The organism is Streptomyces sp. NPDC002851 (genome assembly GCF_053591935.1).
Genome location: NZ_JBSFUT010000021.1, coordinates 1 through 57,186, shown reverse-complemented (window position 1 = coordinate 57,186; position 57,186 = coordinate 1). Strand labels below are relative to the sequence as shown.

Below are 57,186 nucleotides of genomic sequence, written 5' to 3'. Positions count from 1 at the left end.
TTGTAACGGCCCAGGCGGCACTCGGCGCAGGTGCCGCATGGCGTGCCGGGCTCCACGGAGACCCGTTGCCCGATCCGGTGCCGCTCGGCGTCCGGGCCGCACGCCACCACGGTCCCGGACGGCTCATGCCCCAGGACCATCGGCTCGGTCACGACGAAGTCGCCGATCCGGCCGTGCTGGTAGTAGTGCACATCGGAGCCGCAGGTGCCCACCGCGTCGATCCGGACGAGGACTTGACGCGGCCCGGGGGAGGGCACGGGACGTTCCTCCAGAACGAGTCGCCCGGGGCCGTGCAGCACGGCGGCGCGCATGGTGTCGGGGGTACGGGGCATGAGGGGGGGGTTGCCTTTCGGGGGTACGAGGGCGGGGGTACGGAGCGCCGGGTCAGGCCGGGGCGTCCACGGCGGCCGGAGTGGCGGGAGCCGCGGTACTGGAGGGCTGCTCGGCAGAGACGTCGGAGTCGGACTCGTCCGCCATCCCGTCTCCCGGCGACGTAACCCGCAGACAGAGCACCGCATTGAGCAGCAGCAGCGACGCGTAGATCCACATCAGTCCCTGGAAGCCGAACGAGCTGTAGGACACCGTCCCGATCAGCGGGCCGACCGCGACGCTCAGGCCCGCGCCGAGCGTGTAGACGCCCATCACCTGGCCGCGCCGCTCCGGCGCCTGGGCCACCATCATGGCGGGCAGCGGCACATATCCGGCAAGGCCCGCGCCGTACACCGCCACCGCCACCGCCGCGACGAGGAAGTTGTAGCCCGCGGCCGCGGGCAGGTAGTAGCAGAGCAGACAGCCCACCGCGCCGAGCACGCCACCGAACAGGGCGCAGGTCTTGCGGCCGCTCCAGTTGTCGCCGAGGACGCCGAAGACGAGCAGGGCGCCGAGGTTGGTGACCATCATGATGACGAGCAGGGTGTTCCACTCGCCGTCGCTGAAGCCGAGGTCGCGGACGAAGAAGGGCATGAACACCCACATGCCGAACGACGGCGTCGTGTTGATCAGCCGGATGATGAGGCTGACGCCGATCTTGGGCTGCTCGAAGAGGATCTTGAAGGTGCCCACCAGCTCCTGACGGGAGTCGCGGCCGGGGGCCAGACCCGTGAATCCGGTGCGCTCGCGCAGCAGCAGAAGAACGATGAGGGAGCCCACCGCGATCAGGCCGAGCGACAGCCACAGCGTGTGGTAAAAGCCGAACACCGGCATGGCCGCGGCGAACAGGAACGAGCCGATGATGGGGTAACCGGCGCTGTAGCAGAACCAGAACCAGCCGACGGCCTTGCTCTGATGGTCCTTCGGCGCGACCGCCATGATCCAGGACAGAAAGCCGTACGCGAACATCGGATAACCGAAGCCACGGATCCCGTACGTCAGCATCACCAGGGCGTAATTGCCGCTGGGTATCGCGACGCTGAGCATCAGGACGTGGAAGACCACCCAGATCCCGGCGCCCACCGCCATCACCCGGCGCGGCCCCCACCGGTCGGAGAGCAGGCCCGCGCCGAAGAACGAGCCGATGGCCGCGGTCACGCCGTACACGGTGATGATGGCGCCCGCGCCGGTCTCCGAGAAACCGAGGTCGGAGCCGAAGTACTTGGACAGATAGCTGGTTTCGACGCCGTCGCCGACCATGAAGAAGAGCAGGCCCGCATAACCCCAGAACAGTGGCTTGGGAATGCCGATACGGTCGAGCGGATGGCGGCGCGGTGCCCCCGTGCCCGGGGTGGCGGTGGCTGCTGGCAGGCTCATACGCGGGCCTCCCCGCCGGACGTGATGTCGGGCGTGATGCCGGGCGCGATATGGATCTTGCGGCCGGTACCGGCCCGGAAGGTGGCCACGGCCTCGTCGAAACCGTCGATCCCGAAGACATCGCTGACCAGCGGGTCGAGCTCGAGCCCGGAGGCGAGCAGATCGATGGCCGGTTGGAAGGAGTGGTGCACGGCCATCGAGCCGATGATGTCGATCTCCTGGTTGTAGACCGCGAACGGCGAGAAGCGGGCCGAGCGCGCCGGGTCGCTCACGCCGAACTGAAGGAACGTGCCGCCCTTGCGGACCCGGCCGAGACCGTCCTCGATCGCGGCGATCACGCCGGTCGCGTCGATGACCACCTCGAAGCCCTGCGGCCGGTCGAAGGCGTCGGCGTGCGTGGCGGTCGCGTCCACGAAGCCGCCCGAACGGCCGTCCGTGCCGAAGGACTTGGCGAACGGGAGCCGGTCCTCGTTCAGGTCGACGACCGAGACCGACGCGGCCCCGGCGTTCCGTACCACCGCGGCCATCATCAGGCCCATAGTGCCCGCGCCGTAGATCAGATAGTGCTCGCCGGGGCGGCGCGGCAGCCGGTTCAGGCCGTGCACCGCGCACGACAGCGGCTCCACCAGACCCGCGGCCGCGGCGGACAGGGACTCGGGCAGGACGTACGCGCAGCGCGCCGGCACCGCCACGTACTCGGCGAAGCCGCCGTCCTGCGTGACGCCGACCGCGCGGTAGTCCTCGCAGAGGTTGCCGCGGCCGATACGGCAGTAATGACAGGCGCCGCACGGCATGTTGGGGTCGACGGCGACCCGGGTGCCGACCGCGAGGCCGCGCACCCCCGCGCCGAGCGCGACGACCGTGCCCGTCAACTCGTGCCCCGGCACGAGCGGGTAGCTCGCGGACGGCAACTCGCCGCCGAGAATGTGCATATCGGTGCCGCAGAGGCCGCACGACGCGACCTCGACGAGCACTTCGCCCGGACCCGGAGCGGGGTCGGGCACCTCTGTCACCGCCGTCTCGCCGGGGGCGGTGACCACTACTGCGCGCATCGTTCGCTCCTCACTTCCACCACGTCCTCGTGCGGCTGCGCTGGACAGTAGCCACGGCGTAAACGTTTACGCAAGCGTTTGCTTCGTGTAAACAATGGGGTAGGTTCGTCAGCCGGAACGCGCGACGCACTACGCAATTGACTAGGCAACGCAGTACGAAACGCAGTACGAAACGCACACGTGACGGACGCGCGGAGCAGCGCGGAAAGGTCGGGGGCGGCGATGGCGACGATGGTCGATGTGGCCCGGCGGGCCGGGGTCTCCGTGGCCACGGTCTCGCATGTGCTCAACGAGACCCGGCCGGTACGCCCCACCACTCGGGACGCGGTCCGCGCCGCCATCGACGAGCTCGGTTACACGCACAACACCCTGGCCCGCTCTCTGGTGACCTCCCGCACCCAGTCGATAGGGCTCGCGGTCTCCGCGATCAGCAACCCGTACTTCACGGAGATCCTCCAGGGCGTCGAGTCCACCGCCCTGGAACTCGGCTACAGCCTCCTGATCGCCGACCCGCACGACGACCCCGAGCAGGAACTCAAGGCGGTCCGACTGCTGCACGAGCGCCGCGTGGACGGCGTCATCGTCGCCCCGTCCGGCCGCCCCGACGCCCTGCTCGACCACCTCAAGCGGACCGAGCTCCCCACCGTCTTCCTCGACCGCTTGGTGGGCGAGGAGTACGACCAGGTGTGTGCCGAGAACACCGGCCCCGTCGCCCGGCTCGTCACCCACCTCGCCGAGGCCGGGCACACCCGGATCGGCCTGGTCGCGGGCATGCCAGGGCTCTCCACCACCACGGAGCGGATCGCCGGGTACCGCCAGGGCCTCACCGAGGCGGGACTGCCGTACGCCGGAGAACTCGTCGTCGGCGGCGACTCCCGGTCCGAAGGCGCCGAGCACGCCACCCGCGATCTGCTCGCCCTGCCCGACCGACCCACCGCCCTGGTCACCGCGAACAACGCCATGACCATCGGCGCCCTGACCGCACTGCGCGCCGCCGGACTCACCGTGCCCGGCGACGTCGCGCTCGCCTGCTTCGACGACTTCGCCTGGGCCGACCTCTTCGAGCCCCGACTCACTGCGATCTCCCAGCCGAGCCGGGACATCGGCGCGGCCGCGCTGCGGCTGCTCGTCGACCGGCTCGCCGAACCGGACCGCGCTCCTCGCACCCTGCGGCTGCCTTGCGCGTTTGTGCATCGGGGATCTTGTGGGTGTGGGGGTGAGGGGTGAGGTCCTTGTTCTCTCGCCCCTTCGGGGGTCTGCTGTTCTTGTGGCCTGGTCCCCTCGTTCCCTGGTCCCCTCGTTCCCTCGTTCCCTCGACCTCTGACCCTCTCAGGCCCTCACCCTCGCGTTCCCTCGACCTCTGACCCTCTCAGGCCCTCACCCTCGCGTTCCCTCGTTCCGAGAAAGGCACCCCAATGATCGTCGTCGCCGGCGAAGCCCTCATCGACCTCGTCCCCGCGGGGCCTGCCGCCGAGGACGAGCTGCCCGCGCTGCTGCCCAAGCGCGGCGGGGGGCCGTACAACACCGCTGTGGCCCTGGCCCGGCTCGGCTCACCGGCCGCGTTCTGCTCCCGCCTGTCCACCGATCACTTCGGCGCCGCGCTTCTGAGCGGTCTGGCCGCGGATGGCGTGGACACCGCCCTGGTGCAGCGCGGCCCCGAGCCGACCACGCTCGCCGTCGCCCATCTGGGCACCGACGGCTCGGCGTCCTACAGCTTCCATGTCGAGGGCGCGGCCGACCGGCTCTTCGAGCTGCCCGCCGCGCTGCCCGGGTCGACCCGTGCGGTGTCGTTCGGTACCTGCTCGCTCGTCCTGGAGCCCGGTGCGTCGGCGTACGAGAAACTGCTGCACCGCGAGGCCGCGCGCGGCACCTTCACCGCCGTTGACCCGAACATCAGGTCCGGCCTGATCGCGGACCCCGTCGCGTACCGCGCCCGCTTCCGCTCCTGGCTGCCGTCCGTGTCGCTCCTGAAGCTCTCCGAGGAGGACGCGGAGTGGCTCGCCGGGACCGGTGACCTGCTCGCCACCGCCCGGGAGTGGCTGGCCCTCGGCCCGGCCGCCGTGGTGCTCACGCGCGGCTCGGACGGCCTGACCGTAGTGACCCGCGAGGGCATCGAACTCACCGTCCCCGGCGAGCGCGTGACCGTCGTCGACACGATCGGCGCGGGCGACACCGTCAACGCGGCGCTCCTGCACCGCCTCGACGCCCACGGCGCCCTGACCGGCCCGTCCCGCACCCTCGCCGCCGACCAGTGGCGCGACGTCCTCAGCTTCGCGGCCCGCGCCGCCGCGGTCACCTGCTCGCGCGCGGGCGCGCAGCCGCCGTACGCCGCGGAACTCGCCGAGCGGGCGGACCGGGCGTCCGTCTGACGGCGGCTGTCTCATTCCGGGCGCCCCGCACCGTCACTCGGCCCGTGACCCCGCAAGCACCTCCGGCCGCAGCAGCTCGGTCAGCCGGTCGCTCGGCAACAGGCCCTGCTCCAGGACGAGTTCGGCTACGCCGCGACCCGTGGCCAGTGCCTCCTTGGCGATGGAGGTGGCGGCCTCGTAGCCGATGTGCGGGTTGAGCGCGGTCACCAGGCCGATGGAGTTCTCGACCGTCGTGCGCAGCGCCTCCGTGTTGGCCGTGATCCCGGCGACGCAGCGCTCGGCGAGCGTCAGGCACGCGGCGCGCAGATGCGTGATGCTCTCGGAGAGGGAGTGCAGGATGATCGGCTCGAAGGCGTTGAGCTGGAGCTGGCCCGCCTCCGCGGCCATGGTGATGGTGACGTCGTTGCCGATCACCTCGAAGGCGACCTGGTTGACGACCTCCGGGATCACCGGGTTCACCTTGCCGGGCATGATGCTCGAACCGGCCTGTACCGGCGGCAGGTTGATCTCGTTCAGGCCCGCGCGCGGCCCGGACGAGAGCAGCCGCAGGTCGTTGCAGCTCTTCGAGAGCTTCACCGCGATCCGCTTGAGGACCCCCGACATCTGCACGAAGGCACCGCAGTCCTGTGTGGCCTCGACCAGGTTGGCCGCCGTGACCAAGGGAAGCCCGGTGGTCTCTGCCAGGTGCCGCCGGGCCGACTCGGCGTATCCGGCGGGCGCGTTGAGCCCGGTGCCGATCGCCGTCGCGCCGAGGTTGATCTCGTGGATCAGCTCGACGGCCTCCGCGAGCCGGCTGCGGTCCTCGTCCAGCATCACCGCGTACGCCGAGAACTCCTGCCCGAGCGTCATCGGCACGGCGTCCTGCAGCTGCGTACGGCCCATCTTCAGGACGTCGCGGAACTCGAGCGCCTTCGCCGCGAAGGCGTCCTGCAGCACGGCCATGGCCTGGAGGAGACCGCGCACCGCGAAGACCGTGCCGATCTTGACGGCGGTCGGGTAGATGTCGTTGGTGGACTGGCCGAGGTTGACGTCCTCGTTGGGGTGCAGGAACGCGTACTCGCCCTTGGCGTGGCCGAGCAGCTCCAAGGCCCGGTTGGCGACGACCTCGTTGGCGTTCATGTTGGTCGAGGTCCCGGCCCCGCCCTGGATGACGTCCACCACGAACTGGTCGTGCAGTTTGCCTTCCCGGATTTCCCGGCAGGCCTCGACGATGGCGGCCGCCTTGCGCGGCTCGAGCAGGCCGAGCTCCTCGTTGGCGAGGGCGGCGGCCTCCTTGACGGCGGCGAGCGCGTCGATCAGGTGCGGGTACGCGGAGATCGGGGTGCCCGTGATGGGGAAGTTCTCCTTGGCGCGCAGGGAGTGGACACCCCAGTACGCGTCGGCGGGGACGTCACGGTTGCCGAGCAGGTCGTGCTCGCTGCGGACGGTCATGGTGGTGTGCGTCTTCCTTTTGGCAGGGGGGAGTTGGGAGTACGTGGGTGGGGTGCGGGTCAGGTGTACGCCGGGGCCGCCGGGGCCGCCGGGGTCGCCGCGTGCGGTTCGAGCGCCCGCGCCGGCCGGATGGAGCCGACGACCGCCCCGCCCCCGAGCAGCGGCGCCTCGGCGAACTCGGCAAGCGCCGCCGGATCGACGCCGCAGCGTGCGAGCGCCGCCGCGGCCACCGGTACGCGCGCCCGGTCCGCCCCGTCCGCGATCTTCACGGCGACGGCCCGGCCGTCCGGGAGCGCCGCGACCTGCACCCCTTCGAAGCCGTCCTTGGCCAGGAGGCCCGGCACGGCCCGCATCAGCGCGGCGACATCACGGCCGGATCCGGACGCCGATTCGGGGTGCTCGCGCATCGCGTCGGCCACCCGCGCCTCGGCGGTGCCGGGCGGGGCCGTGGTGATCCGGGCGGCGGCGCGGGCGAGACCGTGCAGCGAGATGGAGAACAAGGGTGCGCCACAGCCGTCGACCGTCACCTGCGCGACGGCCTGCCCGGTGAGGTCCTCGACCGTCTCCGCGATCGCCTGCTGCAGCGGATGCGCCGGGTCGAGGTAGTCGTCGAGCGACCAGCCGTTCAGGCGCGCCGTGTAGAGCATCGCCGCGTGCTTGCCCGAGCAGTTCTGCGCGAGCCTCGACGGGAGCGCTCCGGCGCGGATCCACACATCCCGGACGACCGGGTCGAAGGGAAGGTCCCTGACGTTACGCAGCGCGTCCTCGGCGAGACCGGCGAGCTCCAGGATCCGCCGGGTTCCGGCCAAATGACGCTCCTCGCCGGAGTGGCTGGCCGCGGTCAGCGCGAGCAGCTCGCCGTCGAGCGGGAGACCGGCCCGCAGCATCGCCACGGCCTGCACCGGCTTCAGGGCCGAGCGCGGGTAGAAGGCCGCCTCGATGTCACCGAGCTGTAGCTCCACGCCGCCGTCCGCGCCGAGCACGACCACCGAGCCGTAGTGGATGCCTTCGATGACTTCGCCGCGTACGAGGTGGGCGACGGGTGTGTGCAGCGGTTCCCGGACGGCGGGCGCTTCGGTCACGGCTGCGGAACCGCCGTACGGGGACGGCGTGTTGAGGCAGCTCATGCGCCCGCCTCGGACTTCCGCACCGCCGCCACCCGGCCCCGTACGCCGTACCACCCCGCCACGAGGGCCGCCCCGATGAGCGGCAGACACAGCTATCTGCCCTTCCATCTGCCCTGGCGGGCGGCCTGCCTGGTCTTCGAGGGACTGCTCGGTCACGCGGTGGTTCCGCCTTCGGTCGGGGCGTCCGTGCGGTCCGTCTCGTCGGGGCGCACGATCGCGGTGAGGGTGGTCTCGACGCGGTCGAGGTGGTGGGCCATGGCGTCCGTGGCGTCGTGCTCGCTGCCGTTGACGAGGGCCTCGACGATCGCCCGGTGCTCCCGGTTGGACTGCTCACGGCGGCCACCGAGCTCGGTGAGGAACGCGGACTGGCGCGCCAGCGCGTCCCGGATCTCCTCGATCACGCGCCGGAACACCGGATTCTGGGCGGCCTGGGCGACGGCCAGGTGGAAGAGCGTGTCCATGGCCACCCAGGCGGTGGTGTCGGTCTCCCGCTCCATCCGCTCGAGGAGGTGAGCGAGATGGTCGAGGTCCTCGGGTGTACGGCGCGCGGCGGCGTAGCCCGCGACGGGGATCTCGACATGGCGCCGGACCTCAAGGAGGTCGCTGGCCGCGTAGTCACCGAACGTGGGGTCCTCGACCGCCCCGTTGGACACGACGAACGTGCCCTTGCCCGTACGGGAAACGGTCAGGCCCATCGTCTGCAGCGCCCGCAAGGCCTCCCGCAGGACGGGCCTGCTGACCTCCAGGCGACGGCAGAGCTCGGCCTCCGAGGGGAGCTTGTCCCCGACGGCGTACTCGCCGCGCTCAATGGCATTCCGCAGATGACCGAGAACCGCTTCCATCGCGCTGACGCGCCGCGGCATCGAGCCACCTGTCTGGCTGTCTGACAGGTTCACGGGGGTGATCCTGCGGGAGATCGCGAGGGGCTGTCAAGGGCCGTCGGATGGGGGATGTATGTGGGATGTGACCTGCGCATGACCAAAGAGCTCGGTGGAACGAACTCAGTAGAACGAACTCGGTAGAACTTCGTGCGGCCCGACTCGGGACGCCGTTCTCATCCGCGGAGGTCAGGCGAGCAGCTCGCCCGCGTACAAGGCATAGACGGCAGCGGCACGCCGCATCGCCGCCTCCTCGACGTACTCCTCCGGGCCGTGCGAGACATCGAGCCGCCCGGGCCCGTACCCGAAGGCGGGGATGCCGAGCTGGGCGTACCAGCGGGTCTCCAGGATGCCCGCGCACATCTCGAAGCGCGCCGGGTCGCCCTCGACGGCCGATACGGCCCGGGCCAGGTCGGAGGCGGCGGGGTGCGCGGCTTCCGTGCGGGCGGGCGGCTGGAGCTGGGTGAGCTCCACCGACACATCGGCCCCGATCTCAAGCGCGGCCTGCTCGACGAGCCCGGTCAGGCGCTTGGCCTCGCCCTCCAGGTCCTCCTCGGGGTTGTAGCGGCCGTCCACGGTGAAGAACGCGCTGCCGGGCACGATGTTGAAGTTCGCCCCGGAACCGGCAAGGCCGCCGACCACCACCTGGGTGCCGGGCGCGTCCTCGGGGCCCAGCGTGAACTCCGTGTGCCGGGTGGCCATCTCGGCGGCGTACGTCTCCACGGGGCGGGCGACGTGCAGCAGGTGCTGGAAGGCGTTGACACCGCGGGACGCCTGCCCCACGTGGGCCTCCCGGCCCCGCACGTCCACGCGCAGCGAGAGCGCGCCGCGCGCGGCGTTCCAGACGCTGCCGCCGCTGGGCTCGGCGGTGACCATGGCGAGCGCGCCCGGATCGATCAGCCGCCGGTCACGCAGGTGGCCGCCACCGGCCACGCTCCCCGTCTCCTCGTCGCACACCAGGTGCAGCACGATCCGGCCCTCGCCGAGCAGCCCGAACTCCCGCGCGGCGGCGGCCCCGTGGAGCATCGCGACGATGCCGCCCTTCATATCGGCGGTGCCCCGGCCGATCACCCTGCCGTCGCGGCGTACGGGCGTGAACTGGCGCCGGTCCTGGGCGGGTACGACGTCGAAATGCCCGTGGAGATAGAGGAGCCGGTCGCCCTCGCCCACCGTGCCGCGCACCACGCAGGGGTCATCGAGCCGCGACGGCGCCCCGTCAACCGGCAGCACCTCCGGGGCCAGACCGAGCTCGTCCATCGCCTCGCGCAGTACCTGCGCGCAGCGACCCAGGGTGCGCCCGGGCGGATTCTCGGATTCCACGGTCACCAGGCGTTCGAGGAGCGCGGTCATCTCCTCGGCCCGGCCGTCCAGCCACGTCTGCACCTGCTCCAGGGGAGTCGTCATGATCGCCGCCCTTCGCCGGAGCGCTGCCCCGCCCGATCCTGCCTTGACCTGCCCTGACCTGCGCCGTCCTGCCGTCCCGTGCCCTGGCCATGCGGAGGCTCACCAGTATGCGTGGAGGGGACGGCAGACCATGGAGGAATGGAGGAATGGAGGAATGGGGGAATGGGGGAATGGGGGACTGGGGGACTGGAGGAATGCGGGACCGGAGGAATGAGGGACTGAGGGAACGAGGGGAATGGGGGGAACGGGATGGGGGAGATGGTGCCGGACCGGTGGGCTGCTCCGTCATCGGTGGGTGATCTCCGGGACATCGGGGCGGACATCGGCGTGGCGGGACCGATGAGTTTTCGCCGCTTCCGGAGTCTCCACTGCGACAGACCATCGACTCATGGGAGTACGTCATGACCGACCCGGCCAAACCGATCGACTTCGCGGCCCAGACCCGCGTCATCGCCGCACTCGCCGAGGGCGTCCGCGAGGACCAGCTCGCCGACCCGACGCCCTGCGAGGACATGGCCGTACGGAATCTCCTCGGCCATCTCATCCAGCTCAGCACCGCGTTCGCCGCCGCCGCGCGCAAGGAATTCGGGCCGCTCACGGACACGGCCCCGGGTTCGGCCGTACCGGACATCGGGCCTGCCTGGCGCACCGAACTGTCCTCGGCGCTCGCCGCCCTCACCGAGGCCTGGCGCAGCCCGGACGCCTGGCAGGGCATGACCCGGGCCGGCGGCGTGGACCTGCCCGGCGGCGTGGCCGGACAGGTCGCCATGGACGAACTCGTCATCCACGGCTGGGACTTGGCCCGTGCCACGGGGCAGCCTTACGCCCCCGACGCCGAGGGCCTCGACGTGGCGTACGGCCTGCTCGACCAGTCCCGCGCCCCGGAGGACCGCGGCGAAATCTTCGGCCCCGTCGTCGACATACCGGACGAGGCTCCCCTCCTTGACCGCGCCGTCGGCCTCAGCGGCCGCCACCCGGACTGGACGCCGCCGGGGGACCGCTGATCGCTGACGGCTGATCGTGGTGGGCGTGCGGCGTGCGGCGTGCGGCGTGCGGCGTGGGGCGTGTGAGGCGTGGGGCGTGCGGCGTGCGATGTGTGTCGCGTCCGATGTGGGGCGTGCGATGTGGGGCGTGCGGCCTCGGCATCGGTGAGCCCTCGGAAATTGGCGCGCGCCCGGGGCCCGGCGGGCGATACGGTCCCCGAATGCGCGACGACGCGAACCCCGAGCAGAGCCACGCAAACCCTGAGCAGAACCACGCGAACTCGAAGAACGACGACGTGCCCCGCAACCAGGGCGACCCGAACGACGGCCACTTCGGCGAGAGCATCGCCGCCGGTTACGACGCGTCCTCCGCCGAGATGTTCCGTCCCGACGTCGTGGACCCGGCCGTCGATCTGCTCGCGGAACTCGCGGGCGACGGGCGGGCGTTGGAGTTCGGTATCGGCACCGGACGGATCGCGCTGCCGCTGTCCGCGCGCGGGGTTCCCGTGCACGGTATCGACCTGTCCCGGGCCATGGTCGACCGGCTGCGCGCGAAGCCTGGCGCGGAGGCGGTCGAGGCGACCATCGGTGACTTCGCCACCACCCGGGTCCCCGGCGAGTTCACGGTCGCGTACCTCGTCTTCAACACCATCGGCAACCTGACGACCCAGGACGCCCAGGTCGACTGCTTCCTGAACGCCGCCGCCCACCTCCGCCCGGGTGGCTGCTTCGTGGTGGAGGTGGGCGTACCGGACCTGCGGCGGCTGCCGCCGGGTCAGAACGCCGTGCCGTTCCACGTCGGCGACACCCACCTCGGCTTCGACACGTACGACGTGGCCACGCAGGCGATGCGCTCCCACCACGTCACGGTCGGCCAGGACGGGCACGCCACGTACTGGTCCCTGCCGTTCCGGTACGTCTGGCCGGCCGAGCTCGACCTGATGGCCCGGCTCGCCGGGATGCGGCTGCGCAACCGCTGGGAGGGCTGGACGAAGGCCCCGTTCACCAACGACAGCGGCCGTCATGTCTCGGTCTGGCAGAAGCCGGTGGAAGGGGCAGCCGTCTGACCGTGTTCGTGTGCGCGGGGTGCGACGCCGCGCTGACCGCCCCCGTGACCCGCGTCGCGCTCCCTGTCCATGCCCGCCAAACGTACGGACATGACCTGCTCCCCGCCCTCATGGAGCCGGGGACATACGCCGTCGACCCGGAACCTTCCGGGCCGCCCTGGCGCAGTGGGGACGAGATCGGGGCGGCCGAAGCGGAAGCCCGCGGCGTATTCGCACCGGTCCGCGCCCTGTCCTTCGGGACACCGGGAGCGGTCGTGGTCGCGCCGGGCGACACCCGCGGCACGGTCCTCATCCCTGAGCGATGCGGCGGCTACTGCAGGGGCCTGGACGGGCGGGACGGCCCGAACCTCGCCTGCGCCCAGTGCGGGCAGGCCGTGGCGACCCGCATCGACGACTGCTCGTACTGGCAGGCGGTGTGGCTCGAGCCGCACGCCGTACGCGGTCGTCCCACCCAGCACTCTCTCACCCAGCACTCTCTCACCCAGCACTCTCTCACCCAGCACTCTCTCACCCAGGACTCTCCCGCCCAGGGCCCTCCCGCCCAGGACCTTCCCGGCGGGTCAGCCGACTGGGAGGCGTTGAGGTCGGAGCGGTTGGGGAGTGAGCCGGTCCTGCCGTCCGGGGAGTGGAACCCACGGTGGGCGGCGGCGGTGGGGGCCGCGCTCGCCCACCTGTTGGCAGCCTCCGGTGGCACACCCGTGGCCATTCCCGACGGCCTCGCCGCGGACATCTTCGGCCGCGCGCTCGGTGTGCTGCTCCCGTCGGGGCAACCGGCGAAGGCGGTAGTCCTGGCCGGACCGGGCCTGCCGCTTCCCGACCCCGCCCCCGACGTCGCCCTGGTTCTACGGCATCCGCGGACGGGGCAGGCCTGGCAGCCGTCCGGCACCGCGGACACCGTGCCGCTGGCTGCCGACGTGTGGACGCATCTGGCGTTCCCTCACGAACGCCTACCGGTGCCCGCGACAGGCGGCATGCCCGAGGGCGTACTCCGCGACGAGCCGCTACCCCTGCACCCTTGGGCGCCGTTCCGGCCCGACGGGCGAGTGTTCCTCGCCACGCTGGCCCGGCTGCCCGCGGTCCGTCAGCCGTGGCTGCGCAGGATCTACGACCAAGTGAACGACCACCCCTACGCCCGCCCGTTCTAGATCCTGCCTCCATCAAGGACTCAGCTCACGGCCGTCACCCCCGCCGGGTCCCAGCCCTCGCCCGGCACCGAGGCGAGGAGGCGCTGGGTGTACGGGTCCTCGGGTGCTGTCAGGACGCGGGCGGTCGGGCCCTGTTCGACGGCGCGGCCCCGGTGCATCACGAGGACGTCGTCCGTGACGTGCTGCACCACGGCCAGGTCGTGGCTGACGAAGACCAGGGCGACCCCGGTGTCCCGGCGGATCTCGGCGAGCAGCCGGAGTATCTGTGCCTGGATGGAGACGTCGAGCGCCGCCACCGCCTCGTCCAGAACGAGCACCTCGGGCGCCACGGCCAACGCCCGTGCGATGGCAAGCCGTTGGCGCTGCCCACCGGAGAGGTCGCGGGGCAGCGCCCCGGCCTCGCGGCTGCCGAGACCGACCCGGTCGAGGAGACCGGCGGCCAGGGAGGTGTCCCGGCCGTGCAGGCGCAGCGCGGTGTGCAGGCAGTCGGTGGCGGTGAGGCGCGGGTCGAGGGAGAGATAGGGGTCCTGGAAGACCATCTGGATCTCGCGGGCACGGGCCAGGCGCGGGGCCCGGCTCCGGGGCGGCCGGGTGCCGCGTACGCGCCCGGCCACGCCGACGCTTCCCGCGTCCGGGGCGACCAGGCCGACCAGCATGCGGGCGACCGTCGTCTTCCCGGAGCCCGATTCCCCGACGATGCCGAGGGCACCGCCCGCGGGCACCGCGAACGAAATGCCGTCGACGGCCCGGTGGCGCCCGCCACCCGGCAGCGGATACGTCTTGGTGAGGCCGTCGGCCCGGAGCAGCGGCTCGGTCATGGCCGGAGCACCTCCTTCTCGGCGAGGGGACCGGACTTCTCGGTTACGGGATCTGATGGCGCGACGGACTGTGATGACGCGACGGACTGCGATGGCGCGGCGGACTGGGGGAACGGGATGTGAACGCACGCCGCGGCGCCGCCGTCCGCCACCGGCCGTGGTTCGGGGCGGTGGGTGGCACAGCTGTCGTCCGCCGCATCGCAGCGGGCCACGAACGGGCAGCCGGTGAAGGTGTCGGACAGGGACGGCGGGCGGCCGGGTATCGGTTCGAGGGCGCGGGGGTGCTCGCCCAGTGTGGGTGAGCAGGCGAGCAGGCCGCGCGAGTAGGGGTGGGCCGGGTCGGTGAACAGGGCCTGGGCCGTGCGGTGTTCGACGACCTGGCCCGCGTACATGACGTACACGCGGTCGCAGTACGCGGCCGCCAGGTGCAGGTCGTGCGTGATGAGCAGCAACCCGGTCGGGTCGCAGCCCCGGCCCGCGCCCAGGGTGCGCAGGAGGGCGAGGATCTCGGCCTGGGTCGTGACGTCGAGGGCGCTCGTCGCCTCGTCCGCGAGCAGCAGCCGCGGTCCGGCCGCGAGCGCACCGGCGATCACGACGCGTTGCAGCATGCCGCCGGACAGTTCGTGCGGCCGTTGTCGCAGGCGCCGCTCGGGGTCCGACAGGCCGACGGCGGCGAGGAGTTCGGCCGCCCGGTCGCGGGTGGCGCCGCGCTCCACGAGGAAGTCCCCGATCCGGCGTACCGGGTTGAGGGCGGCGCGCGGATCCTGGTGGACCAGGGCGACGGGCCCGGAGCGGTGGGCGCGCAGCGCTGCACCCCGCAGATCCAGGACGTCGGTGCCGTCGAAGCGTACGGTCCCGGAGGCCGTCGCCCCGGGCGGCAGCACGCCGAGGGCGGCCTTGGCCGTGGTCGACTTGCCCGAACCGGACTCGCCGACCAGGGCCACCACTTCGCCGGGCGCGACCGAGAGGGACACCGCGTCGAGGAGCGGGCGGGCCGTGCCCGGGAGCCGCAGCGTCAGGTCCGCGATCTCCAGCAAGGGCTGCTCCGGCTCCGGCGCCGGGTGCGTGGGCTTGTGCAGTATGGGCATCACTGCCTCCCCAGACGGTCGGCGGCCCAGACCCCGACCACGTTGAAGGACACCACGACCAGGGCGATGGCGGTGCCGGGCACAAGGGCGGGCAGGAGCGCGCCCTGCACCACGGCCGCCTGGCCCTCCTGCACCATCAACCCCCAGTCGGACGACGGTGGTTGGGCGCCGAAGCCCAGATACGACAGGGTCGCCAGGGACATCAGGGCCTCGCCGAACAGGACGACCAGATAGCCGAGGACGGCCCGCGCCAGATTCGGCACCAGATGTGCCGCACATATGCGGGCCCCGCCCATGCCGAGCACCCGGTAGGCGTCGACATACGGCTTGCGCGCCTCCGACAGGGCCAGGGAGCGGGTGTACCTGGCGATGGTCGGGGTGAAGGCCAGGCCGAGGGCGAGCACGGACGTGGTCATGCCGGTGCCGAAGACGGCGATGATCAGGACGGTGAACAGGAGTCCGGGAAAGGCGTACATCACGTCCGTGAGCCGCGAGACGAGTGTGTCCACCCAGCCGCCGCGCCAGGCCGCGAGCACCCCGAGCGTCACCCCGAGCACCGCGGCCACGGCGAGCAGGAGCAGCGGTGCTACGAGGCTGGTGCGGGCGCCGTACAGGGCGCGCGAGAGCAGGTCCTGGCCCGAGGAGTCGGTGCCGAGCGGATGCTCCGGGCCGGTGCCCACGAGGGAGGCGGACAGGTCGACGGCATCGGGTGCGTAGGGCGCGAGCAGCGGTGCGCACAGGGCGGCCAGGACCACCAGGGCGAGGAAGCCCCCGGCGAGGAGGACACCGGCGGGCCTGCGGCGGGTGACCGCCACGGGTGTGAGCGTCAGGGTTGTCATCGTCAACTCCCTTGCGCGGCACGGGCGACGCGCGGGTCGAGCAGTGGGTGGACGGCGTCCACGAGGGTGGTCACCACGACGTAGCCGGTGACCATGAGGAGCAGCACCGCCTGGGCCACGGGGAAGTCATGGGTGTTGATGGCGCCGACGAGCAGCGAGCCGATGCCGCTGAGCCCGAAGGCGGTCTCCACGACGACGGTGCCCGCGAGCATCCCGGCCGTGACCAGGCCGCACATCGTCACCACCGGTCCGAGCGCGTTGCGCAGGATGTGCCGCCGTACGATGTCGCGTTCCGGCACGCCGGATATGCGGGCCGCCTCGACGTGGTCGGAGGCAGCCACGTCGGCCATGGCCTGCCGGGTGACCCGGCTGATGATCGCGAGCGCGCCGAGCGCCAAGGACACGGCGGGCAGCGTGAGATGGCGGATCGTGCCGGTGAGGCCCTGGCCGCTGCCGGTCACCGGGAACCAGCCGAGCTGGACGCCGAAGAGCGAGACCAGCGCGATGGCGGCCACGAAGGACGGCACCGAGGCCGCGAGCGTGGTGCCGCCGACCACCGCCGAGTCCACCCAGGTGGACCGCTTCACGGCGGCCAGGACTCCGGCGCCCACGCCGAGGATCACGAACAGCACGGTGGCGTAGGCGACGAGTTGCAGCGTCGTCGGGAAGCGGGCCGCCACCAGGTCGGAGACCTGGTCGCTGTATTTGAAGGACCGGCCGAGGTCGAAGTGGACGCAGTCCCAAAGCCACCGCCCGTACTGGACGACGAGCGGTTCGTCGAGGTGGTAGGCGGCCCGCACCTGCTCCAGGCGCTCCGGGGTGAGCTTGTCGCGGCCCCCGGCGAGGAACACCGCCGGGTCGCCGGGTGCGGCGTACACGGCCGCGAAGATCACGAACGAGGCGGCGAGGAGGGTGGCGACAAGTCCGGCCAGGCGGCGCGCGAGCCGTCCCGCGAGCCGTGCGGCGAGGCTAGTCATCGCGCACCTGGCCCTTCTTCGCGCCGAGTTCGGCGGCCCACGGGTAGTACAGGTAGGCCTGCGAGGCGGGCGGGCCCGTCAGCTTGTCGTCGAGGACGAGGATCGACGGCACCTGTGCGACCGGGATCCACACCGCGGCGGCCACGAAGCGGCGCTGGGTGTCGACCGCGAGCTCGGCCCGCTTGCCGTCGTCGAGCGTGCCCAGCGCGCGCCGTACCAGGCGGTCGTATGTGGCGTCCGTGTAGCCGACCCAGTTGTTGGCGGAGTCGGAGAGGCCGTTGTCGTAGAAGCCCATGGGGTCGGACTTGGAGATGTACCAGTCGCCCACGAGCACGTCGATGTCGGCGCGGGTCTGCGGGTCGCTGTAGAACTCCTCGAACTGTGCCGTCGGCACGGTCTTGATCCGGCCCTTGAGGCCGATGCGCTGCAGCGCGGCGCGCACCGCGTTGGCGACGACGGTGCGGCCCTGGCTGCTGTCGGTGCCGATGACGAGGGTCTCTTGTGGTGCTTCCGCGGCCTTGACGAGGCGTTCGGCCTCGGCGAGGTCGTCGGCGTCCGGGCTCGCGGGCGCGTATGCCGCCAGCTTCTTCTGTGCCGCGGCGAATACGGGTTTCTCGTACCCCCAGGCGCCGGAGCCGACCGGTGCGGCCCACGGTTGCACCAGGCCGCCGTATCCGGATTCGGCGATGCCCTTGCGGTCGAGGGCCAGGGACAGGGCGCGGCGGATCCGCGGGTCCTTGAGGCCGCCGCGCTCGGTCGGGATGAGGACCAGGGACGAGGTCGAGGGGCCGTAGTGCTGGTCCAGGCCCTTGGCGGTGCGCAGGGCCGCGGCGGCGTTGGGTGACTCGGCGTAGGCGCCGTCGGCGGCGCCCGTCTTGAGCGCGTTGACCAGGGCGCTGTCGGCGGCCCAGCGGAACACCACCCGGCGGGTCAGGGGCTTCTTGCCCCAGTAATCGTCGTACGCCTCGATGGTGATGGAGTCGCCGGACTTCCAGCTCTTCAGGGCGTACGGGCCGGAACAGGCGTCGGGCTGCCCGGGGGTTCCGAACTCCTTTCCGGCGGCGGTGACTTGTTCCTTGTTCCAGACGATCCCGGCATCACCCGCGAGCGCCTTGGTGAACAGGGCGTCCGGCTGCTTGAACCGGACGGTGATCTCGTGGTCGCCGCTCTTCGTCATCGAGCGGACGTTGTCGAACTCGTCGGACTGCTCCATGTCCGGGTCGGCGTGCCGGCGCAGGCTCCACAGCACGTCGTCGGCGGTGAGCGGGGAGCCGTCGTGGAAGGTGACGTCGTCGCGCACGGTCAGGACGAGGGTGCGGTCGTCCGGGGTGCGGGCGTGCTCGGCGAGGAACGGCTTGACGCTCATGTCGGGTTCGAGGCGGTAGAGCCGCTCGCACACGTTGGTGAGGACCACACGCCCCGCGCTGCCGCCCTGGGTGTCGAGGTCGAGGGAGTCCGGCTCGTCCTCAAGGAGCCAGTCCGCCTTGGCGAGTTCGCCCTTGGCGGGCGCGGTGCGGGCGTCGAGCTTCAGCCGGGCGGCGTCGGCGGGTGCGCCGCCGGGCGCGGTGCTTTCGGCGCCCGCACAGCCCGCGGTCGCGAGCAGCGCGGCGACGGTGGCGAGCGCGGCGGCCCTGGGGGTGCGGGGGAGGCGCAAGCCCGGGCCGGAGGGCGCGCCGGGGGCGCCGGGTGCGGCGGGTGGTGTCTTCGTCGTCATCTTGCTTCTCCGTACGGGCCGTCGTAGAGGTTCCAGGGCAGGTGCTGGTAGTCGCGGTCGCAGGGGGTTCCGGCGGTCGCGTGGTAGTCGCCGGTGGTGAGATCGACGCAGGAGGAGACGAGCGTCGCCCAGTGCTTGACGGTGGGGCGGCGCGGGTCGGGGTGGGTGCAGAGTGACTCCGGGTGGCCGAGGTGGTCGGACATCGCCTGCTTGATGATCTTGCGGGACTCGTCGGGTCCGGTGGCCGAGCGCAGGGCGCGCAGGCCCTGCTCGGCGCGGGGCACGCGGACCAGCGAGTCGGGCGAGAGCGGCCGGTAGTCGGCGGCCAGCGCGGCCGGTATGCCCGCCTGGTAGTGGTTGCCGTGCACGAGGAGGCCGTCGGTCGGATACATCCAGCCGAGCCCGGCGGGCGTGGTCTCCAGGTCGACGGCGAAGCCCTCGCGGCAGGTCAGCAGTGCGTTGGAGGCGATATGGGCGCGGGTGCGGCACAGCACGTCCAGGGCGTCGGTGATGCTGTGCCGGTCGAGGACGCTGCGGCGTACGACGGTCTGCGGCAGGCCGACCGCGTCGCTGAACCGGCCTCCGAGGCCGTTGGCGTTGAGCGCGATACCGGCGGAGTTGGCGCCCTGCCGCCCGATCTGACCGGCCTCGACCTGCATGATCAGGGTGGGTTTGGGCGGCTGCACGATCCGCAGCAGCACGACGGTGTCGGCGACCCCGGCCCGCCAGTCCCAGTTCTGCCCGGCCCACACGTGCCCGTCGCCGCTCGCCTCGCCGTACGCGGTGAACGAGGTGCAGCCCTCGGGCGGCTCCTCGGCCGCCGCCATCCCGGCGAACGAGCGGTCGTAGATGACCTCGCCGCGTGCGTTGAGCGCGAGGACGTCAAGGAGGTCGACACCGGCGCCGTCCGCGATTCCCCTTATCTCGTCGAGGAGTTCAGGGGCGTACGACCGCACGGGCTCGTGCCAGCGGGCGGCGCGGGCCGTCACCTGGTCCCAGGTCAGGCCGGACGACTGGCCGAACGCGTCCTCGTAGTAGGCGAGCGCGGCGTGCAGCTGGGGCCGCACGGCCTCGCCGTACTGACGGCCGCGCTGGTGGGGAGGTCCGGAGATCTCGATGAGGGGCAGGGTGCGGGGTGTCATGGTTCTCCTCGCGTCGGAGAGCGCGCTCGCACAGACGTCCTGTAACGTCGGTTACGAAACGCTCTCCTCGTGGAATGCGTTGTGCAGAACAGTAACGTCGGTCACACGACAGTCAAGAGCTGTAATGAATATTTCAGGAGATGGAGTGAACGGCACCGTGGGGAACGAGGAGAACGGCGCGAGCGGAGTCGACGGATCCGACGGAGCCGGTGGCTCCGGTGGCTCCGGCGGGGAGGCGGTCAACGGACTCGGCGGCGAGGCGGTCACACGCCTGCGCACCACCGTCCGTGACCAGTGGGAGGCGCTCTCCGCGTCGGAGCGCGCGGTCGCCCGCTACCTGGGCACCGCCCCGGCCGAGTCCCTGCTGTTCGCCTCCGCACAGGAGCTCGGCACGGCCAGCGGCACCAGCAACGCCACCGTCGTACGCGCCCTGCAGCGCCTCGGCTACGCGGGCCTGCCCGCACTCAAGCGGGAACTCGCCGCGGACTTCACCACCGCGGTCGCCCCGGAGGTCCGCCTCCAGAAGCGCATCGCGCACGTCGGACGCGACCTGGACGACATCTGGGGCGAGGTGTTCGACGAGGCCCAGGAGCGCATCGAGCATGCCCGCAGGCTCACCCCGGGCGAGGCGCTGCGGGACGCCGTGTCCCTGCTCGCCGAGGCGGGCGAGATCCACTGCTACGGCATCGCCGCGTCCGAACTCGCCGCCCGGCACCTGGCTCTGGCCCTCGGCCGCATCGGCCGCCGCGCCCGCTACGCAGGCGCCACCGGCTTCGCCCTCGCGGACCAACTCCTGGCCGTCCGCCAGGGCGACGCCGTGGTCATCTTCCAGCCCGGCCGCGCCCTGACCGAACTGTCCGTCCTGATCGACCGCGCGCAGGCGGTCGGCGCCCGCGTCGTCCTGGTCACCGACGAACTCGCCGAGGTCTACGGCTCCCGGGTCGACGCGGTCCTCACCGCCCCGCACACCCCGACCGGCATCACGACGGAAGCCCTCACGGCCCTGGTCGTCGCGGACGCGCTGCTGCTCGCGCTCACCACCCTGGACGAGTCCCGCGCGGTGGAGACGTCCCACCAACTCACCGCGCTGCGGGAGCAGTTGCTGGACCGGAAGGGGCGCAAGGGAAGTTGAGGGGGCGCCCCCGCCGGGCCGCGTCGACCCGGGACGCGTACGACGACGGCGTATATCCGCGTACGACGACGGCGTATATCCGGGTGATTACGGCAGTAGGCGGAGCGGCCGTACGGCGAACGTCCGGGGCCTAAAATCCGGCCCATGAATACCGCGACGCCTACCCTCGCCCACGACCTGGCGCCCACCGGCGTGTTGCGGGCCGCCATCAATCTGGGCAATCCGGTGCTGGCCCAGGGCACGCCCGAGGCGCCGACCGGTGTCACCGTCGATATCGCGCGGGAGGCGGCGGCGCGGCTCGGTGTGCCGGTGGAGTTCATCTGCTTCGACGCGGCCAGGAAGTCGTACGAGGCGATGGCGGACGGGCGGGCCGACCTCTGCTTCCTCGCGATCGAGCCGGCGCGCGAGGCCGACGTCGCCTTCACCGCGCCGTACGTCGTGATCGAGGGGGTGTACGTGGTGCCCCGCGACTCGCCGGTGACCACCATCGCCGACGTGGACCGGACCGGCGTACGCATTGGTGTGAAGCGGGGCTCGGCGTACGACCTGTTCCTCTCCCGTACGTTGCGGAACGCGACCGTTGTACGCGGTGAGGAAGGCGTCGACGTGTTCGCGGCTGAGGGGCTGGAAGTCGGGGCGGGGATCCGGCAGCCGATGGTGGAGTACGCGGCCGCGCATCCTGAAGTCCGGCTGATCGAGGGCAGGTTCATGGAGATCCGGCAGGCCGTGGGGACGACACGGACGCGTCGCCCCGAAACCGTGCGGTTCCTCCGGGACCTGGTGGAGGAGCTCAAAGGCAACGGCTTCATCGGCGACGCGCTGCGCCGTGCTGGGCAGTCCGCCTCCCTGGTGGCGCCGCCCGCCTAGGCCCAAGGGCGACGGCGAGGGTCCGGGGTCAGGTCCGGATTTCCGTCTTCGCGGGGGCCGTCGCCGCGTCGCCGATCAACGCGTGCAGTCGGTCCGCGGTCGTGCGGCCGAAGTCCGGGTCGTTGAGGTGGGTGGCGGCGTTCACGATCTCCACTGAGCTGCCGCGTAGGCCGTTCCGCAAGGCGTCGAAGAGGGCCTGGTCGAGCTCCGGTGCGTGGTACGGGCCGCCCGGTGCGCCCAGGGTCGACAGGCCGTGGAGTGGCAGGAACAGGATCGTGGGGCCGATGGCCGCGCGGAGTTTCGCGGCTATGCGGCGGCCGAGTTCGGTGGCCTCCTCGGCGGTGGTGCGGACGACGGTGATGGACGGGTTGTGGACCCGGACGTGCCGCCCGCGGTATCGCTCGGGAACCGTCTCCGGCGGGCCGAACTTGATCATGTCAAGGGCGCCGAGGCTCACCACCTGCGGCACCCCGGCCTGCCCGGCGGCGCGCAGCCGGTCCGGACCGGCGGTGAGGAGCCCGCCGAGCGCGTCGTCGGCGAGTTCGCAGAGCGTCAGGTCGAGCACCCCGGCGAACAGGCCGCGTCCGGCCAGCTCCTCCAGGGACCGGCCCCCGGTGCCCGAGGCGTGGAACACCAGGACCTCGTAGCCGAGTTCGGTGAGCCGGGCGCGGGCCGCGTCGACGCCGGGCGTGGTGACCCCGGCCATGGAGGCCGCCACCAGGGGCCGGTCGCCCGTGCTGAGCTCCACCGCGCGCTCGGCGCGAGCGGCGGTCGCGTACCCCTGGGCCATGCCCGCGGCCGCGTCGGCGGCGTTGGCGAGTATCGGCCGGGACACCCGGTTGACGCCCGCTATATCGACGATGCTGTAGAGCATGGCGATGTCCGTACTTCCGACGTACGGCGAGACGTTCCCGGCCGCCATCGAGGACACCATCAACTTGGGTACGCCCAGCGGCAGTTCCCGCATCGCCCGGGTCGCGATGGACGTACCGCCGCTGCCGCCGACGGCGAGCACCGCGTGCAGCCGACCGGACGCATGCAGCTCGGTGACGACGCGGGCGGCGCCCTGGGCCATCACCGTCACCGCCGCCCCGCGGTCGCCGTCGCGGGCGAGCCTCGTGACATCGGACCCGGCCGCCCGCGCCACCACGTCGCGCGGTATGTCCGGGGGCACCCGCGGCGTGCCCATGATGCCGGTGTCGACGATCAGCGTCTCCACGCCGCGCGCCCGCAACCGGTCCCGAACCCAGCCGTACTCCTCGCCCTTGGTGTCCAAGGTCCCCACCAGCACAACTATCGGCATAGCGAGCAGTGTTGGCGCCCCGGACAGTCCGTGCAAGACCGCGACTCCGGACACTGCCGCCGCACCGCGCGTCCGACTAGTACGATCACGCTCGGGCGGGGTGTAGCGCAGTGGTCGTCGCGCCTTCACCGCATGTGGGAGGACGCCGGTTCGAATCCGGTCACCCCGCCCACCCTGCCCGCGCTGTCGACTCGTACGCGCACCGCGATCAGCGCGCGGCGTCGAGGACGGCCCGTGCCGCACGCCGTGCGTGTCGGGCCGCCTGCGTGTCGCCCGTGAACGTGGCCAAGGCCATGGCGCCGTCGAACAGCACGGCGAGTTGGGCGCCCACCGCCTCCGCGTCCCGGGTGCCCGCCTGCGCCGCCAGTTCGGTCATCAGCTCGCGCAGGCCCTGCTTGTGCGCCCGGACCGCGCGTACCACGACCGGCGCCGCGGCCCCCGCCTCACCGAAGGCGCCCGCGAACACGCAGCCACGAAAGCCGGGTTGGTGGAACCAGCCGTCCAGGAAGTCGAAGACGGCGAGCGCCTTCTCCACCGGGTCGTCGGCCGCGCCCACAGCCTCCTTGATCGCGGATCGTGCGATGTGGTCGCGGCGGTCGAGGCAGGCGGCGAGGAGTTCGTCCTTGGACGGGAACAACCGGTACAGCGTCTTCAACGGCACCCCGGCCGCGGACCGTATGCGCTGCATCGTCACGGCCTGGACGCCATGGGTGTAGAAGAGGTCATCGGCGACCGCCACGACATGAGAGATCAGGTCGTCATGCATGAGCCGCCATCGCCCTCCGGAACGCGAACGTCACGCCTCGCACCGTACAACCACAGGCTCAGGCCGCGGCTTCCCCGGCGGACGGCTCACGGCCCCCGGGATGGCGATGCCGCCAGAACCAGAACACCGAGCAGGAGAGCAGCGCCCACCCGGCAAGGACCAGAAACGGGAACACGTGCTGGTGGTCGCCGAAGTACACCGCCGTGTGCTGAGCGTTCACCGACGCCCCCGGCGGCAGCCAGCGCCCGATGTGCCCGAGCAGCGAGGGCAGCAGCGGCCAGGAGACGGCACCGCCCGACGACGGGTTGCCGAGGAGCACCATCAGGCCCCACGTAGGGATCATCGCCCACCGCCCGACGAGGGTGTTGAACATGGTGAACACCATCCCCGAGGCGAACATCGTCAGCGCGAGGATCATCCAGGACTCGGCGAACGGCAGGTCGAGGGCGCCCAGCCACCAGTCCACCACCGCGGCGATGGCGAAGCCGCCGAGCAGCGCGTACCCCGCGGTGAAGGCGATGCGCTCCAGCGGATCGAGGCTGCGCGCGTGCACGCTGAACTGGATCGCCCCGACGAAGCCGATGATGACGGCGGCGAGCGAGATGTAGAAGATCGCCAGGCCGCGCGGGTCGCCCGGCTGCATCGGATTGATGTCCCTGACCGTGACCGGCACGTCGAGCCGTTCACCCACCTCCGTCCCCGCCTGCGCGAGGAGTTCGGCCACGGATGCGCCGGACGCCCCCGAGACGGCGAGCGTGACCCGGTCCTGCCCGTGCACATCGAGGATCGCGAACGCCCGCTGCTCGTCGACCTCCGCCTCGGCCTCGGCGTACGTACGGTACGGCTCCAGCGCGAGCGTCGCGTCGAGCGCCTTCTCCATGCCGTCCACGAACGCCTTGCCCCGCACCGAGTCGTGGGCCCCCACGACCGCCGCCGGGACATGGCGCGGCGTGGGGTCGGCCATGGCGTACGTATAGCTCCCGGCGAACAGCCCGGCCGCGGCCGCCAGGATGAACAGCAGCACGGTCGCGGGCAGAAACGGCGAGTGCTTGAAGCGCTGCCACCGCTCGCGGTGACCGGTCGGCTCTTGCATGGGCACACGGTAAGCGCCGATATGCCGCATAAGCAGGGGTAAGGGCCGCAAGTGGGTGCGTCGTGCCCGGTGTCTCGCTGCTTCGAAGCTCGTCAGGGGTCTTGACGTCGCGAGGCGTCGATGAAGACGCGCCCCGCGGGAGCGAGCGCGGCGGCGATACGAGCCAGCGCCCGGCGGCCCGCTTCCGGGTGGCGGCCGTCGAGCGCGCCGACCCGGAACGCGTAGACCAGGTCGAACGGGCCCTCGCCGGACTCCGGGACGAAGTCCTCGGCCGCGCACTGCCGTACGGTGAGGCGGCCGGACGCGATCTCCTCGGCGCAGGCGGTGCGGGCCTGGGCCACGGCCGCGGCGGACCTGTCGATCGCCAGGATGTGACCGGAATCCAGCCGCGCGGCGACGGCGCGGGCGGCGGCCCCGGGCCCGCACCCGATCTCCAGGACCCGGGAGTGCGGCTCGATCGGCAACGCGTCAACGGCCTCGGCCAGCCGTCGCGAGAGGGGAGGCATGCGCCCACGATAGGTCAGGTCAGGTCAGGTCAGGCCGGGTCAGCCGTCGGCCCCGGCAACTCCCGCCCCCGCCAAGAGGCTGACGGCGCCGCGGCCGACGAACGCGAACGAGCAGTGAGGCGCATGTGCCCTGCGTCACATAAAAATTGTGTGAGATTCAGTGCAACCCTTTTCAGCCATCGCGGGTCAACTACGCGTAGCAACGGCCAGACCCGCGCCCCCACCGCGGAGGCCATCTCACCTCCGCGCTGTGCTGGTGCACAGCGCGCCGGACTTCTTGAGGACTCATGAAGCTTCGCCGTGCACTGGCGGTCACCGCCGCTGCGGCCGCCCTTGCCCCTGCCGCTCTGATGGCGGGCGGCTCGGCCGCGTTCGCGACCGACGACACGACCCCGTCCCCGTCGTCCTCCGCACCGGAGGACCCCAAGCCGTCGGAGGAGCCCAGCGAGTCCGCGGACCCGGAGCCTACCGACCCGACCGAGGAGCCCACCGACAAGCCCACCGACAAGCCCACCGACAAGCCCACCGAGTCGACGCCGACCGGCGAGCCGACGGACAAGCCGACGGACAAGCCCACCGAGCCGACCCCGACCTCGACCCCGACCGAGGACCCGACCGGCGAGCCGTCCGACGAGCCCACGGACGACCCGACGGAGCCCGCCCAGTGCGAGGACTCCAAGGTCGACGTGGACATCAAGGGCCTCTCCGGCAAGATCGCCCGGGGTAGCGGCTGGCACAAGTTCCGTATGACGGTGCTCAATTCGTCGGACTCCACTCTGAAGAACCTGTTCTTCGTCGCCGGTGCGTCCGCCGACAAGGACGGCGCGGACATCTTCAAGAACAAGCAGGTCGAGATCCAGGCGTACAACGCGGGCGCCAAGTCCTGGGAGACCATCGGCACCGAGGGCTACGCCGTCGGCGTCGTCGGCTGGACCGGTGAACTGAAGCCGGACCACCTCGTCGACATCCCGATGCGGCTCAACGTCAAGTCCACCGCCCCGGTCGGAGCGGGCTTCTCCCTCGGCGGCAGCGTGTACACCGACGAGGACGCCGAGTGCCTGGGCTTCGGGCAGGTCGCGTACAAGTTCCAGATCGTCGGGGGCGGTACGAACACCGGTGGGACCAAGCCGCAGACCGGCGGCCAGGTTCCGGCCATGCCGAAGAAGCCGAGCAAGCAGGACGCCCCCGAGGTGACCGGCGAACTCGCCGAGACGGGCTCCAACTCCGCGCTGCCGACGATCGGTCTGATCGGTGGCATCACGGTCCTCGCGGGTGCCGGTGTCGTCTTCGCGGTGAAGCGCCGCAAGGGTGAGGGCGCCGCCACCGCCTGACGCGCGGCCACCGCCTGACGAAGATCCGCTGCACAGCGCCTGGTTGACGCGGCCACCACGGCCCGCGTCGACCAGGCGCCGCGGTGTGCCCAGCCTGAGTGCTCAGGTGGTGGGGGCGCGGCGGATCGGCGCGACAGTGGTCACCGGTTCCCGGGTGAGGAAGTCCACGACAAGGCGGTTGACCAGCTCGGGCTTCTCCTGGGTGAGGAAGTGCGACGTGCCCGGAACGATGGCCAGTTCCGCATCCGGCAGGGCCTCGAACATCTCCGTCATATGAGCCAGGGTCACCAGGTCGTCGTCGGCGAACATCACCAGGGTGCGGGCGGTGATCGCGCTCAACTGCGAGGCCCGTAGGTCGGGTTCCCGCGCCGCCATTTCGCCGATCTTCGTGGCGACGACCTTGAAGTGCTCCTCGCCGTCCGGCGACACCTCGGCGTAGGCCGGGCCGAGGAACGCGGCGATCTCGTCCACGTTCCACTCCGTGCCCTCCGGCTCGGCCGAACCGGACTTGTTGAAGCCGCCGCTGATCAGTACGAGGCGCTTCACCAGCTCGGGCCGCTCCATCGCGACCAGCATGGCGGTGAACGCCCCATCGCTGTGCCCGACGAGATCGGCCGGTTCGCCCACCACCGTCTCCAGGAAGGCGATGGTGTCGTCCGCCATCAACTGATAGGTGATCGGCCCTTCCACGTCCGGGGTGTGCCCGTGCCCGCGGCGCTCCGGTGTGTAGACGTGGAAGTGCTCGGTCAGCGCGCCGAGGTTCGGCTCGAAGAACCGGGCGTCCACCAGGCCACCGTGCATCAGCACCAGCGGTTCGCCCTTGCCCTCCTCGCCGTACCAGGTCTTCACGGCACCGAGCTGTACGTACTCACCCATGGTCACTGTCCCTGCCTCGCTCTGTGGTTACGCAAGGTGGACGACCGGGCGGCCGCGAAATCATCGCTCGAGCCGCAAGTAACTGTGTGCACTTGTCTGATGACGCAACGGAGTTGGATGGCTCAACGGAGTGGGATGACTCAGCGGAGTCAGTGGAGAACCTTCAGCCCGATCACACAGCCCACGATGCCCGCCAACAGGCCGAGCTTGACGAGGGAGACCGGTTCGCCGCCGAAGACCATCGCGTACGTCACGGTGAGGACGGCGCCGATGCCCACCCACACCGCGTACCCGGTACCCACGGGCAGCTCGCGCAGGGCGAAGGCGAGACCGGTCATGCTCAGGGCCAGGCCGAGACCGAAGATCACGGTGGGCCACAGGCGGGTGAACCCCTCGGCCTTGCCCAGGGCGGTGGCCCAGACGGCCTCGAGGACGCCGGAGAGAACGAGAATGATCCACGACATGACGGAACGGCTCCCTTCGGCGCCGTCGTCAAATGCCGGGTACGGCGCTACCTCGTCCGGGAGCCGGGTCGGGGCTCGAAACCCAGTTTCGCACATTCGTCCGCCTGGTCGCCGCTCGGTGACGTAACGCACCTTGGCTCAGGAGTGGGCGCGGCAGAAGCCGCGCACGGCCCGGTTGAACGCCTCGGGACGTTCCAGGTTGCTGACGTGCCCCGCGCCCGGGATCACCACCAGCTCGGCCTGCGGGATCGCATCCCGGAACTGCCGCGCGACGGCCAGGGGCGAGCGCACATCCCGCTCTCCCCACAGCAGCAGGGTGGGCACCGACACGGTGGGCAGGAGATCCCGCTGGTCGGTCTCGGCCATGAGGGCCAGCGCCGTCCGCAAGGTCTCGGGGCGTACGACGGCCGCCATCGCGTCGAGCAGCGGTACGTACGCGGCGGGCGGCTCGTCGGCGAACAGTCCGGGCAGGGTCGGGTCGAACTCGCCGGGCGGCGCGGCCAGCATCCGCCGCGCGCCCTCGACCCGGGCCCGCACCTCTTTCGGGGGCAGGGAGCCCTTCCAGCCCGCGTAGGTGTCGACGAAGATCAGCGTCCGCACGAGGTCCGCGTGGTGGCGGTAGAACTCCAGGGCGACGGTGCCGCCCCAGGAGAGACCGGCGATATGCGCCGGACCGAGCCGCAGCGCCTCCACGACCGCGGCGAGACAGTGCGCGTAGTCCGCGAGGCCGAACGACTCGGGCAGGTCGGAGGAGCGGCCCGCTCCTGGCTCGTCCCAGGCCACGACCGTGAACGCGTCGGCCAGTGCGTCGAGTTGCGGCCGCCAGACGCGGGCGTCCTCTGCGGCGCCGTGCAGGAACACCACGGGCGGCCCCTCGCCCACCTGGTCGTAGGCGACCTCTAGGCCGTTGACCTGTACCTTCGCCATGACTTCAGGCTAGGTCCGCCCGCGGTTGTTGTCGCGGTGACGGTGGCCGCCGTAGACGATCACGGCCGCGCCAAGCGCATGTACGAGACCACAAGCGCATGTACGAGACCGCTAGCGGATCTACGAGACCAACCGGCCGCGCCACGCCGCGTGTTGTGAGCACCTTGTAGCGGGTCCGGCAACCTTCCCCCGGACACCGTCCCCGCTCCCTAGCCTCTGTTGCTCATGACGACACAACAGCCTCCGTCCGCCGAGTCGACACCACAACCTCCGTCGGTCGAGACGCCACACCCCACACCGCAGCCCACGACGCGGCCGGGGCCGGGCGGCCACACCCGCAGACGCTTCCTCGCCGGGGCCGGGGGAGCGGCCGGAGTTCTTGCCTTAGGAACGGCGTCCGGTGCGCGTGCCGTGGACCGGAAGCGCGTCGCCGTCCTGGGCGGGGGCGTGTCCGGGCTCAGCGCCGCGCACGAACTCGCCGAGCGCGGCTACGCCGTCACCGTCTACGAGTACTACGACGCCCTCGGTGGCAAGGCCCGCTCCATGGACGTCCCGGGAACCGGCACCGGCGGCCGCCGACCGCTGCCCGGCGAGCACGGCTTCCGCTTCTTCCCGGGTTTCTACCGGAATCTGCCCGACACGATGCGCCGTATCCCCGTGCCCGGCAACGCGGGCGGCGTCCGCGACAACCTGCGCAGCGGCACCGAGGCCCTCTTCGCCCGCGCCGACGGCCGTCCGGACCTGCACTTCCCGCTCCGGCGCGCGACCACCCCGCCCCGGCTCGCTGATCTCACCCCGTCCTGGATCCGCGACCAGATCCTGTCCGTGCTCGACCTCGGCACCCGCCTTCCCGCCCACGAGGCCGCCTACTTCGCCGACCGCCTTCTCGTCCACCTCACCAGCTGCGACGCCCGCCGCGACGACCAGTGGGAGAAGGTGGCGTGGTGGGACTTCATCCGTGCCGGGGAGATGAGCGAGGAGTACCGGACGGTCCTCGGCATCGGTCAGACCCGTAACCTCGTCGCCACCCGCGCACAGGTCGCGTCGACGCGCACCGTCGGCCGCGTCATCATCGAGGCCCTGCTCCTGTGGGGCCTGCTCGGCCGCGGCATGGACGGGGACGCCGACATCGACCGCGTCCTCAATGCCCCCACCAGCGAAGCCTGGTTCGACCCCTGGGAGCGCCGGCTGCGCGAGCTGGGCGTCGAGTTCGTCACCGGCACCCAGGTGCGGGAGGTCGGGTACGCCGACGGCCGGATCACCGGCGTACGCGTCACGAACCGTGATGGCGGCGACGAACGCACCGTCACCGCCGACCACTACGTTTCCGCGCTGCCCGTCGAGCACGCGCGCGTGACGTGGGGTCCGGCGCTGCGCGCGGCCGACCCGCAGCTCGCCCGGTGCGATGCGCTCCAGACGGACTGGATGACCGGTGTCATGTTCTATCTGCGTACGCCCACGCCGATCGTGCACGGCCATATCAACTGCCTCGACTCGCCCTGGTCGGTGACCGCCATCGGGCAGGCCCAGTTCTGGGACGTACGGAACTTCCCGCGCGACTACGGCGACGGCCGGGCCGCCGACTGCCTCTCCGTGATCATCTCCGAGTGGGAGCAGCCCGGAATCCTGTACGGCAAGCCCGCGCGCGCGTGCACGAAGGACGAGATCGTCGCCGAGCTCTGGGCCCAGCTGAAGGACGCCCTGAACGATGCCGGGAAGACGACCCTCCGGGACGAGGACCGGCTCGGGTGGTTCATGGACCCGGCGGTGACGGGCCTGGGCGGCCCCGACCCGCAGAACCGCGAACAGCTCCTCATCCACCCGACCGGCACGCTCTACCACCGTCCCACCGCCCGCACCGCGGTCCCGAACTTCTTCCTCGCCGGTGACTACGTCCATACGGACGTCGACCTGGCGACCATGGAGGGCGCCAACGAGTCCGCCCGCCGGGCCGTCAACGCGCTTCTGGACGCGGACGGTTCGGACGCCGAGCGGTGCCACATCTGGGAGCTGTACCGCCCGCCCGAGCTGGAGCCCTTGAAGCGCGTCGACGAGGCCCGCTACCGCCTCGGCCTGCCCAACACCTTCGACCTCGGGTGAGCACGCGGGGAACCCATCGTCTGCCGGATCGGCCGACCGGCGGCGCTCAGCTCCGCTCGCCGGATCCGCCCCACATCGGCAGGGGCAGCGGCTTGCCCGTCTCGAGGTAGGTCTTGAGGTTGGAAAGCACCGCCGACCAGCCGCCCGCGGCTTCGCGGCGCTCCGCCTCGACGACGGTGCCCACCACGTCGGCGATACCCGAGCCGTCGGTGCGGCGGTGTTCCCAGGACGATCCCGGCTGCCAGTCCGAGACGTTGCTGTGGCCCCAGTAGGCGGCGGTCATCTCCGGGTCGGTCAGGGCCTCCCAGACCTTCTCCGCAGTGGCCTCGATGTAGGCGGTGTAGGCGAAATCCGACCTGTCGGACATGGCGTTCTCAGCTCTCTGTTTCAGTGCGCTGAGCGCCCGCAGCCTCGGACGCTCGAACTTGTCGATCCACCGCTCCTGAATCTCATGGAGCGGTACGGGATTGAGGTAGTGGCGTCAGATCTGCACTCCGGCACCGTCGTTCGTCCAAGCGCTCCGTCCCGTCTGCTTTTCGCCTTGCGCGGAGTCTTGACGGTCCGTACCCCTCGCTCTAGGTTCGCGTTCGATCATTGGAATGTCATTCGAAATATCGAACGTGCCAGGTGTGTTGGGAGCCGCGCTGTCGAACCGGTTCGACAGCGGCCCGCGATACGGCGACACAAGAGACCTCACAGGAGCCGCAACGATGGTGGTACGGAGAGCACGGCAGGGACATACGAGAGGGCAGGTCCGTGCGGGCCTGGCGGTGGCGCTGGCCGTCGTCCTCGGGGTCGGCGTCATGACTGCGGGCCCGCCGGTGACAGGGACCGCATCCGCCGCAGAACTGCCGGAGCCGGTTCTCACCTACACCTTCGACGACGATGATCTGAACTCCGGTGAGATCAAGGACAGTTCGGGCAACGGTCTCGGCGGCACCCTGGTGAACGGAGAGAGTGCGGGACTCGTCGACGGGGCTTCGGGTGGAAAGGCGCTCGCTCTTCCCGGCGGTGCGGCCGACTCCGACGGCGCCCATGTCCGAGTGCCCAAGGGCGCGTTGGCCGGAGCCACCGATCTGACGGTCTCGGCCCGCGTACGGTGGGACGGCGGCAAGGCACCCTGGCAGTGGATCTACGCGCTCGGCACGGACACCGACCGGTACCTGTTCAGCACGCCGTACGACGGCGAAGGCCGACTGCGGACCGCCGTCACCACCTCCGGTGGCGGCGGCGAGGCGCAGGTGCACGGGACGGCGGCGCTGCCCGACCAGAAGTGGAAGACGCTCACCGTCACCCTGGACACGAGCGCCGACCGGGTCACCACCTACCTCGACGGTGTCGCCGTGGCCTCCGCGAAGACCACGGTGAGCGCCGGTGAACTCCTGCAAGGCTCCGGCACGTTCGCCGGGTACATCGGCAAGTCCTTCTACCCGGACCCGCTGTTCGCGGGCGCCGTCGACGAGTTCGCGGTCTACCACTCCGCCCTCACGGCCGAACAGGTCGCACAGACCGTGGGCGAGACGCCCTCGCTGACCGGGCTGACGAAGGACACCTTCGAGATACGTACCACCACGGGGACCGCGCCCGATCTGCCCGCCACGGTGCGCGCCACCTACTCCGACGGCTATGACCGTAACGTCGCCGCGGACTGGGAGGCCGTGGACCCGGACGCGTACGCGAAGCCAGGGTCCTTCAGCGTCGCAGGCAAGGCCGGGGGCCGGGATGTGACCGCGAAGGTCACCGTGGTCCGCGAGGGCGAGCTCGCCGTCGATCTCGGCAAGGACACCGGCGCGTTCCACGGCGGCGCGTCCGGCACCCTCTACGGGCTCTACGGGCCGGACGTACCGACGAACAACCTGATCAAGGGCATGAACCTGCGCACCGTCGCCACCAAGGCGCAGGACGGTCCGCAGCACCCGGGCGCCGATGCCCTGGAGGTCGTCAAGCCGCTCGCGGACAGCACCGACGGCGACGTCTACGTCTACATGACGGACATCCACCGCGGTTTCCCCTACGAATGGGAGGGCGACACCCCCGCGGAGAAGATGAGGATCTACAAGGAGAAGCTCGCCAAGCAGGTCGACCAGGTCCTTCAGCTGCCCGCGAAGTACCAGGACAACATCGTCTTCGTGCCCTTCAACGAGCCCGAGGGCAATATGTTCGGCACCGGCAAGTGGAGCTACAACGGCACCAGTTGGCTGGACAAGCCGGACGACTACTTCGCCGCCTGGGACGACGTCAACCGGCTGATCAAGGACAAGATGCCGGACGCCCGCATCGCGGGACCCAACACGAGTGTGCTGTTCGACCAGGTCCAGGGGTTCCTGAAGCACGCGGTGCAGGCCGACACCGTGCCCGAGGTCATGACCTGGCACGAGCTGAGCCACCCGGAGCAGATCCGCACCAGCGTGCGGAAGTACCGCGGCTGGGAGAAGGAAATCTTCGCCGGTACCGCGTACGAGGGCACCGAACTGCCCATCAACATCAACGAGTACGCGTACAACTACCACACCTCGGTGCCCGGCCAGATGGTCCAGTGGATCTCCGCGATCGAGGAGTCCAAGGTGGACGCCGACATCGCGTACTGGAACATCGACGGAAACCTCTCCGACTCGGCGGTCCAGGCGAACCGCGGCAACGGCCAGTGGTGGCTCTACCAGGCCTACGGCAGCATGACAGGACGCACCGTCCAGGTGAGCCCGCCGCTGCCCGGCGAGAGCTACACCATGCAGGGCGTCGCCTCCCTCGACGAGAAGAAGCGCCAGGCACGGCTCCTGTTCGGCGGCTCCAACGGCGGCGGGCACATCCGCTTCGACCACGTGCCGGGCGAGGTCTTCGGGGACACCGTGCACGCCTGGATCCGTGAGATCCCGTGGACCGGGCAGATCGGCGACTCACCGCGGCCGAAGCTGATCGGCGAGACCAACGCGCAGGTGGGCGAGGACGGTTCGGTCGCCTTCGACTTCGGTGCCGACGACCGGCTGCCGAAGCTGAAGGAGTCGTCCGCGTACGAGATCGTGCTCGCCCCCGGCGCCGGCGCCTCCCAGGACGCGAACCCCACCACCCTGTGGGAGGCCGGATACGAGGCCGAGGACGCCGCGCACACCGGCTCCGGCTACAGCAAGAACGGTCCCGAGGGCTCACCGTCCAACGTGTCGAAGTTCTACACCTCCGGCGGCTATGACGTCGGCGGCCTGCGCACCGACTCCGACGTGAAGCTCGACTTCACCGTGGACGTACCGCAGGACGGCACCTACGACCTGAGCGTCTTCGCCAACTCGCTCAACACCTTCGACAAGGTCAAGGAGCAGGGGCCGACCAATGTGTTCCTCACCGTGGACGGCGCCGAGGAACAGGAACTCTTCCTGCCGCTCGGCTACAAGTGGGTGGTCTGGGACCACACCGACACCAAGGTCAAGCTGACCAAGGGCAAGCACAAGATCTCCCTCTCGGCCAAGATCCTCGACGGCAAGGGCGCCACCAAGGGCGACGCGATCGTGGACCGGATCACGCTCAGCCTGCCCAACCCCGAGGCCAAGAAGGCGCGTTACGAAGGGGAGCTGGCCGCCCTCGGCGGTGGCGCGCGCCCCGTCTACGGCCTCGACGGCGTCACCGGCGCGGGCGCGGCCGAGCTGGGTCAGGGCGACAGCGCGACCTTCTGGGTGTACTCACCGGCCGACGCCGAAGCCACCCTCGACCTCGCGACCCGAGGCACCGGACGGGCCCGGCTCACCGTGAACGGCCAGGACACCCTGCCCGTCACACCGGCCGAGCAGAAGGTGGCCGTCTCCCTCTCCGGCGGCGTCAACCAGATCACCGTCACCGGGGAGACCGGCACGACGCTCGTCGACCACCTCACCGTCGAGCAGACCACGGGAACCCTCAAGCCCACCGTCCACCAGGCCAGCGACGCCGACCTTGCCGGATCCGCCGAACCGAAGAAGCTGTCCCTGGCCAGCGACGGCGCCGCGGTGCACGGCATCGGCGGCGAGCCCGGCAACGGCAACACCGCGACGTTCCACGTCAAGACCGCGGAAGAGGGCCTGTACGCGATGCGGGTGCGCTACTCCAACCCCGAGCAGTCCGAGGCCACCCACTACAACCCCGATCCGCTCGCCCGGCCCGCGGACATCTCCGTCAACGGTGAGAAGCCGCGCCGCACCCTGTTCCCGCACTCGTTCCACGAGAACAACTTCTGGGAACTGACCGTCCCCGTACGGCTCAAGAAGGGTGACAACACGATCCGGTTCTCGTCCGAGGAACTGCCCAACTTCGACGGCGAGACCTACGCGTCGGACACGTTCCCGGGCATCCTGCTCCGCTCCCGGAACGCCCCCATCCTCGACAAGATCACGATCGCGAAGTTCGCGGCCCGGCCGTAACCACCCCACGCACCAAGCACCAAGCACCACGGAAGGCAGCATGGTCACGATCGGCGACATAGCGCGCGCCGCGGGCGTCTCCCGCAGCACCGCGTCGTACGCACTCTCCGGCAAGCGCTCCATCTCCGACGACGTACGCGAACGCGTCCGCGCGGCCGCCCGCGAGCTCGGCTACACCCCCAACGCCGGTGCCCGTGCGCTCGCCACCGCGGAGACGAAGGTCATCGGGCTGCTCGCCCAGTTCTTCGACGACGAGTTCGCACCGGCCATGCTGCAGTACATCCGCGGCGTCAGCGACACCGCACGGACCCTCGGCTACGACACGCTCCTCGTCACCGAGGCCGACGGGGCCCGCGCGCTGCGCCGGATCACCTCCTCGCGGATGGTCGACGGCGTCGTCCTGCTCAACGTCGCGCAGGACGACGCCCGGCTGCCGCTGCTGCGCGCCGCGCCGCAGCCCGGCGCCCTCGTCGGGCTGCCCGGTGACTGCACCGGCGTGGACGTCTTCGACCTCGACTTCGAGGCGGCCGGACGGTTGATGGTCGACCACATGGCCCGGCACGGCCACCGCGAACTGATCCTCGTCTCGCAGCCCGAACACGTCGTGGAACGCGGCGGCGCCTACGTATGGCGGCTGCAGAACGCGGTCGGCAAAGAGGCCGAGGCCCGCGGCATCCGGCTGCACGCGGTCTTCGGCGCCGCCCGGCAGCCGGAGGTCGGACGGTCCCTGCACGCACTGCTCGACGCCCACCCCGACGCCACCGGCCTCCTGCTCAACAACGAGGCCGCCGCGGCCGCCCTGCCGTCCGTCCTGCACGCCCGCGGGCTCGAGGCGCCCCGGGACCTGTCCGTCGTCGGCCGGTACTCCGACGAATTCGCCCGCCACTTCTCACTGCCGTTCTCGTCCATCGAAAGCGCCCCGGACCTCCTCGGCGAACTGGCCGTGCACCAGCTGGTGCGCCGCATCGTCCCCGCGCGCGGCCGCCATGCGCCGCACGTGCTGCGCCTCATCCCGCCCGAGCTCGTCGACCGCGGCAGTACCGGACCGCCGCCCGCCGTGCCAAGGACCCCATCCGCACAAGGAGAAAACCCGTGACAAGCACCAAGCCAACCGCACCCGCGTCCGCCCGCGCGATAGCCGTGCTCGGCGCCACCGTCCTCGCCCTCGCGGGCTGCTCCTCCAATGTCGGCGGCTCCGGCGGCGGCCAGTCCGCCGACACCTACACCTGGTGGGACCCGTACCCGCAGCACAAGGAGGCGTCCGGCTGGGCCAAGCGGGTCGACAAGTGCGGCAAGGAAGCCGGGGTGACCATCAAGCGCACCGCGTACGACACCACCGCTCTCACCAACCAGGCGCTGCTCGCCGCCCAGGAGGGCACGACGCCCGACCTGATGCTGCTCGACAACCCCGCCGTCTCCACGCTCGCCGACACCGGCATGCTCACCACGATGGACGAGTTCGGCCTCGACACCACCGGCATCGACAAGAACCTGCTCTCCGCCGGGGTCGTGGACGGCAAGGCGTACGGCATCCCCGTGGGCGTCAATACGCTCGGCCTCTTCTACAACAAGGACGTCCTCGACGCCGCGGGCGTCGACCCCGCCTCCATCAAGGACTGGGACTCGCTCACCGCCGCACTGAAGAAGGTCACCGGGGCCGGGAAGAAGGGCATCACCTTCGCCGCGATCGGCACCGAGGAAGGCTCCTTCCAGTTCCTGCCGTGGTTCTGGGGAGCCGGGGCCGACCTGCGCCACCTCGACTCGCCGCAGGCGACCGAAGCGCTCGACCTGTGGACCGGCTGGCGGGAGAAGCGATACGCCCCCGCATCGGTGCTCAACAACTCCCAGAACACCACCTGGGAAGAGTTCCTGACCGGCCAGTTCGGCTTCGCCGTCAACGGCACCTGGCAGGTCAACAGCGCCGCCGAGGCGAAGTTCCCGACCGGCGTCATCCCGATCCCCGGCAAGGACGGCGGCGCCGCCCCGGCCCCCACCGGCGGCGAGTTCATCACCGCGCCCGTCCAGAAGGACACCGAACGCTACGACGTCACCAAGAAGATCGCCCGCTGCATGACCACCCCGAAGGGCATGGTCGAAACGGCCAAGACCTTCGCGTACTACATCCCGCCCACCAAGGACGGTCAGGAGCAACTCCTTCAGGACAAGCTCGAGTTGAAGCCTTGGGTCGACGCGGTCCGCACCGCGCGGGGCCGCACCGGCGACAACCTCGGCACCGACTACCCGAAGATCTCCGAACCCCTCTGGACCGCCGTACAGAAGGCCCTCAGCGGCTCCCAGAAGCCCAAGGACGCCCTCAGGCAGACCCAGAAGACCGCGAAGGCCGCCGAGAACGACGCCGGCTGAACGCCGTCCGGAGGACAGCACCATGACCGTGACCACCGAGACGGGCGCAGCCGCGGACCGCGCCGATGACGGCGCACCGCCGCCCGGCGCCCCGCGGCCACGCCCGCCGCTGCACCGGCGCATCCGCTCCACCCAGTGGGCGGGCCTCGCGTTCCTCGCCCCGCTCCTCGCCTACCTGCTGATCTTCTACGCCTATCCGCTGTACCGGAACCTCGAACTCAGCCTGCACGACTACACCGTCCGCGCCTTCGTCGTCGGAGACGCCGAGTTCACCGGCCTCGCCAACTACCGGGACGTCCTGACTTCCGACACCTTCGGCCTCGCCCTGCGCAACACGCTCCTGTTCACCTTCGTCTCGATCGCCGCGCAGTACGCGATCGGCCTCGCCCTCGCCGTGTTCTTCCGGACGGGCTTCCGGCTCTCCGGGCTGCTGCGCGCACTGTTCCTCGTGCCGTGGCTGCTTCCGCTGATCGTCTCCGGCTCGACCTGGGCGTGGATGCTCGCGGGGGACAGCGGCATCGTCAACGCCGCCCTGGAGGCCTTCGGCATCGGCCGGATCGACTGGCTGACCGACCCGGACTGGGCCCTGACCTCCGTGATCATCGCGAACATCTGGCTCGGCATCCCGTTCAACCTGGTCATCCTGCACGCCGGGCTGCAGAACATCCCGGACGACCTGTACGAGGCGGCCGCCCTGGACGGCGCGAACGCCTGGCGGCAGTTCTGGCGGGTGACGTTCCCGCTGCTCCGCCCCGTCTCGGCGATCACCCTGCTGCTCGGCCTCGTCTACACCCTCAAGGTCGTCGACGTGATCTGGGTCATGACCACCGGCGGCCCCGGCAACGTCTCCACCACCCTGGCGGTCTGGTCCTACCGCGAGGCCTTCGGCACCGGACAGCCCGCCTTCTCACCCGCGGCCACGGTCGGCAACCTGCTCATCCTCATGGCCCTCGCCTTCGGGCTCGTCTACCTCCAACTGCAGCGCCGCCAGAACCGGGAGGAGCGGTCATGACGACCCGCACGACCCGATGGAAGACCGCCTTGGGGATCCTGCTGACCGCGCTGATGCTGTTCCCCGTGTACTGGATGGTCAACGTCTCCCTGACCCGGACCGAGGACATGCGGGCCGACCCGCCGCACTGGTTCCCGTGGAACCCCACCTTCGAGGGGTACGGGAACGTGGTGCGCGACCAACTCCCCGCACTCGGCACCAGCTTGGGCATCGGCCTGGGCTGTGTGCTGCTCACCTTGCTGATCTCCGCACCCGCCGGATTCGCGCTCGCCAAGCTGCTCCGCCGCTGGAACGGCACCGTGGGCTTCGTTCTGCTCGTCGCGCAGATGATCCCCAGCGTGGTCATGGCGATCGGCTTCTACGCCGTGTACGTGCGGCTCGGCTGGCTCAACTCCGTATGGGGACTGATCGTCGCCGACTCGACCATCGCCGTGCCGTTCGGCGTGCTCGTGCTCTCCGCCTTCATGTCCGGCATCCCGAACGAGCTGATGCAGGCCGCCCGGATCGACGGTGCGAGCACCTGGCGGACCTTCGTGTCCGTGGTGCTTCCGCTGGGCCGGAACGCCGTACTGACGGTGTCGCTGTTCTCGTTCCTGTGGGCCTGGTCGGACTTCGTCTTCGCCTCCACGCTCAGCCGGAACGCCGACGCGATCCCGGTCACCCTCGGCATCTACGCGTACATCGGCAACAACACCACCGAATGGAACTCGATCATGGCGACCGCCGTCGTCGCGTCCGTGCCCGCGGCCGTGCTCCTCGTCGTCGCCCAGCGCTTCGTCGCCGGCGGCGTCACCGCCGGTGCCGTGAAGGACTGAACCCATGGTGACCTACCACCCGTCCGCCACCACCCTCGAAGTCCGCCACCGCCACGAGGTGTTGACCCTCCAGGCATGGGGCCCCGACAGCGTCCGCGTACGCGCCGCGCAGTACCGCATCCCGGCCGAGAGCCACGGCGCGCTCGAAGAGCCCCCGCCGTCTCCCGCGCCGCGGATCGACGTCGACGGGGACGACGCGAGCTTCGTCCACGGCGACCTCACCGTGGACATACGCTTCGACCGCTCCGCCGCCTACCCCGAGCCGCTGCTCACCTTCACCCGCACAAGCACCGGCGCCGAACTCCTCGCCGAGAGCCGGGAACACTTCTGGATGCCCGGGGCCCGGGTCTTCCACGGCAACCGCTCCGGCGCGTACGAGGTGCACCAGGAGTTCGCTGCCCACCCCGGCGAGCGCCTGTACGGCATGGGCCAGCGCACCCACGGACGGCTCGACCTCAAGGGCCTGGCCCTGGACCTCGTCCAGCGCAACGGCGAGGTGTCCATCCCCTTCGTACTCTCCGACCGCGGCTACGGCCTGCTGTGGAACAGCCCGGCGCTCGGCCGGGTCGAGTTCGCGGAGAACGCCACGCGCTGGCAGGCGGGCCAGGCCCGGGAGATCGACTACTGGCTCACCGCGGCCCCCACACCCGCCGAGATCCTCGCCCGGTACGCCGACGCCACCGGCCACAGCCCCGAACTCCCGCAGTGGGCCAGCGGGTTCTGGCAGTCCAAGCTGCGCTACCGCGACCAGGACGAACTCATCGCCGTCGCCCGCGAACACCGCCGCCGCGGCCTGCCCCTGTCCGTCATCGTCGCGGACTACTTCCACTGGACGGCGATGGGCGACTACCGCTTCGACCCGGACGAATGGCCCGACCCCAAGGCCATGGTCGACGAACTGGCCGAGCTCGGCGTGGAGTTGATGGTGTCCATCTGGCCGACCGTCTCCCCGCTGTCCGAGCACTTCGCGCAGTACCGCGACCGCGGCCTGCTCGTCGGCACGGACCAGGGCGTCGAGTTCCACCAGACCATCCAGGACAAGCACATGGCCGCCCCGATGCCGGTGACCTTCTACGACCCGACCAACCCCGAGACCCGCACCCACGTCTGGGACCTGGTCCGCCGGGGCTACCGGGACCTGGGCATCAGAGTCTTCTGGCTGGACGCCTGCGAGCCCGAGCTCAACCCGGCCCACCCGGCGAACCTGACGCTGTACGCGGGCCCGGGCGCGGAGGTCGCCGGGATCTACCCGCGGGACAACGCCCGCCTGTTCGCCGAGGCCATGGCCGCAGAGGGCGAGCAGACGGTGCTGCTGTGCCGCTCCGCGTGGGCCGGGGCGCAGAAGTACGGGGCCGCGGTGTGGTCCGGCGACATCCCGGCCACCTGGCAGTCCCTGCGGCAGCAGATCCGCGCGGGCCTGAGCGTCGCGATCTCCGGCATCCCGTGGTGGACCACCGACATCGGCGGCTTCCACGGCGGCGACGCACGCGACCCCGCCTACCGGGAACTGATGATCCGCTGGTTTCAATTCGGCGTGTTCTGCCCGCTGTTCCGGCTGCACGGCGACCGCGAACCCCGCACCCCCACCTCGTACGCGCAGTCCGGCGGGCCGAACGAGATCTGGTCGTACGGCGACGAGGCGTACGAGATCATCTCCGGCCTGCTGCACCTGCGGGAACGGCTGCGCCCCTACATCCACCGGCAGATGGACACCGCCGCGCGCACCGGACTGCCGCCGATGCGGCCGCTGTTCGTGGATCACCCGGACGATCCGGGCGCCTGGGAGTGTGACGACGCGTTCCTCTTCGGCCCGGACATCCTCGTCGCACCCATCGCCCGCGCCGGGCAGCGCTACCGGAAGGTCTATCTCCCGTCCGGCAGCCGCTGGACCGACGCCGCCACCGGCGAACCGCACGACGGCGGCACCACCGTGGTGGCCACCGCACCCCTCGACCGTATCCCCGTCTTCACCCGCGAGGGTGCCGACGTACTACTGGCTCTGCGAGAGGAACCACACGCGTGACCGGCTCAGACCCCAAGGGCGGCCGACCCGTCATCCCCACCTCCGGCACCCGACGCCCCCTGGGCCTGGGAGAAGTGACGCTGGACGGCGGCTTCTGGGCGAGGCTCCAGGAGACCAACGCCACCGCGACCCTCGACCACTGCGAACAGTGGATGGAACGCCTCGGCTGGCTCGCCAACTTCGACCGCGTCGCCGACGGCACCACCGCACCCGACCGGCCCGGCTGGTGCTTCTCCGACTCCGAGGTCTACAAGCTGATCGAGGCCCTGTCCTGGGAGTACGGCCGCACCGGCGACCCCCGCCACGACACCGCCGTACGACGCCTGACCGCGCGCATCGCCCGCGCCCAGGACGCGGACGGCTACCTCAACACCTGCTACGGCCACACGCGGCAAGCACCCCGCTACAGCGACCTGGAGTGGGGCCACGAGCTGTACTGCATCGGCCACCTGCTCCAGGCGGCCGTCGCCCGGCTCCGCACCACCGGCGCCGACGACCTGGTGGCCCTGGCCCGCCGGGCCGCCGACCACGTCTGCGCGACCTTCGGCCCCGCAGGCCGTACGGGCATCTGCGGCCACCCCGAAATCGAGCTCGGCCTGGCCGAGTTCGGCCGCGCCCTCGGCGAGAGCCGCTATCTCGACCAGGCCCGGCTCTTCCTCGAACGCCGCGGTCACCACACCCTCAAGGACATCCCGCTCGGCCGCGGCTACTTCCAGGACGACCTGCCCCTTCGTGAGGCCGAGGTCTGGCGCGGTCACGCCGTGCGCTGCCTGTACCTGACCGCGGGCGCCGTCGACGTCGCGGTGGAGCGCGACGACCGCGAGCTGCTCGCCGCGATCGAACGCCAGTGGACGCACACGGTCGCCCGGCGCACCTATCTGACCGGCGGCATGGGCTCCCGCCACCAGGACGAGGGCTTCGGCGAGGACTGGGAGCTGCCCCCGGACCGCGCCTACTGCGAGACCTGCGCGGGCGTCGCCTCCCTCATGGTGTCCTGGCGCCTCCACCTCGCCACCGGCGACGTACGCTACGCCGACCTCATCGAACGCACCGCCTTCAACGTCATCGCCGCCTCCCCGCGCGCGGACGGCCGCGCCTTCTTCTACGCCAACCCGCTGCACCAGCGCACGGCCGGAGAGCCGTCCGACGACGACCAGGTGAGCCCACGCGCCGAGGGCGGCTCCCGCGCCGCGTGGTTCGACGTCTCCTGCTGCCCCACCAACGTCGCCCGCACCCTGGCGACTTGGCACACCTACCTGGCCACGGCGGGGGAGCGGGAACTGACGGTGCTGCAGTACGCGGCCGGGCGTATCACCGCCGAAGTCGGGGACGGCGAAGTCGGGGACGGTGAAGTCGGGGATGGCGACACGCTCGAGATCGAGATCGAGACGGCCTACCCGGATGACGGCCACGTGACCGTGCGCGTGGTGCGCGCCCCCGATCGCCCTGCGGCCTTGCGCCTCCGCGTCCCCTCCTGGGCCCATGGCGCGACCCTCGACGAGGGCGGCCGTCACCGCACCGTCGCCCCTGGCCTCGCCGAAGTGGACCGTGTCCTGGTACCCGGCGAGAAGATCGAACTCCACCTCCCCACACCCCCGCGCTACACCTGGCCGGACCCCCGCATCGACGCCGTCCGCGGCTGCGTCGCCGTCGAGCGCGGGCCGCTGGTGTACTGCGCGGAGTCCCTTGACCTGCCGGATGGCACCGGGCTCGACGACATCACGGTCGACGCCGCTACTGAGCCGGTGTACGTCGACGGTCACGTCCGAGTCCGTGCCTTCACCGCATCACACGCCGAGGCTCCGGCCTGGCCCTACGGTGCGGCGCCCACCCGCCCGGAATCGCCCGACGGTGCAAGGGAGTTGGACCTGGCCCTCATCCCGTACCACCGGTGGGCCGAGCGCGCCCCGACCGCGATGCGGGTCTGGCTTCCGGCGCGGCGCCCGGACTGATCGGCTCAGGAGGTGGCCGGTCGGCTGAGGCCGTGCAGCAGGGTGTCGACGACCCGCGTGGCGAGTGCGTCCACGGCGGCGTCGGTGTCCGGTGCCTCGGCCGCCGCCTCATGGATGAGGGCGTAGTAGACGCGGCGCGCCCAGTCGAGGTCGGCATCGGCCTGCAGCAGGCCGGTGTCCCGGGCACGCGCGAACAGCCGCTCGCACGAGGCCAGTACCTCGGCGTGTACGCGCGCGACCTCGGGCGTGTCGGTGGACAGACCGCCCATGGCGAAGCGCCAGCCGACCTTCACCCGGAGCACGTTCGCGGTGACCTGGTAGAGCGCGACGGCGGGCGGCGCGGTCTCCGGCCGGGCGGCCTGCACGGCGTCATGGAACCGTTGCGTCGCCCACGCGGCAAGGGCCGTGATCAGCGCGTCCCGCGAGGCGAACCGCCGGTGCACAGTGGTCCGCGCGACCCCCGCGGCCCCGGCGATCTGCTCCATGCTGGCCGCAGGGTTGGCGGAGAGCACCCGCTCGGCGGCTTCGAGGATCGCGCGGATGGTGCGCTCGGTGTCGGCGCGCAGGGGCTTGTTGGAGGCGGGGGTCGCCATGTGGGGTGCGGGTCCTTCCGGCTGTGGTGGTGGTCGTGACGTCATGAGGGTACGTCCATGTGGCAACTCCCGAAAGAGTTGCAACACATGTGACGCATGTTCTAGGTTCTATGCGTCGGCAGCGACGCGCTTTCTGTCCTGAAGGACCCGTAAGACCCGAAGACCCGGAGGATCACCATGGATCTGCACCTGCACGGCAAGACCGCTCTGGTCACGGGCGCGAGCCGCGGCATCGGACTGGCCGCCGTCCGAGCCCTGGCCGCTGAGGGCGTACGCGTCGTCGCAGCGGCCCGCACGCCCACCCCGGAACTGGAGGAAGTCGGCGCGATACCGATGGCGGTGGACCTGTCCGACCCCGCCGGGGCCGAGCGCCTCGTGAACGACGCCGTGGCCGAGCTGGGCGGCGGCATCGACATCCTGGTCAACAACGTCGGCGGCGGCGACGGCGGCATGACGGGCGGCTTCCTCGAACTGACCGATGCGCAGTGGGCGGAGGTGGTCGACCTCAACCTCTTCGCCACCGTCCGCGTCACCCGCGCCGCGCTGCCCGCCCTGCTCACCGCGCGCGGTGCCATCGTCAACGTGTCCTCCATCAGCGCCATCGAACCGCACGGAGGCCCCATCCCCTATGCGACGGCCAAGGCCGCGCTCACCGCGTTCGGCAAGGCCCTGGCCCATGAGTTCGGCCCGAAGGGCGTGCGCGTGAACACCGTCTCGCCCGGACCGGTCCGCACCGCGATGTGGGAGAGCCCGGACGGGTACGGCGCGGAACTGGCCGCATCCGTGGGGGTCCCACACGCCGAGTTCCTGGCAGGGGTACCCGCAGCGGTGGGCATGCTCATCGACCGCCTCGTAGAACCGGACGAGGTCGCGGCCCTGATCACCTACCTCGCCTCCCCGCTAGCCGCGGCGACGACGGGCGCGGACCACGTGATTGACGGTGGGGCGGTCAAGGCGGCCTAGGGCCTGTCCGTAAACTCCCACCTGCCGCACGGGCGACGACGGGAGTTTGCGGACAGGCCCTAGAGCCCCCATAGAGGCTTCGCCCTCGAACCCCCAGCCGGGGCTTCGCCCCTCTGGCCCCCCAGGGGTCTGGGGCGGAGCCCCAGTTGTGGGAAGGGGCGGGTAGGAGAGAAAGCCCACCGCAGGCGCCAGGATCCGCCGGACACGACCTAGCCGCGCGGCGTGATCCCTACGTCGTGCATGCCCGGGCCCGAAGAAACCGTGAGGGTACGGGTCTTGGGGTTCCAGGACTCCTGGTGGCCGCCCGAGACCCGTGCCCCGTCGGGAAAGTGGCGCTCAGGGAGGTAGATTTCAGTTCCTCCCGTGACCGCGGGCCTGCCCCGCCAGCGCACCGTCAGCCGTTTCCCCGCCGCGTCCCAGACGTACGCCACCGGGTCGCCGGCGATGGCGCGCGGGTAGGGGCGGTCAAGTACCGGCAGCAGGCGGGTGGGTTTGCCGTCGCCCTCCCAAGGCGCCCAGGAGCCGGGGTCGTTGGACCAGTACGCGATCCCGGCGCCCATCTCGTCGGCCATCCGCTGCACCCGCTCCACGTACGTCATGGCCCCCGGCAGGTTCACGTCGAGCCCGAACTCGCCGATGATGACGGGCGCCCCGAGCCGCCGCGCGGTCCGCTCCGTCTGCTCGCGCCAGGCCGCGAGAGTGGTGTCGACCTGCTCGCGCGTCTTACTCGTGTAGCCCCCGCCGAGGTCCATGGGCAGCGGGTACAGGTGCGGCGCGTACGCGATGCGGGCCGCGTCGCCGCTGCCGCGGGGGTCGGTCAGGCGCGGCAAGCCGGTTGCGAAACCCCAGTTGGCGCCGATCGCCGACGGCTCGACGAACAGCCAGTGGTCGCGGTCGACGGAGCGGATGGCGTCGATGGTGTCCTGGTAGAGCCGCGCCAGCGGGCCGGATTCGAAGGCCGGGCCCTGGACGGATCCGCCCCAAGGCTCGTTCATCAGGTCGTAGCCGATGACGGTGTCGTCGTCGGCGAAGCGGCGGGCGACGTGGCGCCAGGCGTCCGCGTAGTGGCGCCGCAGGTCACGGCCTCCGTCGCTGGTCCCCCAGAAGTGGTCGAAGGCCCGCAAGGTGCCCGGCTCCACATAGCCGAGCTCCCACGGATCCTGCGGCGCGGACCTGAACCCGTCGGTCTCCGTGGCCCACTTCGGGGCGCCGTTGCCGCTGGTCGCGGGCCCGTACAGGTCCTGGTGCATATCCAGCATGACGTGATAGCCGCGTTTCCCGTACCAGCGCACGCGCTCCGCGACATCCCGCAGATAGCCTTCGTCGTACGTCCCCGGGCTCGGCTCCACCTTGCGCCACTGGAGCAGAAAGCGGACGAAATTCGTGGAGAGCGCCCGGCGTTCACGCTCCACGTCCCGCTCCGCGATCCACGGCATGCCGTCCGCCGCCTGTTTGGCGCTGCTCGCGGTCGACAGGCCGCGCAGCACCAGGGCCCGGCCCTGCCGGTCGGTGATCCACCGGTGCCCGGAGGCGGTGTCGGCCCGCGCACTGCCCGCACCCTCGGGCCCCACGGCCACGAGCAACGCCGCGGCGACGCCGAGCACGACGAGGCAGACCACGGCGCGTCGCCCTCGCCTCGGCCACCGCCGACATGCGCCGCCTCTGCGTGTTGCGTCGCCCGCTGCAGCGCTCCCCATGGCACGGATCGTAGATCGTCGAGGCCGCGCCCGATAGAGCTGAGTAATGTTCACTTTCTTGCCGCGGACCCCTGCCGCGGCGGCCGTTCCCCTTCTACAGTGACCGGCCATGCGCGCGTCGAAGATCCGCATCGACCCCGCCGTGGCCGTGGCCGCGGCCTGTCTGCTGCTCGTCCTGCTGCACGGCAGCGGCACGGTCCTGACCGCCTTTACGGCGCGCGCCGGGCTGGCCGTTGTACCGAGCGCGCTCGGCGTGCCGTTCGCGCTGCCGGGGCTGCGGCTCCTTCCGCTCGGATCCACCAGCCTGGCCTGGCAGTTGAGCGAGAACTTCGCGGCGATGCTCCTGATCGCGGTGGCCGTCGGGGCGGTACGGCGGCACATGCGCAAACGGCCGGACGCGCGCCGGTGGCGCCGCTTGGCCGCGGGCTGGGCGGCCCTCGTCGTGGGCGCGGCGACCGCCGGTGCGTGGCGGGGCCTGGTCGCGGCCCGGATGGTGGAGGCGAGCTCGTGGGGCTGGCTCGGACTGCCGTTGGCGGGTGCGGCGTTCGGGGTGCTGTGGGGCGTGGCTCTGGGCTGGCTGCCCGGCACGGCGGCGGCCCTGGCGTGGGGGAGTACGGCGGACTGAAACTGACGTGACGCACGCCCGGCGGCGCTTCGGGCTCCGCTGCCCGAAAGGTGCGCCCGAAGCGCGTCAGTCCGGTTGGCAGATCCACACCTTGTCCGGACGTCGGTGTATTCCGCAGCCTGGACGCGGGGACCACAGCAGTCTCGAAGGGGGCCTTCCTTGCTCGCGAAGGTGCGGAACGGGCTGCGTGTCGCCTGGAGTTGGGGGCGCGCCCACAGCACGCACGTCATGGTCGTCGCGGTCGTGGCCGCGCTCGTCGGCGGAGTCGCCCCCGTCGTGGCGGAGCGCATGTTCCCCGAGCCGCCACCGCCCCCGCCGCCCGGATGCCCCGGGGCCGGGTGCGACGGGAAGAACCCGCAGTCCGAAGGGTGCGCCGCGGACGCGGTCAGCTGGCGGCCGGAGGGATCCAACCCCGTGTCTCTGGAGGTGCGTTACAGCACATACTGCGGGGTGGTGTGGGGGCGGATCACCCGGGGTGAGGGCGGCGACCAGGTGACCGTCCAGGTAGAGGGCGGCTCCTCACAGAGCGCGGTGATCGAATTCGGCAGGGACCAGTTCACGCCGATGGCCACGGTGGGTGACACGTTCCACGCGACGGCCTGCGCGGTGCCCACCACGGCCAGCTCAAGAACCGGACAGTGGTCGAAGTACTGCGCCGAGGTGACGGAGGACACGCCCTGCCGCAGGGTGAACAGGGGGAGGTGGCGGCTTGGCGGCTCACCATGAGCCGCAGACCGTCGGTCCTCTCCGTCCAGGCCTCTTGCGTACGATATGCAAGTGCGCGACTACAGCATCAGGCCCGCAACCCCGACGACGTGGGTGCCGCCCACGCCGTCATGCTCGACACCGTCCACCACGACTTCGGCACGGGCTACGTACCGCGCTGGCATGCCGACATCGTCGACCTCGAGGGCGCGTATCTGACACCGTCCCGCCACACGCTGCTCGTCGCCGTGAACCCGCACGGGGACGTCGTAGCCACCGCGGCACTGGACTCCCGGGGCCCTGCCCACCCGCCGAACCCGCGCTGGGTCGCCGAGCGCTTCCCCTCCGGCGAGACGGCCCAACTCCGGCGGGTATACGTACGCCCCGAGCACCGGCGGCGCGGACTCGCCCGGCGCCTCGTCGGCGAACTCCTCGACTTCGCGGCCGCGGAGGGCGGCTACCGGTCGGTGTATCTGCATACGGACCCGGCGGTGCCCGGTGCCGAGGACTTCTGGCGGTCCCTTGGCAAAGTGGTGTGCGACGAGCGCGAGGAGCCGGGCGGCGGCTCGCGGGTCGTGCACTTCGAAGTCGCCATGCGCCCGTAGGTGGACACCCTGGTACGTACCGCTCGCTATCACCATGTGGCACGCAGGTGGCTGACGGTGACGAAATGGAAGCCGCGGGCAGTGAGGGTGCGCAGGATCTCGGAGACGGCCGCGACCGAGGTGGGGTGGATGTCGTGCAGGAGGACGACGTCATTGGCCCGGGCCCTGGTGATGACGGACTGGGCGACCTTGGCGGAGTCGCGGTGTTTCCAGTCCTCGGTGTCCATGTCCCACAGCACCGGCGAGAGGGCCGTGGCCTTCCGGACGGTCTGGTTGATGGCGCCGTAGGGCGGGCGGAAGACCGTGGGGGCCTTGCCGGTGGCGGCCTTGATGGCGGCGTTGGTGCGGTTGAGTTGGCCGGCGACCTGTTCAGGGGTGAGCCGAGTGAGGTCGGGATGGTTCCAGGAGTGATTGCCGAGTTCGTGACCGGCCTTCGCCTCGGCGCGGACGAGGTCGGGGTGGGCCGCGACGTTCTGGCCGACGGTGAAGAACGTGGCGCGCGCCTTGTATTGGGCGAGTGTGGTCAGCAGGGTCGCGGTCTCGGGGACGGCGGGCCCGTCGTCGAAGGTGAGGGCGATGCACTTGACCCTCTTGCAGTCGGTGTCGTCGTCGCCGGAGTCGGTGTGGCTGGGGACGGCCGGAGTGGGGGTGTGGGTCGCGCCCAGGTCAAGGGCGTCGCTGGGGCTCACGGTCTGCTCCTTGGCGCGCTTGCCGAACGCGGACAGCCACGGGGTGATCGCCTCCTTGGAGACGATCACCGTGAACGACCCGGCGGCGGGGGCGCCGATCTCGCCGCGGTCGAACTCCACCCGCAGTCCGCCGTCGGCGGTGAAGGCCATGTCGTCCAGGACGGCGGTGCGGTCCTGGGGGCTGGAGAAGGCGTCGTCCAGGGTGGCGGCATTCACGCCCTCCCGGCCCTTGAGCTGATCCTTCAAGGCGGCGAGGAAGGCGTCCCGAGAGCCTTCGGCCACGAGTCCGAGGGCCGTGCGATAGGCGTCGGCCTTGCCGTCGTACCAGTACGTCCTGCTCGAAAGGCCGGACCCGGCCACGCTGGGGTCCCGCGTGGTGAGCCGTACCCCGAGGACATCGCCGGAGGCGACCAGGAACCGGTGGCTGATGTTGAGGTCGCGGCCTTCCATGCCGCCCGCGTCAACCGCACAGGGCCCCGCGAGGTAGGGGGTCAGGCGCCCCTCCACGTCCTTCTTCATCGCTGCCGTCATCGCCTTGGCGCCGGGCACGTCCGGGTAGCTGGTCGCGAAGGGGCAGGAGGTGGTCTCGCTGCTGTCGTGGACGATGTTCAGACCCTTGATCTTCGACGGGTCGACCGTCCGGGCCGGGGACGGTGACGGTCCGGGCCGCGCGTCGGTGTGTGCCGTGCCCGCGGAGCCGGACGTTCCGGATGAACAGGCTGCCGTGAAGGTGAGAGAGCCGAGCAGCAGCAGTGAGGGGAGCAGGGTGTGAGAGCGCATGAACCAGAACCTGGAGATCGGAGACTGCCGGGCGTCACGGTCCGGACGCCGGCCGACCGCGGCGTACGAGGGACGCCGCGGCCGTTGTGGTCTCTGATCGTTCTGGTCAGGGGCGTTTTTCAGCGAGGCCCGGAGTCACCGTGAACAATTTCGTGGCTCACTCCGGCGGCACTCTGCCCCGGTTTGTGCCCTTTCCGGGCGCTGTCGGGCAGACCTGCTGGTACGGCGCGTCGGGGACGTACGTCCGCCATTGCGCCCGGGTCAGTCCGCCACCGGCGCGTGCGCAGATGGCGCGGACGGCCGCGTCGGGGGCGACGGGATGGCGTTGGAGCACCGCGTTCGGGCCGCTGGCGTAGACCGTGCCGTCGTCCCGGCTGAAGGCGAGGGAGCGGATCTCGTCCCCGGGCGTGGGCAGGTCGCCGCCGAGGCGCTGCTGCCCGGTGGTGTCCCACAGCCGGAGAGTGCCGCCTGCTCCTCCCACGGCGAGGGTGCGGCCGTCGGCGGAGAAGGCGAGTGCCTGCACGGCCTCGGCCGCACTCTCCGGCGCGGTGTCGGCGGTGCCGGTCAGTACCCCCGAGGCGTGCCGCAGGTCGCCGTCCCAGAGGGTCACGTGCCCGGTGGAGTCGCCGACGGCGAGCCGGGTGCCGTCGGCGCTGAAGGCGAGGGCGGTGACCTGGCGGTCGTCGGCGAGCGCCCACCCGGTGACCTTGCCGGAGGGTACGTCGGCGTACTGGTCGGCGGAGCCTACGAGGAGCCGTCCGTCCGGCCGCATGGCCACGACCTGCCCGAAGAGGCTGTGCAGGGTCTTCGGGCCGCGCCGGGTCCGGGTGTCCCAGAGCTCCGCCGCCTCGCCGTCGCCCGTGGAGCGCACGGCCGCGAGTGTGCGGCCGCCGGGGCCCAGGGCGATCGCGGACACGGGCCGGTCGGCCGCTCCGGAGGTGGTGAACGACGTACGGACCTTGTGGGCCCGTACGTCCCACACGGTGAAGCGCTGCCGTAGGGAGCCGCCGGAGGAGGTGGTGTCGGCGACGGCGAGCGTACGGCCGTCCGGGCTGAAGGACAGGAGCGGCGCTTCGTCTCCGGAGTGGCTCGGCAGTTGGCCGAGCGTGGTGCGGGCGAGGACCGCGCCGGTGCCGGTGGAGCGCAGTTCGAAGCGGTAGCCGTCCCCCGACCGGGTCGCGGTGGCGAGGGCGCTGCCGTCCGGGGCGAGGGCCGTCGCGTCGGCCGGGGTGTCCTGCCAGGGCGTGGCGAGGCGGTCGGTGAGGTCGACGGTGTGGACGGTCGCGCGGTCGAGGTAGCGCAGGGTGCGGCGGCCCTGGTCCGGGGTCCATGTCAGCCCACGGACCTCCGCGCCCGCCAGCGGTCGGCGCCAGACTTGCACGCCGCCCGCCGCAAGGCGCCATACGGAGATCTCCTGGTCGTCGGCCGTGGCCAGGAACTCTCCGTCCGCAGCGAGGTCGGCCTCGGTGAAGCCGGTGGTGCCACCACTGGTGAAGTCGGCGACGACCCGCCCGATGCGGACGTCCCAGACGGTGGCCGACGTCCCGTGGGCCAGGGCAAGCCGCCTGCCGTCCGCGCTGAAGCGCAGCACGCGGTCCCCGCCGTCCGCCCCCGAGCCGGTACCGCAGACGGTCCCGTCCGCCTTGTCCCAGGCGCCGGACAGCCGTTTGCCGTGCGCGGTGTCCCACACCTGGGGCGAGCCGTCGGCGAGGCAGACTGCGGCCAGACGTCCGCCGGCGCTGAGGGCCGCGGTCGTCAGGTCGCGGGAGATGCCGGTGCTGAAGAGGACCTTGCCGTCGTCCGTGCGCCGGACCCGGACCTGGCCCGGTCCGTCGAGCGGCTGTGTGAGGTACGCCTTTCCGTCGGGAGCGGTCGCCCCGAGCGCCGCATCGCCCAGGTCGGCGGCCGGCTTCCCCTCGGGGAGGTTCCACAGGGTGTCGCCGCCCGCCGCGCTCAGGACGAGGAACCGCGCACCGGGGCCGACGTCGGCCGCTTCCACGTCGCTGGGCAGGCGATACGTATGGGTGCGGCGGTGGTCGGCCACGTTCCAGGCGGTGACGCGGCCGCCTTCGGCCCTGAGCAGGGTGCGGCCCTGGTCGGCGAGGAAGCGCCGGGCGTTCTTGCCGCTCCGCGGGTCGGTGAAGGCGTCCCGCTCCGGCTGGGCGAGCGCGCCGAGCAGGGCCGAGCGGGACTCGGTGAGCGGAGCGATCCGCCACGCGGCGGCGCCGAGCAGGGAGGCGGTGCGCGGGTCGGTGGAGCGCATGCTGTCGGCGACGGTGGCCAGGCGGCGAGCGGCGGCCTTGGCGGCCTCCTCCTCGCTCACCTGGTTGCGCTGCCAGGCCACGAGCCCCGCGGCCAGCGCGAGCACGAGGAACACGGAGAGACCGACGGTGAGCGCGCGGGTGCGGCGGGCGGTGCGCGTCTCGGCGTTCCGCTCGGCGTCGCGGGCCGCGACCGAGGCGGTCAGGAAGTCCCGTTCGAGGAGGGTGAGGTCATCGGCCCCCTTCTCTGGTTCCGCCGGGTTCTCCGGCTGCCTGCCGAACAGCTCCTCGGCGCGGTCGAGGCGGGTGCCCCGGTACAGCGCGCCGGGGTCGCGGTCCAATTCCGTCCAGGCGTGGGCGGCCTCGTCCAGGCTCCGTTGGGCGCGCAGCCGTTCCCGGCTCTCCTCGATCCAGCCGGCGAGGCGCGGCCAGCCGGTGAGCAGGGCCTCGTGGGCGAGTTCGACGGTATCGCCGTCCAGAGTGACCAGGCGGGCGGCGGCGAGACATTCCAGGACGTCCGGCGCATCGGGCCCCAGCTCGGACCGGGAGGCCGGGCGGCGCGTGTCGGCCGTGCGGTCCCCTGGGGCGATCAGCCGCAGCAGGATGCGCCGGACCGTACGGGCCTGGCTCTCCTCGAGGTCGCCGTAGACCCGCTCGGCGGTGGCGGCGATCGACCCGCGTACGCCGCCCGCCTCCTCGTATGCGGCCAGCGTCAGCGTGCGGCCGCGGCGGCGGCGCCAGGTCTCAAGGAGGGAGTGCGAGAGCATCGGCAGCGCGCCCGGCCGATCGGTGACCTCGTCGATGATCCGGGCGGTCAGGGCTCGCTCCACGTTGAGTCCCGCGGCGGTCGCGGGGCCGGTGACGACGTCCCGCAGCTCGTCGCCGTTCACCGGGCCGACCAGCAGATTCGCTTGGCTGACCGCCTCGGCAAGGTCCCGGTGGGCGGCGCAGTGGCCGTAGAAGTCGCCGCGCACCGCGAGCACCACCCGCAGCCGACTGTCCGGTCGCCGGGCCGTAAGCAGCAGGTCCAGGAACCGGTCGCGTTCCGCGCGGTCGTGGCAGAGCGTGAACAGCTCCTCGAACTGGTCGACGATCACCCAGGTGTCCTGGTCGCCGTCCTGCGCGAGGAGCGCCGACTCGTGGGTGCGGGCAGGCCGTTCGCCCGGGGTGAGCACCCGGATGACCGCGGGTCGGGCGGCGCCCGGCCCCTGTCGAAGGGCCGGGATCAGCCCCGCTCGCAGCAGCGAGGACTTGCCGCTGCCGGAGGGGCCGAAGACCGCGGCGAACCGATACTCGCGCACCAGGCCAAGGAGTTCGGCGACCAGCTTGTCCCGGCCGAAGAAGACGTCGCTGTCGTCGGGCTCGAAGCGGGCAAGGCCTCGATACGGTGCCCTCTCGTCCGCCGCGGACGCCCGAACCTCGGCGTCCGCCTGCCGCCAGCGCTCCTCCCACTCCTCGGGGTCGGCGTCCAGCGCCTCGGCGTACGCCCGCACCACCGCCAGGGTGGGCAATTGGTCGCCGGCCGCCGCCTGGGACAGTGCGGTCGTCGAGTATCCGGCCCGCTTGACCATCTCCCGATAGGGCGGCTTTCCGGCCTTCTCGCGAAGAAGGCGCAGCTCGTGCGCGAGGCGCGGTATAGGACCGGCGTCCGGATCAACCGGTTTCTCGCGACGTCCCATCGAGCAGCACCCTTCACCCTTCAACCGCGGCCGGACAGGCGGACAACCTACGTTTCCGCCTCTTCGGAGACAATTCCGGCTCGCCTCTTGAGAACGGAGTCCGTTCGGCGATGCGGTAAGAAGGCCAGGAAGATCACTGGCGGGCGGCGTAGCTCTCACATGCCACGAGCACCTCGGTGATGTGCTCCTCGGCCCAGCGGCCCAGTGGCCCAGCGGCATCGAGCTCAATGGCGTTCAGGGATCAAGTCGCCCGCTTCCACTGCTGGTTGAGGCCACCCGTGCAGTCCCAGGTGACAAGCCGGGCCCCGTTCGCCATCGACTCGTCGGCGACGTCCAGGCACTTGCCGCTCACCCGGGAGGCCAGCGTCACATACCCGTCCGCGGCCTCCGTGACCCGCCACTCCTGCCCGGCCGTCCCGGAGGCGCAGGCCCGCTGCTCCACCGTGCCGCTCGCGCTCTCCGTCAGACACAAGGAGCTGTGCCGGGCGATCAGCCGGACGTATCCGTCGGGCAGCTCCTTGAACCAGAACTTCTGGTTGCCGCCGCCGTTGCAGGTGTACTGCGCGACGGCCGCGCCCTCCTGGAGCGACTGGCTGAGCACGTCGGCGCACTTGCCGCTGTGCCGGGCGGTGAGTGTCTCGTACGGGCCACCGCGGCCGGTGACCGTTCCGGCGGCCGTGTCGATCTCCAGCTCCGGGTACCAGTCCATGGACATGGTGGTGGCGGTCGGGAAGGCCAGCGGCAGCCAGACGTACCGCGAGTCGTTGACCTTCTGCCCGAACGAATTGCCCCACCGGTCGCCCATATACAGATACGAGGTGGCCCGATCGCCCTGCACCGGCAGGACGTACGCGGTCTGCGAGCCGTACGCCGTCGCGTCACCGACGTTCCGCATCGCGCTCCACGGGCCCTCCGGCGAACGGGCGGTGGCGTACTGCTGCTGGTTCGGATTCCAGCCGGTGGCGCCCGACGTGAGCATGAAGTACACGTCGCCGCGCTTGAAGAGCGCCGGAGCCTCCCGGCGGCCGCCCGGCCAGGGGTTGGCGACCAGCTCGGAGACCTGGGTGTAGTCGTCGGTGAGCCGGTAGATGTGCAGGTCGTAGTTGTCGCGCGCGGCCGAGATCATGTAGCCGGTGCCGTCGGAGTCCGTGAAGAGCGTGATGTCCCGGGACATGTGCGCGCCGAGCGGCCGGAAGGAGCCGCGCCACGTGTAGTCGCCGTCGACGGTCGACGAGGTGGCCACGGCCGCACGGGCCTGGCTGTAGTCGACGCCGTTCTCCTTGTGCATCCACATCACGAACTGCCCGGTGCGCTGGTTGTAGATCACCTTGGGGCGTTCGATGTTGGCGGTCCCGAGCTCCGGGTCGGTGGCCTCGGTCAGGACGTGGTTGCGGAACTCCCAGTTCTTCAGGTCCTTGGAGCGGTACGCGGAGACGTACCGGAACGTGTTGTCGGCGTTCCGGTTCTCCCCGAACCAGTAGTAGTACGCACCGACCTTGAGGACGCCGCCGCCGTGCGCGTGCAGCGGGCCGCCGGACGTGTCGGTGAACTGAGTGCCGTTCGTGACGGTCACGGCGGCGATGGGCTTCGCGGACTCAGGGGACTCAGGGGACTTGTCCCGTGCGGCTCCGGGCGACGCGCCCGCGGGCACGGCGGAGAGCAGCGCCGCGACGATGGCCAGGCAGCAGGCGTACAGGAACAGGCGCAGCGTTCTCACGAGGCCTCACCTTCACGTACCGGCTTCACCGGATCGACGGACTCGAGGGTCGGGACGACCGGTTTGATCGTGCCGTCCGGGGCGAACTCGAGCCGGTCCAGGGTGGTTTCGCGGTGCGTGCCGTCGCCGCCGGGGCGTCCAGGACCGTTCACGGCGAAGCGGTGGTAGGCGATGTACCAGTCATCGGTCCCCGCGGCGCGCACCACCGAGTGGTGGCCGGTGCCCTTGATGCCGTACTCGAGCCGCTTCTGCAGGATCGTGCCGCGCTTGGTCCACGGGCCGAGCGGGCTCGATCCGGTGGCGTAGGCAACGTGGTAGTTCTCGCTGCGGGTGTCGTCCTCGGACCACATGAAGTAGTACGTGCCCTGCCGCTTCACCACGAAGGCGCCCTCACGGAAGTTGTCCGGGGTGATGTCCCGTACCTTCGCGGGGTCGAACGACACCATGTCATCGTTCAGCGGCACCACGTACCCGCGCCCGTTGCCCCAGTACAGATACGCCTGGCCGTCATCGTCCGTGAACACCGACGGGTCGATCATCTGGCCCGAGAACTGCCCCTTGGCGACCAGGGGTTTACCCAGCGCGTCCTTGAACGGGCCCGCGGGGGAGTCCGCGACCGCGACGCCGATCTGCTGCTCGGCACAGAAGTACAGGTAGTACTTGCCGTCGCGCTCGACCGCACCCGGCGCCCATGCCCGGCTCTCGGCCCAGCTCACATCGGGCCCGAGGTCGAGCACCGTCCCGTGGCCGCTCCAGTTCACCAGGTCGTCGGACGAGTACGCCGCGAAGCGGGTGCCGCTCCAGCCCGGGAAGCCGTCCGTCGTCGGATAGATCCAGTAGCGATCGCCGAACCGCTGGATATCCGGGTCGGCGTTCAGTCCGGGCAGCACCGGGCTGCGCATCGCGATTGCCTCGACGGTCCAGGTGCGCGTGGTGCCATCGGCGGCCGTCACCGTGTACGTGCGCGGCTTACGGAAGTCGCGGCGGGTACCTGACGCGGGGCTGATCCGGGCCCCCGGGGCGAGCGCGAACCGCGGGGCGACCTTGCTGAGGTCGGTGTCGGGCCGCATCGGCAGGACGACCTTGGACGAGGCTTCGGTGACGGTCGCATAGCCCTTCTGCTCCTCCGCCGTCGCGTCCGTCACGGACGTCCCGGTCGGCGCGTACGCGGAAAGCAGC

Annotated in this window: 45 protein-coding genes, 1 tRNA gene, 2 pseudogenes and 1 riboswitch (1 of these 49 only partly in view); of the genes and pseudogenes, 21 read left to right on the top strand and 27 right to left on the bottom strand. The window is 71.2% G+C overall.

Going from position 1 to position 57,186, the window contains the following annotated elements; translation table 11 throughout:
- The 3 genes in view from ACWD10_RS22420 to ACWD10_RS22410 are tightly spaced (at most 52 nt apart) and all read right to left on the bottom strand, a layout consistent with a single transcriptional unit that may run on beyond the window.
- On the bottom strand, positions 1-332 hold the start of the coding sequence (locus ACWD10_RS22420) for an NAD(P)-dependent alcohol dehydrogenase (protein ID WP_451093630.1). 700 nt of this gene lie to the left of the window's left edge; the window shows 332 of its 1,032 coding nt (coding positions 1-332); it begins with the start codon at positions 330-332; its stop codon lies beyond the left edge, outside the window.
- A gap of 52 nt (positions 333-384) precedes the next feature.
- Positions 385-1,746, bottom strand: a complete 1,362-nt coding sequence (locus ACWD10_RS22415; protein ID WP_451093628.1) for an MFS transporter — start codon at positions 1,744-1,746, stop codon at positions 385-387.
- Complete coding sequence (locus ACWD10_RS22410) at positions 1,743-2,798, bottom strand: zinc-dependent alcohol dehydrogenase family protein (protein WP_451093626.1); 1,056 nt, start codon at positions 2,796-2,798, stop codon at positions 1,743-1,745. The genes ACWD10_RS22415 and ACWD10_RS22410 overlap by 4 nt, the downstream gene beginning before the upstream one ends.
- A gap of 222 nt (positions 2,799-3,020) precedes the next feature.
- Between ACWD10_RS22410 and ACWD10_RS22405 the strand changes: the two genes are divergently transcribed.
- Positions 3,021-4,025, top strand: coding sequence for a LacI family DNA-binding transcriptional regulator (locus ACWD10_RS22405; protein WP_451093758.1), 1,005 nt, complete (start codon positions 3,021-3,023; stop codon positions 4,023-4,025).
- A gap of 188 nt (positions 4,026-4,213) precedes the next feature.
- Positions 4,214-5,167: a carbohydrate kinase family protein gene (locus ACWD10_RS22400; protein WP_451093624.1), complete on the top strand. Its 954-nt coding sequence runs from the start codon at positions 4,214-4,216 to the stop codon at positions 5,165-5,167.
- Between the two features lie 33 nt (positions 5,168-5,200).
- Here ACWD10_RS22400 and aspA read toward each other — a convergent pair whose 3' ends face one another.
- The 4 genes from aspA to ACWD10_RS22380 form a co-directional block, all read right to left on the bottom strand.
- Positions 5,201-6,598, bottom strand: a complete 1,398-nt coding sequence (aspA, locus tag ACWD10_RS22395) for an aspartate ammonia-lyase (protein WP_451093622.1) — start codon at positions 6,596-6,598, stop codon at positions 5,201-5,203.
- Between the two features lie 59 nt (positions 6,599-6,657).
- Positions 6,658-7,725: an asparaginase gene (locus ACWD10_RS22390; RefSeq protein WP_451093620.1), complete on the bottom strand. Its 1,068-nt coding sequence runs from the start codon at positions 7,723-7,725 to the stop codon at positions 6,658-6,660.
- A gap of 152 nt (positions 7,726-7,877) precedes the next feature.
- The gene (locus ACWD10_RS22385; RefSeq protein ID WP_451093618.1) at positions 7,878-8,621 is read right to left on the bottom strand and encodes a FadR/GntR family transcriptional regulator; all 744 of its coding nucleotides are present in this window, start codon (positions 8,619-8,621) and stop codon (positions 7,878-7,880) included.
- A 171-nt stretch (positions 8,622-8,792) separates the two neighbouring features.
- The gene (locus ACWD10_RS22380; RefSeq protein WP_451093616.1) at positions 8,793-10,007 is read right to left on the bottom strand and encodes a M20/M25/M40 family metallo-hydrolase; all 1,215 of its coding nucleotides are present in this window, start codon (positions 10,005-10,007) and stop codon (positions 8,793-8,795) included.
- 401 nt (positions 10,008-10,408) lie between these two features.
- Between ACWD10_RS22380 and ACWD10_RS22375 the strand changes: the two genes are divergently transcribed.
- The 3 genes from ACWD10_RS22375 (at position 10,409) to ACWD10_RS22365 (ending at position 13,202) form a co-directional block, all read left to right on the top strand.
- On the top strand, positions 10,409-11,011 hold the full coding sequence (locus ACWD10_RS22375; RefSeq protein ID WP_451093614.1) for a TIGR03086 family metal-binding protein: 603 nt from the start codon (positions 10,409-10,411) through the stop codon (positions 11,009-11,011).
- A gap of 200 nt (positions 11,012-11,211) precedes the next feature.
- Entirely contained in the window at positions 11,212-12,057 is an 846-nt protein-coding gene (locus tag ACWD10_RS22370; RefSeq protein ID WP_451093612.1) for a class I SAM-dependent DNA methyltransferase, read from the top strand.
- 2 nt (positions 12,058-12,059) lie between these two features.
- Entirely contained in the window at positions 12,060-13,202 is a 1,143-nt protein-coding gene (locus tag ACWD10_RS22365; protein ID WP_451093610.1) for a hypothetical protein, read from the top strand.
- A 20-nt stretch (positions 13,203-13,222) separates the two neighbouring features.
- On the opposite strand, the gene ACWD10_RS22360 is transcribed toward ACWD10_RS22365, so the two are convergent.
- The 6 genes from ACWD10_RS22360 to ACWD10_RS22335 are packed head-to-tail and all read right to left on the bottom strand — an operon-like array spanning position 13,223 to position 19,780.
- Positions 13,223-14,020 carry an ABC transporter ATP-binding protein gene (locus ACWD10_RS22360; RefSeq protein WP_451093608.1) on the bottom strand — a complete coding sequence of 266 codons (798 nt, stop codon included), beginning with the start codon at positions 14,018-14,020 and terminating at the stop codon, positions 13,223-13,225.
- The gene (locus tag ACWD10_RS22355) at positions 14,017-15,108 is read right to left on the bottom strand and encodes an ABC transporter ATP-binding protein (protein WP_451093606.1); all 1,092 of its coding nucleotides are present in this window, start codon (positions 15,106-15,108) and stop codon (positions 14,017-14,019) included. The genes ACWD10_RS22360 and ACWD10_RS22355 overlap by 4 nt, the downstream gene beginning before the upstream one ends.
- The gene (locus tag ACWD10_RS22350) at positions 15,108-15,947 is read right to left on the bottom strand and encodes an ABC transporter permease (protein WP_451093604.1); all 840 of its coding nucleotides are present in this window, start codon (positions 15,945-15,947) and stop codon (positions 15,108-15,110) included. The genes ACWD10_RS22355 and ACWD10_RS22350 overlap by 1 nt, the downstream gene beginning before the upstream one ends.
- Positions 15,948-15,949: 2 nt before the next feature.
- Positions 15,950-16,924 (bottom strand): ABC transporter permease, encoded by a 975-nt coding sequence (locus ACWD10_RS22345; RefSeq protein WP_451093602.1) that lies wholly within the window; start codon positions 16,922-16,924, stop codon positions 15,950-15,952.
- Complete coding sequence (locus ACWD10_RS22340) at positions 16,917-18,638, bottom strand: ABC transporter substrate-binding protein (protein ID WP_451093600.1); 1,722 nt, start codon at positions 18,636-18,638, stop codon at positions 16,917-16,919. Before ACWD10_RS22340 ends, ACWD10_RS22345 begins: the two co-directional genes overlap by 8 nt.
- A complete protein-coding gene (locus tag ACWD10_RS22335; RefSeq protein ID WP_451093598.1) occupies positions 18,635-19,780 on the bottom strand; it encodes a C45 family autoproteolytic acyltransferase/hydolase in 1,146 nt (381 codons plus the stop codon). The genes ACWD10_RS22340 and ACWD10_RS22335 overlap by 4 nt, the downstream gene beginning before the upstream one ends.
- 271 nt (positions 19,781-20,051) lie before the next feature.
- Here ACWD10_RS22335 and ACWD10_RS22330 point away from each other — a divergent pair, with 271 nt between their 5' ends.
- On the top strand, positions 20,052-20,912 hold the full coding sequence (locus ACWD10_RS22330; RefSeq protein ID WP_451093756.1) for a MurR/RpiR family transcriptional regulator: 861 nt from the start codon (positions 20,052-20,054) through the stop codon (positions 20,910-20,912).
- Positions 20,913-21,056: 144 nt separating this feature from the next.
- Positions 21,057-21,779 carry a transporter substrate-binding domain-containing protein gene (locus ACWD10_RS22325; protein ID WP_451093596.1) on the top strand — a complete coding sequence of 241 codons (723 nt, stop codon included), beginning with the start codon at positions 21,057-21,059 and terminating at the stop codon, positions 21,777-21,779.
- A 28-nt stretch (positions 21,780-21,807) separates the two neighbouring features.
- Here ACWD10_RS22325 and ACWD10_RS22320 read toward each other — a convergent pair whose 3' ends face one another.
- Positions 21,808-23,082 carry a Tm-1-like ATP-binding domain-containing protein gene (locus tag ACWD10_RS22320; protein ID WP_451093594.1) on the bottom strand — a complete coding sequence of 425 codons (1,275 nt, stop codon included), beginning with the start codon at positions 23,080-23,082 and terminating at the stop codon, positions 21,808-21,810.
- 96 nt (positions 23,083-23,178) lie between these two features.
- Between ACWD10_RS22320 and ACWD10_RS22315 the strand changes: the two genes are divergently transcribed.
- Positions 23,179-23,254, top strand: a tRNA-Ala gene (locus ACWD10_RS22315).
- A gap of 36 nt (positions 23,255-23,290) precedes the next feature.
- Here the strand turns inward: ACWD10_RS22315 and ACWD10_RS22310 are convergent.
- From ACWD10_RS22310 to ACWD10_RS22300, 3 genes are all read right to left on the bottom strand, one after another.
- Complete coding sequence (locus ACWD10_RS22310; protein ID WP_451093592.1) at positions 23,291-23,848, bottom strand: TetR/AcrR family transcriptional regulator; 558 nt, start codon at positions 23,846-23,848, stop codon at positions 23,291-23,293.
- Positions 23,849-23,906: 58 nt separating this feature from the next.
- Positions 23,907-24,941, bottom strand: coding sequence for an ABC transporter permease (locus ACWD10_RS22305; protein WP_451093590.1), 1,035 nt, complete (start codon positions 24,939-24,941; stop codon positions 23,907-23,909).
- Between the two features lie 92 nt (positions 24,942-25,033).
- On the bottom strand, positions 25,034-25,447 hold the full coding sequence (locus ACWD10_RS22300) for an SAM-dependent methyltransferase (RefSeq protein WP_451093589.1): 414 nt from the start codon (positions 25,445-25,447) through the stop codon (positions 25,034-25,036).
- A 287-nt stretch (positions 25,448-25,734) separates the two neighbouring features.
- On the opposite strand from ACWD10_RS22300, the gene ACWD10_RS22295 reads away from it, so the two are divergent.
- The gene (locus ACWD10_RS22295) at positions 25,735-26,778 is read left to right on the top strand and encodes an LPXTG cell wall anchor domain-containing protein (RefSeq protein ID WP_451093587.1); all 1,044 of its coding nucleotides are present in this window, start codon (positions 25,735-25,737) and stop codon (positions 26,776-26,778) included.
- Positions 26,779-26,880: 102 nt separating this feature from the next.
- Here ACWD10_RS22295 and ACWD10_RS22290 read toward each other — a convergent pair whose 3' ends face one another.
- From ACWD10_RS22290 to ACWD10_RS22280, 3 genes are all read right to left on the bottom strand, one after another.
- Positions 26,881-27,654, bottom strand: a complete 774-nt coding sequence (locus ACWD10_RS22290; RefSeq protein ID WP_451093585.1) for an alpha/beta fold hydrolase — start codon at positions 27,652-27,654, stop codon at positions 26,881-26,883.
- A 149-nt stretch (positions 27,655-27,803) separates the two neighbouring features.
- A complete protein-coding gene (locus tag ACWD10_RS22285) occupies positions 27,804-28,118 on the bottom strand; it encodes a DMT family transporter (RefSeq protein WP_451093583.1) in 315 nt (104 codons plus the stop codon).
- Positions 28,119-28,134: 16 nt separating this feature from the next.
- Positions 28,135-28,198: riboswitch (guanidine-III (ykkC-III) riboswitch) on the bottom strand.
- A gap of 58 nt (positions 28,199-28,256) precedes the next feature.
- The gene (locus ACWD10_RS22280) at positions 28,257-29,045 is read right to left on the bottom strand and encodes an alpha/beta fold hydrolase (protein WP_451093581.1); all 789 of its coding nucleotides are present in this window, start codon (positions 29,043-29,045) and stop codon (positions 28,257-28,259) included.
- A 411-nt stretch (positions 29,046-29,456) separates the two neighbouring features.
- Here ACWD10_RS22280 and ACWD10_RS22275 point away from each other — a divergent pair, with 411 nt between their 5' ends.
- Positions 29,457-31,145: a hydroxysqualene dehydroxylase gene (locus ACWD10_RS22275; protein ID WP_451093579.1), complete on the top strand. Its 1,689-nt coding sequence runs from the start codon at positions 29,457-29,459 to the stop codon at positions 31,143-31,145.
- A 46-nt stretch (positions 31,146-31,191) separates the two neighbouring features.
- Here ACWD10_RS22275 and ACWD10_RS22270 read toward each other — a convergent pair.
- Positions 31,192-31,623 (bottom strand): annotated as a pseudogene (locus ACWD10_RS22270) (SRPBCC domain-containing protein); the annotation flags it as partial.
- Between the two features lie 325 nt (positions 31,624-31,948).
- On the opposite strand from ACWD10_RS22270, the gene ACWD10_RS22265 reads away from it, so the two are divergent.
- Genes ACWD10_RS22265 through ACWD10_RS22235 form a run of 7 tightly spaced genes read left to right on the top strand, consistent with a single transcriptional unit; the run spans position 31,949 to position 43,693 of the window.
- The gene (locus tag ACWD10_RS22265) at positions 31,949-35,527 is read left to right on the top strand and encodes a LamG-like jellyroll fold domain-containing protein (RefSeq protein WP_451093754.1); all 3,579 of its coding nucleotides are present in this window, start codon (positions 31,949-31,951) and stop codon (positions 35,525-35,527) included.
- 40 nt (positions 35,528-35,567) lie between these two features.
- Complete coding sequence (locus ACWD10_RS22260; protein ID WP_451093577.1) at positions 35,568-36,623, top strand: LacI family DNA-binding transcriptional regulator; 1,056 nt, start codon at positions 35,568-35,570, stop codon at positions 36,621-36,623.
- Positions 36,620-37,891: a sugar ABC transporter substrate-binding protein gene (locus ACWD10_RS22255; protein WP_451093575.1), complete on the top strand. Its 1,272-nt coding sequence runs from the start codon at positions 36,620-36,622 to the stop codon at positions 37,889-37,891. Before ACWD10_RS22260 ends, ACWD10_RS22255 begins: the two co-directional genes overlap by 4 nt.
- Before the next feature lie 22 nt (positions 37,892-37,913).
- Positions 37,914-38,903 (top strand): carbohydrate ABC transporter permease, encoded by a 990-nt coding sequence (locus ACWD10_RS22250; RefSeq protein ID WP_451093573.1) that lies wholly within the window; start codon positions 37,914-37,916, stop codon positions 38,901-38,903.
- Entirely contained in the window at positions 38,900-39,718 is an 819-nt protein-coding gene (locus ACWD10_RS22245) for a carbohydrate ABC transporter permease (protein ID WP_451093571.1), read from the top strand. The genes ACWD10_RS22250 and ACWD10_RS22245 overlap by 4 nt, the downstream gene beginning before the upstream one ends.
- Before the next feature lie 4 nt (positions 39,719-39,722).
- Positions 39,723-41,741 (top strand): glycoside hydrolase family 31 protein, encoded by a 2,019-nt coding sequence (locus ACWD10_RS22240; RefSeq protein WP_451093569.1) that lies wholly within the window; start codon positions 39,723-39,725, stop codon positions 41,739-41,741.
- Entirely contained in the window at positions 41,738-43,693 is a 1,956-nt protein-coding gene (locus ACWD10_RS22235) for a glycoside hydrolase family 127 protein (protein ID WP_451093567.1), read from the top strand. Before ACWD10_RS22240 ends, ACWD10_RS22235 begins: the two co-directional genes overlap by 4 nt.
- A 5-nt stretch (positions 43,694-43,698) precedes the next feature.
- On the opposite strand, the gene ACWD10_RS22230 is transcribed toward ACWD10_RS22235, so the two are convergent.
- Positions 43,699-44,286: a TetR/AcrR family transcriptional regulator gene (locus ACWD10_RS22230; protein ID WP_451093565.1), complete on the bottom strand. Its 588-nt coding sequence runs from the start codon at positions 44,284-44,286 to the stop codon at positions 43,699-43,701.
- Positions 44,287-44,463: 177 nt separating this feature from the next.
- On the opposite strand from ACWD10_RS22230, the gene ACWD10_RS22225 reads away from it, so the two are divergent.
- Complete coding sequence (locus tag ACWD10_RS22225; RefSeq protein ID WP_451093563.1) at positions 44,464-45,249, top strand: SDR family NAD(P)-dependent oxidoreductase; 786 nt, start codon at positions 44,464-44,466, stop codon at positions 45,247-45,249.
- A gap of 209 nt (positions 45,250-45,458) precedes the next feature.
- Here the strand turns inward: ACWD10_RS22225 and ACWD10_RS22220 are convergent, their stop codons facing one another.
- On the bottom strand, positions 45,459-46,868 hold the full coding sequence (locus ACWD10_RS22220; protein ID WP_451093561.1) for a cellulase family glycosylhydrolase: 1,410 nt from the start codon (positions 46,866-46,868) through the stop codon (positions 45,459-45,461).
- 187 nt (positions 46,869-47,055) lie between these two features.
- Between ACWD10_RS22220 and ACWD10_RS22215 the strand changes: the two genes are divergently transcribed.
- From ACWD10_RS22215 to ACWD10_RS22205, 3 genes and pseudogenes are all read left to right on the top strand, one after another.
- Positions 47,056-47,571 (top strand): hypothetical protein, encoded by a 516-nt coding sequence (locus ACWD10_RS22215; protein ID WP_451093559.1) that lies wholly within the window; start codon positions 47,056-47,058, stop codon positions 47,569-47,571.
- 228 nt (positions 47,572-47,799) lie between these two features.
- Complete coding sequence (locus ACWD10_RS22210) at positions 47,800-48,297, top strand: DUF2690 domain-containing protein (protein WP_451093752.1); 498 nt, start codon at positions 47,800-47,802, stop codon at positions 48,295-48,297.
- 45 nt (positions 48,298-48,342) lie between these two features.
- A pseudogene (locus ACWD10_RS22205) lies at positions 48,343-48,881 on the top strand (GNAT family N-acetyltransferase).
- A 29-nt stretch (positions 48,882-48,910) separates the two neighbouring features.
- On the opposite strand, the gene ACWD10_RS22200 reads toward ACWD10_RS22205, so the two are convergent.
- The 4 genes from ACWD10_RS22200 to ACWD10_RS22185 all read right to left on the bottom strand — a co-directional run.
- Positions 48,911-50,350, bottom strand: coding sequence for a polysaccharide deacetylase family protein (locus tag ACWD10_RS22200; protein WP_451093557.1), 1,440 nt, complete (start codon positions 50,348-50,350; stop codon positions 48,911-48,913).
- A 157-nt stretch (positions 50,351-50,507) separates the two neighbouring features.
- Positions 50,508-54,290, bottom strand: a complete 3,783-nt coding sequence (locus ACWD10_RS22195) for an nSTAND1 domain-containing NTPase (RefSeq protein ID WP_451093555.1) — start codon at positions 54,288-54,290, stop codon at positions 50,508-50,510.
- 241 nt (positions 54,291-54,531) lie between these two features.
- Positions 54,532-56,007: an RICIN domain-containing protein gene (locus tag ACWD10_RS22190; protein WP_451093553.1), complete on the bottom strand. Its 1,476-nt coding sequence runs from the start codon at positions 56,005-56,007 to the stop codon at positions 54,532-54,534.
- Positions 56,004-57,186, bottom strand: a 1,183-nt coding sequence (locus ACWD10_RS22185; protein ID WP_451093551.1) for a family 43 glycosylhydrolase, incomplete at its 5' end; no start/stop codon positions are given. The genes ACWD10_RS22190 and ACWD10_RS22185, both read right to left, overlap by 4 nt.

What these genes read in the sequence shown, in the direction of transcription:
- ACWD10_RS22320 (WP_451093594.1), bottom strand. Translation starts at nt 23,082, where the DNA reads ATGCCGATAGTTGTGCTGGTGGGGACCTTGGACACCAAGGGCGAGGAG.
- ACWD10_RS22390 (WP_451093620.1), bottom strand. Translation starts at nt 7,725, where the DNA reads ATGAGCTGCCTCAACACGCCGTCCCCGTACGGCGGTTCCGCAGCCGTG.
- ACWD10_RS22295 (WP_451093587.1), top strand. Translation starts at nt 25,735, where the DNA reads ATGAAGCTTCGCCGTGCACTGGCGGTCACCGCCGCTGCGGCCGCCCTT.
- ACWD10_RS22415 (WP_451093628.1), bottom strand. Translation starts at nt 1,746, where the DNA reads ATGAGCCTGCCAGCAGCCACCGCCACCCCGGGCACGGGGGCACCGCGC.
- ACWD10_RS22375 (WP_451093614.1), top strand. Translation starts at nt 10,409, where the DNA reads ATGACCGACCCGGCCAAACCGATCGACTTCGCGGCCCAGACCCGCGTC.
- ACWD10_RS22260 (WP_451093577.1), top strand. Translation starts at nt 35,568, where the DNA reads ATGGTCACGATCGGCGACATAGCGCGCGCCGCGGGCGTCTCCCGCAGC.
- ACWD10_RS22300 (WP_451093589.1), bottom strand. Translation starts at nt 25,447, where the DNA reads ATGCCTCCCCTCTCGCGACGGCTGGCCGAGGCCGTTGACGCGTTGCCG.
- ACWD10_RS22200 (WP_451093557.1), bottom strand. Translation starts at nt 50,350, where the DNA reads ATGCGCTCTCACACCCTGCTCCCCTCACTGCTGCTGCTCGGCTCTCTC.
- ACWD10_RS22250 (WP_451093573.1), top strand. Translation starts at nt 37,914, where the DNA reads ATGACCGTGACCACCGAGACGGGCGCAGCCGCGGACCGCGCCGATGAC.
- ACWD10_RS22280 (WP_451093581.1), bottom strand. Translation starts at nt 29,045, where the DNA reads ATGGCGAAGGTACAGGTCAACGGCCTAGAGGTCGCCTACGACCAGGTG.
- ACWD10_RS22245 (WP_451093571.1), top strand. Translation starts at nt 38,900, where the DNA reads ATGACGACCCGCACGACCCGATGGAAGACCGCCTTGGGGATCCTGCTG.
- ACWD10_RS22350 (WP_451093604.1), bottom strand. Translation starts at nt 15,947, where the DNA reads ATGACAACCCTGACGCTCACACCCGTGGCGGTCACCCGCCGCAGGCCC.
- ACWD10_RS22355 (WP_451093606.1), bottom strand. Translation starts at nt 15,108, where the DNA reads ATGCCCATACTGCACAAGCCCACGCACCCGGCGCCGGAGCCGGAGCAG.
- ACWD10_RS22335 (WP_451093598.1), bottom strand. Translation starts at nt 19,780, where the DNA reads ATGACACCCCGCACCCTGCCCCTCATCGAGATCTCCGGACCTCCCCAC.
- ACWD10_RS22225 (WP_451093563.1), top strand. Translation starts at nt 44,464, where the DNA reads ATGGATCTGCACCTGCACGGCAAGACCGCTCTGGTCACGGGCGCGAGC.
- ACWD10_RS22325 (WP_451093596.1), top strand. Translation starts at nt 21,057, where the DNA reads ATGAATACCGCGACGCCTACCCTCGCCCACGACCTGGCGCCCACCGGC.
- aspA (WP_451093622.1), bottom strand. Translation starts at nt 6,598, where the DNA reads ATGACCGTCCGCAGCGAGCACGACCTGCTCGGCAACCGTGACGTCCCC.
- ACWD10_RS22230 (WP_451093565.1), bottom strand. Translation starts at nt 44,286, where the DNA reads ATGGCGACCCCCGCCTCCAACAAGCCCCTGCGCGCCGACACCGAGCGC.
- ACWD10_RS22285 (WP_451093583.1), bottom strand. Translation starts at nt 28,118, where the DNA reads ATGTCGTGGATCATTCTCGTTCTCTCCGGCGTCCTCGAGGCCGTCTGG.
- ACWD10_RS22215 (WP_451093559.1), top strand. Translation starts at nt 47,056, where the DNA reads ATGCGCGCGTCGAAGATCCGCATCGACCCCGCCGTGGCCGTGGCCGCG.
- ACWD10_RS22360 (WP_451093608.1), bottom strand. Translation starts at nt 14,020, where the DNA reads ATGACCGAGCCGCTGCTCCGGGCCGACGGCCTCACCAAGACGTATCCG.
- ACWD10_RS22195 (WP_451093555.1), bottom strand. Translation starts at nt 54,290, where the DNA reads ATGGGACGTCGCGAGAAACCGGTTGATCCGGACGCCGGTCCTATACCG.
- ACWD10_RS22210 (WP_451093752.1), top strand. Translation starts at nt 47,800, where the DNA reads ATGGTCGTCGCGGTCGTGGCCGCGCTCGTCGGCGGAGTCGCCCCCGTC.
- ACWD10_RS22310 (WP_451093592.1), bottom strand. Translation starts at nt 23,848, where the DNA reads ATGCATGACGACCTGATCTCTCATGTCGTGGCGGTCGCCGATGACCTC.
- ACWD10_RS22370 (WP_451093612.1), top strand. Translation starts at nt 11,212, where the DNA reads ATGCGCGACGACGCGAACCCCGAGCAGAGCCACGCAAACCCTGAGCAG.
- ACWD10_RS22345 (WP_451093602.1), bottom strand. Translation starts at nt 16,924, where the DNA reads ATGACTAGCCTCGCCGCACGGCTCGCGGGACGGCTCGCGCGCCGCCTG.
- ACWD10_RS22380 (WP_451093616.1), bottom strand. Translation starts at nt 10,007, where the DNA reads ATGACGACTCCCCTGGAGCAGGTGCAGACGTGGCTGGACGGCCGGGCC.
- ACWD10_RS22405 (WP_451093758.1), top strand. Translation starts at nt 3,021, where the DNA reads ATGGCGACGATGGTCGATGTGGCCCGGCGGGCCGGGGTCTCCGTGGCC.
- ACWD10_RS22400 (WP_451093624.1), top strand. Translation starts at nt 4,214, where the DNA reads ATGATCGTCGTCGCCGGCGAAGCCCTCATCGACCTCGTCCCCGCGGGG.
- ACWD10_RS22290 (WP_451093585.1), bottom strand. Translation starts at nt 27,654, where the DNA reads ATGGGTGAGTACGTACAGCTCGGTGCCGTGAAGACCTGGTACGGCGAG.
- ACWD10_RS22240 (WP_451093569.1), top strand. Translation starts at nt 39,723, where the DNA reads ATGGTGACCTACCACCCGTCCGCCACCACCCTCGAAGTCCGCCACCGC.
- ACWD10_RS22305 (WP_451093590.1), bottom strand. Translation starts at nt 24,941, where the DNA reads ATGCAAGAGCCGACCGGTCACCGCGAGCGGTGGCAGCGCTTCAAGCAC.
- ACWD10_RS22265 (WP_451093754.1), top strand. Translation starts at nt 31,949, where the DNA reads ATGACTGCGGGCCCGCCGGTGACAGGGACCGCATCCGCCGCAGAACTG.
- ACWD10_RS22410 (WP_451093626.1), bottom strand. Translation starts at nt 2,798, where the DNA reads ATGCGCGCAGTAGTGGTCACCGCCCCCGGCGAGACGGCGGTGACAGAG.
- ACWD10_RS22340 (WP_451093600.1), bottom strand. Translation starts at nt 18,638, where the DNA reads ATGACGACGAAGACACCACCCGCCGCACCCGGCGCCCCCGGCGCGCCC.